At 61.1% G+C, this 55,899-nt stretch carries 52 protein-coding genes and 2 tRNA genes (2 of these 54 only partly in view); 38 read left to right on the top strand and 16 right to left on the bottom strand.

The annotated features are described in order from the left end of the window. The 8 genes from trpB to ACWHVV_RS07915 all read left to right on the top strand — a co-directional run. Nucleotides 1–372: the final stretch of a tryptophan synthase subunit beta gene (trpB, locus tag ACWHVV_RS07880; RefSeq protein WP_447928842.1), read on the top strand. Its footprint begins 879 nt before the window's first position; 372 of the gene's 1,251 nt are visible here — the last part of the coding sequence; its start codon lies off the left edge, out of view; the stop codon is at nt 370–372. A gap of 8 nt (nt 373–380) precedes the next feature. After that, nucleotides 381–1,184, top strand: a complete 804-nt coding sequence (gene trpA, locus ACWHVV_RS07885; RefSeq protein ID WP_447928843.1) for a tryptophan synthase subunit alpha — start codon at nt 381–383, stop codon at nt 1,182–1,184. A gap of 89 nt (nt 1,185–1,273) precedes the next feature. Then, entirely contained in the window at nt 1,274–2,275 is a 1,002-nt protein-coding gene (gene accD, locus ACWHVV_RS07890; RefSeq protein ID WP_447928844.1) for an acetyl-CoA carboxylase, carboxyltransferase subunit beta, read from the top strand. Next, the gene (gene folC, locus ACWHVV_RS07895) at nt 2,268–3,557 is read left to right on the top strand and encodes a bifunctional tetrahydrofolate synthase/dihydrofolate synthase (RefSeq protein ID WP_447928845.1); all 1,290 of its coding nucleotides are present in this window, start codon (nt 2,268–2,270) and stop codon (nt 3,555–3,557) included. The genes accD and folC overlap by 8 nt, the downstream gene beginning before the upstream one ends. A gap of 60 nt (nt 3,558–3,617) precedes the next feature. Continuing rightward, nucleotides 3,618–4,289, top strand: a complete 672-nt coding sequence (locus ACWHVV_RS07900; RefSeq protein ID WP_447928846.1) for an SPOR domain-containing protein — start codon at nt 3,618–3,620, stop codon at nt 4,287–4,289. Between the two features lie 2 nt (nt 4,290–4,291). Then, the gene (locus tag ACWHVV_RS07905) at nt 4,292–4,882 is read left to right on the top strand and encodes a CvpA family protein (protein ID WP_447928847.1); all 591 of its coding nucleotides are present in this window, start codon (nt 4,292–4,294) and stop codon (nt 4,880–4,882) included. Between the two features lie 103 nt (nt 4,883–4,985). After that, entirely contained in the window at nt 4,986–6,509 is a 1,524-nt protein-coding gene (gene purF / locus ACWHVV_RS07910) for an amidophosphoribosyltransferase (protein ID WP_447928848.1), read from the top strand. 30 nt (nt 6,510–6,539) lie between these two features. Continuing rightward, the gene (locus ACWHVV_RS07915; protein WP_447928849.1) at nt 6,540–7,736 is read left to right on the top strand and encodes an O-succinylhomoserine sulfhydrylase; all 1,197 of its coding nucleotides are present in this window, start codon (nt 6,540–6,542) and stop codon (nt 7,734–7,736) included. Nucleotides 7,737–7,823: 87 nt separating this feature from the next. Here the strand turns inward: ACWHVV_RS07915 and ACWHVV_RS07920 are convergent, their stop codons facing one another. After that, nucleotides 7,824–8,093 (bottom strand): hypothetical protein, encoded by a 270-nt coding sequence (locus tag ACWHVV_RS07920; RefSeq protein ID WP_447928850.1) that lies wholly within the window; start codon nt 8,091–8,093, stop codon nt 7,824–7,826. Nucleotides 8,094–8,518: 425 nt separating this feature from the next. On the opposite strand from ACWHVV_RS07920, the gene ACWHVV_RS07925 reads away from it, so the two are divergent. From ACWHVV_RS07925 to ACWHVV_RS07935, 3 genes are all read left to right on the top strand, one after another. Beyond that, the gene (locus ACWHVV_RS07925) at nt 8,519–9,076 is read left to right on the top strand and encodes a cytochrome b (protein WP_447928851.1); all 558 of its coding nucleotides are present in this window, start codon (nt 8,519–8,521) and stop codon (nt 9,074–9,076) included. Between the two features lie 77 nt (nt 9,077–9,153). Then, nucleotides 9,154–9,738, top strand: coding sequence for a YceI family protein (locus tag ACWHVV_RS07930; protein WP_447528563.1), 585 nt, complete (start codon nt 9,154–9,156; stop codon nt 9,736–9,738). Between the two features lie 145 nt (nt 9,739–9,883). Then, a complete protein-coding gene (locus tag ACWHVV_RS07935; RefSeq protein WP_447929127.1) occupies nt 9,884–11,209 on the top strand; it encodes an MATE family efflux transporter in 1,326 nt (441 codons plus the stop codon). Here the strand turns inward: ACWHVV_RS07935 and ACWHVV_RS07940 are convergent. Further along, a complete protein-coding gene (locus ACWHVV_RS07940; RefSeq protein ID WP_447928852.1) occupies nt 11,172–12,653 on the bottom strand; it encodes an NCS2 family permease in 1,482 nt (493 codons plus the stop codon). The genes ACWHVV_RS07935 and ACWHVV_RS07940 overlap by 38 nt on opposite strands. A gap of 127 nt (nt 12,654–12,780) precedes the next feature. Next, entirely contained in the window at nt 12,781–13,971 is a 1,191-nt protein-coding gene (locus ACWHVV_RS07945) for an amino acid aminotransferase (RefSeq protein ID WP_447928853.1), read from the bottom strand. A 277-nt stretch (nt 13,972–14,248) separates the two neighbouring features. On the opposite strand from ACWHVV_RS07945, the gene ACWHVV_RS07950 reads away from it, so the two are divergent. The 3 genes from ACWHVV_RS07950 (at nt 14,249) to dcd (ending at nt 17,015) form a co-directional block, all read left to right on the top strand. Then, a complete protein-coding gene (locus ACWHVV_RS07950) occupies nt 14,249–15,478 on the top strand; it encodes a kinesin (RefSeq protein ID WP_447928854.1) in 1,230 nt (409 codons plus the stop codon). A 145-nt stretch (nt 15,479–15,623) separates the two neighbouring features. After that, entirely contained in the window at nt 15,624–16,439 is an 816-nt protein-coding gene (apbC, locus tag ACWHVV_RS07955) for an iron-sulfur cluster carrier protein ApbC (protein WP_447928855.1), read from the top strand. 9 nt (nt 16,440–16,448) lie between these two features. Next, entirely contained in the window at nt 16,449–17,015 is a 567-nt protein-coding gene (gene dcd, locus ACWHVV_RS07960; RefSeq protein WP_447528568.1) for a dCTP deaminase, read from the top strand. 60 nt (nt 17,016–17,075) lie between these two features. Here the strand turns inward: dcd and purN are convergent, their stop codons facing one another. Together purN and purM are read right to left on the bottom strand one after the other, a co-directional pair. Then, entirely contained in the window at nt 17,076–17,771 is a 696-nt protein-coding gene (purN, locus tag ACWHVV_RS07965) for a phosphoribosylglycinamide formyltransferase (protein WP_447929128.1), read from the bottom strand. Nucleotides 17,772–17,806: 35 nt separating this feature from the next. Then, on the bottom strand, nt 17,807–18,889 hold the full coding sequence (purM, locus tag ACWHVV_RS07970) for a phosphoribosylformylglycinamidine cyclo-ligase (RefSeq protein ID WP_447928856.1): 1,083 nt from the start codon (nt 18,887–18,889) through the stop codon (nt 17,807–17,809). A 195-nt stretch (nt 18,890–19,084) separates the two neighbouring features. Between purM and ACWHVV_RS07975 the strand changes: the two genes are divergently transcribed. The 3 genes from ACWHVV_RS07975 (at nt 19,085) to ACWHVV_RS07985 (ending at nt 22,578) form a co-directional block, all read left to right on the top strand. Next, nucleotides 19,085–20,194, top strand: coding sequence for an AI-2E family transporter (locus tag ACWHVV_RS07975; protein WP_447928857.1), 1,110 nt, complete (start codon nt 19,085–19,087; stop codon nt 20,192–20,194). After that, nucleotides 20,191–20,895, top strand: a complete 705-nt coding sequence (gene hda / locus ACWHVV_RS07980; protein WP_447928858.1) for a DnaA regulatory inactivator Hda — start codon at nt 20,191–20,193, stop codon at nt 20,893–20,895. The genes ACWHVV_RS07975 and hda overlap by 4 nt, the downstream gene beginning before the upstream one ends. Nucleotides 20,896–21,201: 306 nt before the next feature. Next, nucleotides 21,202–22,578, top strand: coding sequence for a class II fumarate hydratase (locus ACWHVV_RS07985; RefSeq protein ID WP_447928859.1), 1,377 nt, complete (start codon nt 21,202–21,204; stop codon nt 22,576–22,578). 16 nt (nt 22,579–22,594) lie between these two features. Here ACWHVV_RS07985 and ACWHVV_RS07990 read toward each other — a convergent pair whose 3' ends face one another. Then, nucleotides 22,595–23,665: an endonuclease/exonuclease/phosphatase family protein gene (locus tag ACWHVV_RS07990; protein WP_447928860.1), complete on the bottom strand. Its 1,071-nt coding sequence runs from the start codon at nt 23,663–23,665 to the stop codon at nt 22,595–22,597. 170 nt (nt 23,666–23,835) lie between these two features. On the opposite strand from ACWHVV_RS07990, the gene ACWHVV_RS07995 reads away from it, so the two are divergent. Beyond that, a tRNA-Val gene (locus ACWHVV_RS07995) sits at nt 23,836–23,912 on the top strand. Nucleotides 23,913–23,936: 24 nt separating this feature from the next. After that, a tRNA-Val gene (locus ACWHVV_RS08000) sits at nt 23,937–24,013 on the top strand. 65 nt (nt 24,014–24,078) lie between these two features. Here the strand turns inward: ACWHVV_RS08000 and ACWHVV_RS08005 are convergent. The 4 genes from ACWHVV_RS08005 to ACWHVV_RS08020 form a co-directional block, all read right to left on the bottom strand. Next, the gene (locus ACWHVV_RS08005; protein ID WP_447928861.1) at nt 24,079–24,558 is read right to left on the bottom strand and encodes a GAF domain-containing protein; all 480 of its coding nucleotides are present in this window, start codon (nt 24,556–24,558) and stop codon (nt 24,079–24,081) included. Nucleotides 24,559–24,652: 94 nt separating this feature from the next. Beyond that, on the bottom strand, nt 24,653–25,447 hold the full coding sequence (locus ACWHVV_RS08010) for a MetQ/NlpA family ABC transporter substrate-binding protein (protein WP_447928862.1): 795 nt from the start codon (nt 25,445–25,447) through the stop codon (nt 24,653–24,655). Between the two features lie 104 nt (nt 25,448–25,551). Next, complete coding sequence (locus ACWHVV_RS08015) at nt 25,552–26,205, bottom strand: methionine ABC transporter permease (protein WP_447895839.1); 654 nt, start codon at nt 26,203–26,205, stop codon at nt 25,552–25,554. Beyond that, the gene (locus ACWHVV_RS08020) at nt 26,186–27,229 is read right to left on the bottom strand and encodes a methionine ABC transporter ATP-binding protein (protein WP_447928863.1); all 1,044 of its coding nucleotides are present in this window, start codon (nt 27,227–27,229) and stop codon (nt 26,186–26,188) included. The genes ACWHVV_RS08015 and ACWHVV_RS08020 overlap by 20 nt, the downstream gene beginning before the upstream one ends. Before the next feature lie 419 nt (nt 27,230–27,648). Between ACWHVV_RS08020 and ACWHVV_RS08025 the strand changes: the two genes are divergently transcribed. From ACWHVV_RS08025 to moaE, 10 genes are all read left to right on the top strand, one after another. Beyond that, complete coding sequence (locus ACWHVV_RS08025) at nt 27,649–28,269, top strand: riboflavin synthase subunit alpha (RefSeq protein ID WP_447928864.1); 621 nt, start codon at nt 27,649–27,651, stop codon at nt 28,267–28,269. A gap of 160 nt (nt 28,270–28,429) precedes the next feature. Beyond that, on the top strand, nt 28,430–29,728 hold the full coding sequence (locus ACWHVV_RS08030; protein ID WP_447928865.1) for an NCS2 family permease: 1,299 nt from the start codon (nt 28,430–28,432) through the stop codon (nt 29,726–29,728). A 38-nt stretch (nt 29,729–29,766) separates the two neighbouring features. Continuing rightward, nucleotides 29,767–30,312, top strand: a complete 546-nt coding sequence (locus ACWHVV_RS08035; RefSeq protein WP_447928866.1) for an adenine phosphoribosyltransferase — start codon at nt 29,767–29,769, stop codon at nt 30,310–30,312. A gap of 8 nt (nt 30,313–30,320) precedes the next feature. Next, nucleotides 30,321–30,800: a xanthine phosphoribosyltransferase gene (gene gpt, locus ACWHVV_RS08040; RefSeq protein WP_447528581.1), complete on the top strand. Its 480-nt coding sequence runs from the start codon at nt 30,321–30,323 to the stop codon at nt 30,798–30,800. A 1-nt stretch (nt 30,801) separates the two neighbouring features. After that, nucleotides 30,802–31,485: a uracil-DNA glycosylase gene (gene ung, locus ACWHVV_RS08045; RefSeq protein ID WP_447928867.1), complete on the top strand. Its 684-nt coding sequence runs from the start codon at nt 30,802–30,804 to the stop codon at nt 31,483–31,485. Nucleotides 31,486–31,564: 79 nt separating this feature from the next. Then, nucleotides 31,565–32,194: a uracil phosphoribosyltransferase gene (gene upp, locus ACWHVV_RS08050; RefSeq protein WP_447528583.1), complete on the top strand. Its 630-nt coding sequence runs from the start codon at nt 31,565–31,567 to the stop codon at nt 32,192–32,194. 130 nt (nt 32,195–32,324) lie between these two features. Continuing rightward, a complete protein-coding gene (locus ACWHVV_RS08055; protein ID WP_447928868.1) occupies nt 32,325–33,554 on the top strand; it encodes a uracil-xanthine permease family protein in 1,230 nt (409 codons plus the stop codon). A 28-nt stretch (nt 33,555–33,582) separates the two neighbouring features. After that, nucleotides 33,583–34,122: a molybdopterin-guanine dinucleotide biosynthesis protein B gene (gene mobB, locus ACWHVV_RS08060; protein ID WP_447928869.1), complete on the top strand. Its 540-nt coding sequence runs from the start codon at nt 33,583–33,585 to the stop codon at nt 34,120–34,122. A gap of 4 nt (nt 34,123–34,126) precedes the next feature. Then, on the top strand, nt 34,127–34,921 hold the full coding sequence (gene moaC, locus ACWHVV_RS08065) for a cyclic pyranopterin monophosphate synthase MoaC (RefSeq protein ID WP_447928870.1): 795 nt from the start codon (nt 34,127–34,129) through the stop codon (nt 34,919–34,921). Beyond that, nucleotides 34,922–35,383 carry a molybdopterin synthase catalytic subunit MoaE gene (gene moaE, locus ACWHVV_RS08070; RefSeq protein ID WP_447528587.1) on the top strand — a complete coding sequence of 154 codons (462 nt, stop codon included), beginning with the start codon at nt 34,922–34,924 and terminating at the stop codon, nt 35,381–35,383. A 3-nt stretch (nt 35,384–35,386) separates the two neighbouring features. On the opposite strand, the gene ACWHVV_RS08075 is transcribed toward moaE, so the two are convergent. Next, entirely contained in the window at nt 35,387–36,961 is a 1,575-nt protein-coding gene (locus tag ACWHVV_RS08075) for a ribonuclease J (RefSeq protein WP_447928871.1), read from the bottom strand. A gap of 266 nt (nt 36,962–37,227) precedes the next feature. Between ACWHVV_RS08075 and purU the strand changes: the two genes are divergently transcribed. After that, the gene (gene purU, locus ACWHVV_RS08080) at nt 37,228–38,082 is read left to right on the top strand and encodes a formyltetrahydrofolate deformylase (RefSeq protein WP_447528589.1); all 855 of its coding nucleotides are present in this window, start codon (nt 37,228–37,230) and stop codon (nt 38,080–38,082) included. A 240-nt stretch (nt 38,083–38,322) separates the two neighbouring features. On the opposite strand, the gene lexA is transcribed toward purU, so the two are convergent. After that, complete coding sequence (lexA, locus tag ACWHVV_RS08085) at nt 38,323–38,997, bottom strand: transcriptional repressor LexA (protein ID WP_447928872.1); 675 nt, start codon at nt 38,995–38,997, stop codon at nt 38,323–38,325. Between the two features lie 219 nt (nt 38,998–39,216). On the opposite strand from lexA, the gene ACWHVV_RS08090 reads away from it, so the two are divergent. From ACWHVV_RS08090 to ACWHVV_RS08105, 4 genes are all read left to right on the top strand, one after another. Continuing rightward, nucleotides 39,217–39,894 carry a TetR/AcrR family transcriptional regulator gene (locus ACWHVV_RS08090; protein WP_447928873.1) on the top strand — a complete coding sequence of 226 codons (678 nt, stop codon included), beginning with the start codon at nt 39,217–39,219 and terminating at the stop codon, nt 39,892–39,894. Then, nucleotides 39,872–40,399, top strand: a complete 528-nt coding sequence (locus ACWHVV_RS08095; protein WP_447928874.1) for a L,D-transpeptidase family protein — start codon at nt 39,872–39,874, stop codon at nt 40,397–40,399. The genes ACWHVV_RS08090 and ACWHVV_RS08095 overlap by 23 nt, the downstream gene beginning before the upstream one ends. A gap of 65 nt (nt 40,400–40,464) precedes the next feature. Beyond that, a complete protein-coding gene (nagZ, locus tag ACWHVV_RS08100; RefSeq protein WP_447928875.1) occupies nt 40,465–41,475 on the top strand; it encodes a beta-N-acetylhexosaminidase in 1,011 nt (336 codons plus the stop codon). A gap of 99 nt (nt 41,476–41,574) precedes the next feature. After that, complete coding sequence (locus tag ACWHVV_RS08105) at nt 41,575–42,153, top strand: hypoxanthine-guanine phosphoribosyltransferase (RefSeq protein ID WP_447928876.1); 579 nt, start codon at nt 41,575–41,577, stop codon at nt 42,151–42,153. A gap of 11 nt (nt 42,154–42,164) precedes the next feature. On the opposite strand, the gene ppsR is transcribed toward ACWHVV_RS08105, so the two are convergent. Further along, entirely contained in the window at nt 42,165–42,998 is an 834-nt protein-coding gene (gene ppsR, locus ACWHVV_RS08110) for a posphoenolpyruvate synthetase regulatory kinase/phosphorylase PpsR (RefSeq protein ID WP_447895854.1), read from the bottom strand. Between the two features lie 291 nt (nt 42,999–43,289). Between ppsR and ppsA the strand changes: the two genes are divergently transcribed. Together ppsA and ggt are read left to right on the top strand one after the other, a co-directional pair. Next, nucleotides 43,290–45,671, top strand: coding sequence for a phosphoenolpyruvate synthase (gene ppsA / locus ACWHVV_RS08115; protein WP_447928877.1), 2,382 nt, complete (start codon nt 43,290–43,292; stop codon nt 45,669–45,671). A gap of 147 nt (nt 45,672–45,818) precedes the next feature. Then, the gene (ggt, locus tag ACWHVV_RS08120) at nt 45,819–47,609 is read left to right on the top strand and encodes a gamma-glutamyltransferase (RefSeq protein ID WP_447928878.1); all 1,791 of its coding nucleotides are present in this window, start codon (nt 45,819–45,821) and stop codon (nt 47,607–47,609) included. Nucleotides 47,610–47,626: 17 nt separating this feature from the next. Here ggt and ACWHVV_RS08125 read toward each other — a convergent pair whose 3' ends face one another. From ACWHVV_RS08125 to acnB, 3 genes are all read right to left on the bottom strand, one after another. Next, entirely contained in the window at nt 47,627–49,513 is a 1,887-nt protein-coding gene (locus tag ACWHVV_RS08125) for a glycerophosphodiester phosphodiesterase family protein (protein WP_447928879.1), read from the bottom strand. 60 nt (nt 49,514–49,573) lie between these two features. Continuing rightward, on the bottom strand, nt 49,574–50,080 hold the full coding sequence (rraA, locus tag ACWHVV_RS08130) for a ribonuclease E activity regulator RraA (protein ID WP_447928880.1): 507 nt from the start codon (nt 50,078–50,080) through the stop codon (nt 49,574–49,576). Nucleotides 50,081–50,231: 151 nt separating this feature from the next. Continuing rightward, a complete protein-coding gene (gene acnB / locus ACWHVV_RS08135; protein WP_447928881.1) occupies nt 50,232–52,835 on the bottom strand; it encodes a bifunctional aconitate hydratase 2/2-methylisocitrate dehydratase in 2,604 nt (867 codons plus the stop codon). Between the two features lie 480 nt (nt 52,836–53,315). Between acnB and miaE the strand changes: the two genes are divergently transcribed. Both miaE and ACWHVV_RS08145 read left to right on the top strand, forming a co-directional pair. Continuing rightward, entirely contained in the window at nt 53,316–53,972 is a 657-nt protein-coding gene (miaE, locus tag ACWHVV_RS08140) for a tRNA isopentenyl-2-thiomethyl-A-37 hydroxylase MiaE (RefSeq protein ID WP_447928882.1), read from the top strand. Nucleotides 53,973–54,003: 31 nt separating this feature from the next. Next, nucleotides 54,004–55,899: the 5' end (the start) of an AAA family ATPase gene (locus tag ACWHVV_RS08145; protein WP_447928883.1), read on the top strand. 2,004 nt of this gene lie beyond the right edge of the window; only the first 1,896 of its 3,900 coding nucleotides appear in the window; it begins with the start codon at nt 54,004–54,006; its stop codon lies beyond the right edge, outside the window.

A 55,899-nucleotide genomic window follows, 5' to 3' on the forward strand; every position in this document is an offset into this window, starting at 1 on the left:
TCCAACGCGCCGCGGGGCGTGCTGCACGGTAACCGCACCTACCTGATGTCCGACGAGGCCGGGCAGGTCTCGGACACCCACTCGATCTCCGCCGGGCTCGACTACCCGGGCGTCGGTCCCGAGCATTCGCTTTGGAAGGATGTCGGGCGCGTCAACTACGTGGCCGCCAACGACAAGGAAGTGCTCGAGGCGTTTCGTGAGCTTACCCGCATGGAAGGCATCATGCCGGCGCTGGAGTCCGCCCACGCGTTGGCTCACACCAAGGTGCTGGCGCCGACCATGCGCACCGACCAGCATATCGTGGTCAACCTCTCGGGCCGGGGTGATAAAGACATCATGACCGTTGCCAATATTGACGGTCTCAAGTTTTAAGGGTCAGCATGAACCGTATCGATCAGCGCTTCGACGAACTTAAACAGCAAGGCCGCAAGGCCTTGATCCCCTACATCACCGCCGGCGACCCCGGCCCTGAGCACACCGTCGGTTTCATGCACGCGTTGGTCGATGCCGGCGCCGACGTGATCGAGCTTGGCGTGCCGTTTTCCGACCCCATGGCCGACGGCCCGGTGATTCAAAAAGCCTGCGAGCGAGCGCTTTTGAAGGGCACTCGCCTGGTGGATCTTCTCGACATGGTCGCGGAATTTCGCCAAACCGATACCACCACGCCAGTGGTGCTGATGGGCTATTTGAACCCGATCGAGCGTATCGGCTACGCCAGTTTTGCCGATAGAGCGGCCAGCGTCGGCGTGGACGGTGTGCTCGTGGTCGATATGCCGCCGGAAGAAGCCGAGGAGTTCGGCCCGCTCTTGAAAGAGCGTGATTTAGCTGCAATTTTTCTGGTTGCACCTACCACTTCCAATGCCCGAGCCGCTACAATATGCGCCCATGGACAGGGGTATCTTTACTACGTGTCGCTCAAAGGCGTGACCGGCGCCGCCACGCTCAACGCCCAGGACGTGGCCGAGCACCTTGCGCCGCTGCGTGAGATGACGAATCTTCCGCTCTGCGTGGGGTTTGGTATTCGCGATGGCGTGACCGCCGCCGAAGTGTCCAAAGTGGCCGACGGGGTCATCGTAGGTAGCGCATTGGTGAACCGTATCGCCGAGAATGCCGATACCCCGGAAGTGATTGCTGGCGAGCTTAAAACCGTGCTGGCCGAAATGCGCACGGCGATGGACGCCTAAGGGTGCCTCCATTGTCTACACTGACTTGATCGACGACACTCATTCGCCTGGCGTGGCCGGGCATTGACGTATACGGAAGCCTTTTTGATATGAGCTGGTTAGATAAAATCGTACCCTCCATGGGGCGTATCCAGCGTAAGGACCGTCGTGCCAGCGTGCCCGACGGTCTTTGGCGTAAATGTCCCAAGTGCGAGGCGGTGCTTTACCTCCCCGAACTTGAGAAACATCAAAGCGTTTGCCCCAAGTGTGAGCATCACTTAAGGCTCACCGCGCGCAAACGCCTCGACTGGTTCCTGGATAAAGAGGGCCGCGAAGAGATCGCCGCCGATCTTGAGCCCGTCGACCGGCTCAAGTTCAGAGACTCCAAGAAGTACAAGGACCGCTTGGCGGCCGCACAAAAAGAGACCGGTGAGAAAGACGCACTGATCGCTATGCGTGGCGAGCTCGACGGCCTGCCCATCGTGGCCGTCTCTTTCGAGTTCACCTTCATGGGCGGCTCGATGGGCGCCATCGTGGGCGAGAAATTCGTGCGCGCCGCCACGCTCGCGTTCGAACAGCAAATTCCATTGATCTGCTTTGGTGCCTCCGGCGGGGCGCGCATGCAAGAGGCGCTTTTCTCGCTGATGCAGATGGCGAAAACCTCCGCGGCGCTCGAACGGCTCAAGCAGGCGGGTATTCCCTACATTTCGGTGCTGACCGACCCGGTGTTCGGCGGCGTCTCGGCGTCACTCGCGATGCTTGGCGATCTCAATATCGCCGAGCCGAACGCGCTGATCGGTTTTGCCGGCCCGCGGGTCATCGAGCAGACCGTTCGCGAAACGCTGCCGGAAGGCTTCCAGCGCAGCGAATTCCTGCTCGAGCACGGCACCGTGGACATGATCGTTCACCGCCACGAAATGCGTGATCGGGTAGGCGGGATACTGCGTAAGCTGACCCACCAAAGCGCCCGGCCCCAGGTCGAAGCGGTCGAGGACACCAGCGCCCAGGTGAGCGAGCCCCTGGTCGATGAAGAGGCGTTGGCCAACGCCTTCGAAGCCAGCACATCGACGGCTGCCAACGCAGCGAGCGACGAATCCAGCCGCAATGCCTAGCTCTTTAGCCGACTGGCTCGACCATTTGGAAACGCTGCACCCCGTCGGCATCGACATGGGCCTTGACCGGGTGTCCGAAGTGGCGACGCGTATGGGGCTGTTCGAGCGCCCCGTGGCAACCCGCGTGGTCATGGTAGCCGGCACTAATGGCAAGGGCTCGACCCTTGCCATGATGGACGCTGTCGCCCGGGCCCACGGCTTTCGAACGGGTACTTACACCTCGCCGCACCTGGTGCGCTACAACGAGCGGGTGACCATCAACGGCCAACTGGCAAGCGATGCGCAGCTCATCGAGGGCTTCGAGCGCGTCGAAAAGGCGCGTACCGAGGCGCCAGAGGTCAGCCTGACCTACTTCGAGGCCGGAACGCTCTGCGCGCTCTGGACGCTTTCGCAACAGGCGCTGGATCTGGCGTTTCTGGAAGTGGGCCTGGGCGGGCGCCTGGACGCGGTCAACGTGGTCGAGCCCGACGTAAGCGTGGTGACCACGGTCGCGCTTGATCACGCCGACTACCTGGGGTCTGATCTCGAGCAGATCGGGCGCGAAAAGGCCGGTATTTTTCGCCCGCTCAAGCCTGCGGTGCTGGGCAGCCAGTCGCTTCCGGTCAGCGTGGCGGATACCGCCATTGCCATGGCCTCGACCATTTACGCGTTGGGCGTAGGCTTCAAGCATAGCGCCGAGGCCTGGGCGGGTAGCGACCTGACCACCGCCTGGTGCTGGCACGGGTTGACCCGTGACGGCGATACGGTGTCGCTGGATGCGCTGGCGGATCCCGGCCTTCCAATCGACAACGCCGCGACGGCGCTTCAAGCGCTTGCGCTGGTCGGCGTTAGCTTCGATACCGCGCTGGTCAATCAGGCGTTTCGCGCGCTGATCGTGGCCGGACGTATGCAGTGGATCGGCCAGTGGTGTCTGGATGTGGGGCACAATCCTCACGCCGCGCGCTATGTGGCCAGCCGCCTACCCGCGCCTGGCGAAGGCGGGCGTCAATGGGCCTTGATCGGTATGCTCGAGGACAAGGATGCCGACGGCGTGATCGAAGCATTGATGGCCCGGGTGAGCGACTGGGTGTGCGTAAGCCTTGACGGTGAGCGCGGGCGTAGCGCCGATGATCTGGCCCAGCGCATTCGGGCGAAAGGCGGCGTGGTTCAAGGTATGGCCGAGTCGCCGCAAGCGGGGGTCGCGCTTATCGAGGAGCAGCTAAGCAGTAATGATCGTGTGCTTGCCATGGGTTCGTTTAAAACCGTTGCTGCGCTTTTGGAGTGCTCGCTACCGCAAGCCTGATGCTATGCGTATTCGCGAGACTTCCAGGCCTGGCCGGCCCCACGCTTTGAGGAGAGGGATATGAAATACGGTAAAACGGAACGCATTAGCGGAATTGTGATTTTGCTCGCGCTGCTGGCGATTTTCGTGCCCTGGCTAATGAGCGACCCGGCCCCCCGCGAAGAGCGTCCCCAGCCGACGTTCGTCATCGAGCAGCCCAATAACGTCACGCGTCAAAACGTCCCCGCACCCGAAATGCCCGCCAGTATCGAGGCCATGCCCCAAGGGGGGCAGGCCGAAGACGCGGGGGGCGAGATCATTACCGATCCTATCGGCGCCGACCCCGCCCAGCCGCAGACCGGCCAGGCGACGGCCGAAGCCGAAAGCACATCTTCCCCGGCGCCCGCCGAGGCGGACCCGATCGCCGATTTGGTCGCCTCCAACGCGGCGACGTCCAACACTTCCTCCAATTCGTCTTCCTCCAGTGAGAGCGAAAGTGGCGCGGCACCGGCGACCGCCGAACAGGGCGAGTGGGCGGTTCAAGTGGGGAGTTTCGGTGATGTGAGCAACGCCGAGCGGCTGAGCGATCAGCTCTCGGGCCAGGGGTTTAGCGCGTTTCGCCGTGCCCGGGACAATGACCTGACGTCCGTGTACGTCGGCCCCTACGCCACCGCGGAAGAGGGCGAGTCGGCAATGGCGCTGATCAAACAGCGGGCCAACGTGCAAGGGCTACTGGTCAGGGTACGAGACTGACCATGGCACTGACTTGGCTCGACGCGGTTTTTCTCGCCGTACTGGCGCTTTCCATGCTGGCCGGTTTTCTGCGCGGATTCATTCGCGAGGCGCTGGGCCTAACGGCTTGGGTCGTGGCGCTGATGGTGGCACGCGTGCTTGCCGACCCGGTCGCCGAGCTTTTGTCGGGAATGATCGATAGCTACGATGCGCGCCTGGTGCTTGCCTTCGCGCTGGTGATTTTCGCGGTGATCCTTTTGTGTGGCATCGTGATTCGACTGGTCCACGCCGCCATCGTATGGGCTGGCATGGGCCTTTTGAACCGCTTTGCCGGGGCTGTGTTTGGCCTCGCCCGCGGCGTGGTCGTTTTGCTGATTGCCACGGTGCTGATTACTCTGACACCGTTTTCAGACCTCCAGGCCTGGCAGGAAGCGAGCCTTCGCCCCACCTTTATCGAACTACGAGACTGGGCAGTCAGCCAGCTTAATCAATGGGAGCGCGAGCTACCCCAAGCGCCGGAATCGCTTCGCGATATCAGCCTGCCCGAGTTTCGCTCGAAGGGCGTGATGAACGATTCCTCCAATATTACGTTGCCACCACCGAACGACCGCTAACCAAGCGCGGGACTTCCTGGTGAGCCAGCAGGGCACAGCGTCCTGGATCGATAATGTTCCGGCTTACTCCCGGTAAGCCGCGGCACAAAGAGAGGTAACTGGAATGTGCGGTATTGTGGGCCTTCTGGCCAGGCAGGCGGTGAATCAGGGCATTTACGACGCCTTGACCGTACTTCAGCACCGGGGCCAGGACGCCGCGGGTATGATGACGTGGAGCGAGGGACGCTTTTTACTGCGCAAAAGCAATGGCCTGGTGCGCGATGTCTTTCATACCCGCCATATGGCGCGATTGAAAGGGCATCTGGGTATCGGCCACGTACGCTATCCAACGGCGGGCTCCTCGAGTGAAGCCGAGTCGCAGCCTTTCTACGTTAACTCCCCCTACGGCATTGCGCTGGCACATAACGGTAACCTGACCAACTCCGAGCAGTTGAAGCAGGAGCTTTTCTCCACCGATCTTCGCCACATCAATACAAGCTCCGACTCCGAAGTATTGCTCAATGTCTTTGCGCACGAGCTTGGCAAGCAGGGCCTTCACCTCACCGCCGAGGACATTTTCGATGCGGTACGCCGGGTGCATCGCCGCTGTAAAGGCGGTTACGCGGCGGTGGCGATCATCAATGGCTTTGGCATGGTGGCGTTTCGCGACCCCCATGGTATCCGTCCGGTGGTGTTCGGCACCCGTCAGGAGGGCGACAGCCAGGAAGTGATGATCGCCTCCGAGTCGGTGGCGCTGGATGTGGGCGGTTTCGAGCTTGCCCGCGATCTGGCCCCGGGCGAAGCCATATTCGTCGACATGCAGGGTAACTATCACACCCAGGTCTGCGCGGATCAGCCAAAGCTCTACTCGTGCATTTTCGAGCACGTCTATCTTGCCCGCCCGGATTCGCTGCTCGACGGCGCCTACGTGTACGGCACGCGGATGCAAATGGGCCGCAAGCTGGGTGATCGTATCCTGAACGAATGGCCGGATCACGATATCGACGTGGTCATCCCGATACCCGATACCTCGCGTACGTCGGCGCTCGAGATGGCTCAGCACCTGGGCGTGACCTACCGCGAAGGGTTCATGAAAAACCGCTATATCGGGCGTACTTTCATCATGCCGGGGCAAACCCAGCGTAAGAAGTCCGTGCGTCAAAAGCTCAACGCGATCGACGTCGAGTTTCGCGGTAAGAACGTGCTGCTGGTGGACGACTCCATCGTGCGCGGCACGACTTGTAAGCAGATCATTCAAATGGCCCGGGATGCCGGTGCTCGCAATGTCTACTTTGCCTCCGCCGCGCCGCCGGTGCGCTATCCCAACGTCTACGGTATCGACATGCCGGTGGCCTCGGAGTTGATCGCCCACGGGCGTACGGAAGCGGAAGTCGGCGAGCTGATCGGCGCTGATCGTATCTTCTATCAGGACCTCGAGGATCTAAAGTCCGCCTGCCGTGAAGTGAACCCGGAAATGGAGGAGTTCGACTGCTCCGTGTTCGACGGCAACTATGTCACCGGCGATATCGACGAGGCGTACCTGGCGGTTCTGGAAGCCAACCGCAACGATTCGGCCAAGGATCAGAGCGCGGGGGACCACGCCCTGGTCGATATGCACAACCAGGACGATGACGACCTGGACGACTAACACGCCAACGAATGCGAAGAAGGTCTACTCATGCAGGATGACAGTGAACGTCCCCAGTGGTCGCTAGAGACCCTGGCCATTCGTGCCGGCCACCACCGCACGTTCGAGCAAGAGCACGCCGAGCCGATCTTTCCCACGTCGAGCTTCGTCTATGAAAGCGCCGCCGAGGCGGCGCGCAAGTTCGGCGGTAAAGAGGCCGGTAACGTCTACTCACGCTTTACCAACCCGACCGTACATACCTTCGAGCGCCGTTTGGCCGCGCTCGAGGGGGGCGAGCGCTGCGTGGCCACCAGCTCCGGCATGTCGGCGATCCTTTCCACTGCGCTTGCGCTTTTGTCCCAGGGCGATGAGATCGTCGCCTCGCGCTCGCTGTTCGGCTCCACGGTTAGCCTGTTCGACAAGTACCTGGGCAAATTCGGGATCACCACGCGCTACGTCGAGCTTTCCGATTTAGCCGCCTGGGAGCGCGCGATCGGCCCGAATACCAAACTGCTGTTTGCCGAAACGCCCTCGAATCCGCTTTCCGAAGTGGCGGATATTGCCGGGCTTGCCGCGCTTGCCAAAAAGCACCAGGTGCTGTTGGCGATCGATAACTGCTTTTTGACCCCGGCGCTTCAGCAGCCCATCGCCCTGGGAGCGGACCTGGTGATTCACTCCGCGACCAAGTATCTCGACGGCCAGGGCCGCGCCATTGGCGGCGCCGTTGTCGGGCGCCACGATCTTTTGGAAGAAGTCTTTGGCGTGGTGCGCACCTGCGGACCCTGCATGAGTCCGTTCAATGCGTGGATTTTCACCAAGGGCCTCGAAACCCTGGCGATACGCATGAAGGCTCACGGCGAAAATGCCCAGGCGCTGGCCGAGTGGCTCGAGCGGCACCCGGCGGTGACGCGCGTCCATTACAGTGGTTTGGAAACCCACCCCCAGCACACGCTCGCCAAAGCGCAGCAGCGCGGCTTTGGCGCGGTGCTTGGTGTCGAGGTCATCAACGGGCAGGAGGGCGCCTGGCAGGTGATCGACGCAACGCAACTGCTGTCGATTACCGGCAACCTGGGGGATGTCAAAACGACCATTACCCACCCGGCGACGACCACCCACGGCAGGCTGAGCGACGAGCAGCGCAGCGCCGCCGGCATTGCGCCGGGGTTGATTCGTATCGCGGTCGGTTTGGAGAGCCAGGAAGACATTCGCCAGGATCTGGCGCGCGGGCTAGACGCACTTGCCCAATAGCAGGCAGTGCCGCTGCGGGTAAATGAGCGCTTTAAAACGAAAAACCCCACCGAGGTGGGGTTTTTCGTTCAAGGGGAAGCTAAATCTTTATTGGTTGCGCGCAGGCAGGTCATGCGGGTCATTGAAATCGTTGTCGCGCGACTCGGTGTTGGACTCGGGATGATTGATCATCTGGCCGCCGGCGCTGTTCTTGATGCGCAGGTTCTCAACGGAGGCGTTGCGGCTCTCGTCGGAGCGCTGTTCGCTCGAGGAGCTCGGCTTTTCAATGGTGTTTTGCTCGGCAGAGCCACGCTCGGCGAAGGCAGAACCGGAAGCCAGTGCAACGGCGATGGCAGCAAAAGTGGTTAGTTTTTTCATGGTGGCGTACTCGTTTTGGTTTATATAAAGCTTTATTAGGCGATCGGTTCGCCGATCTTTCGTGAAACATGGCGTCATACTAAAGTCGAAAAAAGAAAATAAAAATTGAGAAAAATGCGCTAGACCATTCGATTAATTTAATTGTAAACGCTATTTTCATACGCTTTGTTTTATGGCTATACCACTTTGGTTGTAATAGATTGCGAGGGGGCGCCGACCATTTTTCGATTTGTACACCGCGATTTTTTTAGTTTCGTTAGCCCGTTAATAAATGGTTTTTACGAACGAACTGTCCTGCTTTTTTCAGCGGTAGTTTGAGATTCAAAGCGCTATGCTCTTGGCCACTTAATTGAATCAAAAAAAGATACTTAATCCTCTTTCGGCAAAAGCATGGCCCTTTGGGTCGCAAGAGCAGGGAAAAAAGCATGTGGCGTAATACGCGAAGTGGCTGGGGCCTTATGAGTATCTCGTTTCACTGGCTGAGCGCGCTGACCATCGTGGGTCTTTTTGTACTAGGCTGGTGGATGACAGGACTTGGCTACTATGACAGCTGGTATAACCAGGGGCCCTGGATTCACCGCTCGATCGGTATGTTGCTGCTTTTCGTAACCCTGGCGCGTTTGATTTGGCGCGTGTGCCAGCCTACGCCAGACGGGGAGGGTAGCCGGTTCGAGCGTATGGCGGCCCACGTCGGACACATTGGGCTTTATATGCTCTTGCTGCTGGTCATGCTGAGCGGCTATTTGATATCGACGGCGAACGGGCGCGGTATCAGCGTATTTGGCTGGTTCGAAGTGCCCGCTTTTTTGGCCGGGCTACCCAATCAGGCAAGCCTTGCGGGGGATATCCACTGGTACAGCGCGGTAACGCTCATCGTCATTGCCGCTGGCCACGCCCTGGCCGCGCTCAAGCACCACTGGTTTGGCCGTCACAAAACGCTGGTGCGTATGCTCAACCCGGCCCATAGCCGTCAGCTAACGTAAGCCGGCGCCACCATTTTTCACACCCCGAAGCGGTTTAGCGCTTTGGGTTCTTCCAGGGAAAGCGAGGAGTTTATTCGATGTTTAAAAAGAGCCTTTTAGCAAGCGCCGTTGCCGCCGTAGCGTTGGTTCCGTTGAGCCAGGCCCAGGCCGCTGACTACACCATCGACACAGAAGGCCAGCACGCCTTCGTTCAATTCAAGATTAGCCATCTGGGTATGTCCTACATTCTGGGCAGCTTCGAAGAGTTCTCCGGCGATTTCACCTATGACGAGGACGACCTGGACGCTTCTTCCATCGAGATGGAAGTTCAGATCGACAGCCTCAATACCAATCACGCCGAACGTGATCGTCACATTCTAAGTGAAGACTTCCTGAACGCGAGTGAGCATCCGACCGCTACGTTCACCTCTACCGGGTTCGAGTCCGAAGGTGATAACGAAGGCGTAATCACCGGTGATTTCACCCTGAACGGCGAAACCCACGAACTCGAAATGCCGGTAACGCTGATCGGCCAGGGCGAAGACCCCTGGGGCAACTACCGCGCCGGTTTCGAAGGCACCACCACCATCACGCTAAGCGATTACAACATCGACATGAGTGAATTTGGCGACGCCATGCAGGAACTCGATCTGTACGTCGTATTCGAAGGTATCCGCCAGTAAGCCTGGTATGTTAAAAAGCGCCGCCACCCCCGCCGGGGTGGCGGCGCTTTTCGTTAGCGGTCACTAAATTCATGTAAGGAGTCCCGACGTGGCAGTTTTAAGTCAGCGCACTTTGGCCATTACTCTCTGGCAGCAAACCTGGCCCATGGCGATCGGGGTACTCGCGCTACTCGGCTTTCAGCTGGTGGACAGCGCCTTTATCGCCCGTTTGGGTACCGCGCCCTTGGCTGCTCAGTCGTTTACGTTTCCGCTCTCTTTTTTGATCATTGGCGTACAGGTGGGCATGGGGATTGCCATCGCGGCGCTGGTCTCCCGGGCGCTAGGGGCCGGTGAAAACCTGCGCGCCAAGCGGCTGGCAAGCCTGGTGCTTCTGGCCGGCGGCGGGGTGATCGGCGTGCTGGTCATCGCGCTGTGGCTTTTTCAGACCCCGATTTTTTCGCTGCTCGGCGCCGATGACACCACGCTTGGCTATATACACACCTACTGGGGACCCCAGCTCTTCTCGGCCTGGCTGGCGGCGATTTTGTATTTTATTTATAGCCTGTTCCGCGCCCACGGCGATACCCGGCTGCCGGGGTCGGTCATGGTGCTGACCAGTGCGATCAACCTGGCACTCGACCCCTTGCTGATCTTTGGGTTCGGCTCTTGGGAGGGATTGGGGCTGCCGGGCGCCGCCTGGGCGAGCGTGGTCGCCTTCGGTGTGGGGCTGCTGGTCACCGGGCGCAAGCTGCTTGGCAATCAGTGGCTCGCTTTCGAGGGGTTCTACTCGGAAGCGCGACGCTCCGGCCGCGGCTTTGCCGGTATTGCCGGGCCCGCGATGGTCAGTCAGCTCATGCCGCCACTGGCCGCCATGCTGGCTATTTCCGCCGTGGCCGGGCTCGGCGAGGTCCAGGTGGCTGCCTGGGGGCTTGCCAGCCGCCTGGAGACCGTGTCGCTGATGGTCATACTCGCCATGACCATGTCGCTGCCGCCCTGGCTTGGGCGCTGTTACGGTGCCGGTGACTGGGGCCAAATTCATCAGTTGATGCGCCTGGCGCTCAAGGTTGCGGTGGTGTGGCAGCTCGTGCTGGGCGGGGTGCTGGCCCTGGCCGCGCCCTGGGTGGCCGCGGCGCTGGCGGGCAGTGTCGAGGTGCGCGAGGCGCTGACGCTGTTGATTCGGTTCATGCTGCCAAGCTACGCGCTGCTTGGGGTGTGCATGCTGGTCGTCTCGGCGGGCAACGCGCTGGGCTGGCCACTTCGTGCGATGCTCTTGTCCAGCGCCCGGCTTTTCTTGTTCTACCTGCCGTGCTTGTGGGTCGGGGCGCTGCTGTTTGGCTGGACCGGGCTTGCCGCCGGCGCGGCGATGGGCAACGTGCTTGCCGGCCTCGCCGCCTGGTACGTGCTGCGTCGTATTTTATCCCGCCCGCATCGCCAGGCGGGGGAGGCGGACGCTGCTAGCGACGCGGCGCCTGTTGAAGCGCGAAGTACATGAACAGCAGCGCCATGGCGAGATAGCCCAAAACGAAATCCGGCGCGGCGTTCAAGGCAAGCTTTGGCGCGTGCATCAGGCCGACGAAGGAGAACCCGGCGGCCACCAGCGCAAACACCGCCGCCTTGCGAAACCGGTGGTCGATGGCGCAGACCGTCATTGCGCCGAGCAAAATGGCCATGAACATCGCGCCCTGGCCCATCCCCACGATGGCGGGTGAGATACCACTGACCACGTCTTCGGCGCCGCGATTGAAGCGGGTCGAGACGTAGTTGGCGAAATAGGGCAGCATGGCAAGCGCCACCGCCGGGTAGTAGCGGGTGTCGTTGGCCTGAAAGGCGGTGGCGATCATCGAGATCCCCACGAACACCAGAATGGGGGCGACGACCGAGACGGGGATGATGGCCGCGAGTGCCGCGATCAGCCCAAGCATGGTCGCCAACGCGTACACCGCGCCGTTGGCGATGCTGTAGCCGCGGCCCGCGCCCATCCACTTGGCGCCCACGGTGGCGATGTAGACCGTGGTCGGAAACACGCCGCCGAATAGCGCGCCGATCATCGTACCCGCGCCGTCCACCGCCTGGCACTCGCGGACATCGTACCTGTCGCCGGCGGCCTCCATCGCCTCGACGTTGTTCATCGTTTCGATCGCGTTATAGAGCGTGATGGGCAGCACGACGGTCAATACCGCCAGCATGGTGCTAAACAAAAGGCCAAGCCCTTCCCACCAGGCGGTATTGGGCAGCAGCGGATAAAAGCCCAGGTGGGTAAAGGCATCGCTGAAGCGCTCGCCGCCGGCATCACCGATCAGGTAGGCCATCGCCGTGCCCAGCACGATGGCGAACAGCGAGGTAGGCAGTTTGAACGGCATACTCACCCGCGCGATCAGCCCGACGATGGTAATGCACAGTACCAGTAGGCCGATTATTGGCATTTCGAGGGTTTTAAATAGCATCTCACCGGCGATGAAGGTCAGCGCCACCCCGGCCACCGCGCCCAGCATGGCCGCCCGCGGTAAGTGGTGCTGAACGAAACGGCCCACCAGGCTCACCAGCGCTTCGATCGCCCCGCTGATAAAGCAGGCCGCGACAGCCACCTTCCAGGCAAGTTCGGCGTCGCCGGTCAGTTGCTTGGCGGGCAGCAAAACGCCGAAGAGAAAAACGAACATGACCGGCGTCGAGATGCCGTAGGAGAGGGCAGTGACGTCGCTGCGCTGCTCCTTGTGCGCCAATCGCGCAGCACTCCAGGCGTAGTAGAAGTTACCCACCATGACCGCCACCGCCGCACCGGGCAGCACCTGGCCGTAGACGATCTCGGCGGGAAAGCCCATTCCCAGCATGGTGATCGCGATGATCACGAAGTTGGCGATATTGTTTTGGAAAAGCGCGAAAAACGCGTCGGTATCTGCTTTTTTATACCAGGGGTAGCGAAAGCCGGTGGCCGCCATGAAAAGCCTCGAGAGTGAGTGCAGGCGCTCGAATGATGTCGGGCGCTGCTTGACTAATCGGTCAGGTTTATACTGACTGAAACAAAAGCGCCCAGACAAAATGTCTGGGCGCTTGAGGGATGCCGGTTTACTCGTTAACGGCGGCGATCGCCTTGGCGAGATAGGGCAGGTTTTGCTGGGAGAACCCGGCCACGTTGGCCCGGCCCGAGCGCACCATGTAGATGCCAAACTCGTCGCGCAGGCGGTCTACCTGCTCCGGCGTCAGACCCGTATAGGAGAACATGCCGCGCTGCTCGGCAACGCAAGCGTATTTATCGGAAAGCCCGTAGGGCTTGAGTGCCTCGACGAAATCGCGGCGTAGCGTATTGATACGATCGCGCATTTCGGTTAACTCCTCGTGCCACATCGCCTTGAGTTCGGAATCGAGCAGGATCTCGCTGACGATGGCGCCGCCGTGGGCCGGCGGGTTGGAGTAGTTCTCGCGGGCGACGATAGCGATCTGCGAGCGCACGTTCTCCATTTGCTCGGCGTTTTTCGCCACCATGATCAGCGCGCCGGTACGCTCGCAGTAGATGCCGAAGTTCTTCGAGCAGGAGCTGGTGATCATGACTTCGTCGAGGTTTTCCGCCAGCAGGCGAACCCCGTAGGCATCTTCTTCGAGGCCTTCACCAAAACCCTGGTAGGCGAAGTCGACCAGCGGCAGCAAGTTGCGCTCCTTGAGTACCTCGAGGACTTCCTGCCACTGCGCCTGGGATAGATCGAAGCCGGTCGGGTTGTGACAGCAAGCGTGCAGCACCACGACGTCGCCCTCCGGGATCTTGTTCAGCGCCCCGATCATACCCTCGAAGTCCAACCGGTTGTCCGGGTCGACGTAGGGGTATTTGTGAAGCTCAATACCCGCCGAGGTGAAAATGCCGTGGTGGTTCGGCCAGGTCGGATCGCTTACCCAGATGCCCTTGCCCGGCATTTGGCTGGCGATGAAGTCTGCCGCCAGGCGCAGTGCGCCGGTGCCGCCGGGAGACTGGGTGACGCTTGCCCGATTATCGCTCAGCACGTTCGAGCCTTCACCGAGCACGATCGGCAGTACGGCCTGGGCGTAGGCCGGAGCGCCATGAGAGCCGATGTAGGTCTTGGTGGTTTCGTTATTGAGCAGACGAGCCTCTGCTTCCTTGACGGCGCGCATGACCGGCGTCGTGCCTTTGGCATCGCGGTAAACGCCCACGCCCAAGTCCACTTTCTGTGGGTTGGTGTCTTTTTTGAAAGCCTCGATCAGTCCAAGAATGGCATCTCCCGGGACCCGCTCAATATGCTCGAACATTTAAGTGACTACCTCTTTAGCGATGACAAAAAACAGCAGCGCTTCATGATGCCATCGTGCTCGGTGAACTGCCACACCGGCGGCGCGGTAATCGCGAAAAGAGTGAGGTTTTAACGTGTTAGCGCTACTCACCTTGGTCATAAACGGTTTGCAGAGCCAGGCGTACCCCTGGTGGGGTCGGTCGATCGTTGAAGGGCGATTGGCGGGAATTACTGGCGCGAGGCGGGCAAGTTAACTACTTTTTTGAATATAAACAAATTATTCAGGGACGTATTACATGGCAGACGATAACCAGCTGGACCACCAGGACCATGAACAGGAACCCGCGCGCAAGCTCAGCACCGGGGCACTCTTCAAGGACAATCGCGTTCGGGCCATTGCCGGTATCGCCGCCATCGCGGTGGTGTGGGCGATCATGGCGCAGTCCAATGCCGGTACCCACCGCGACCGTATCGACACGCTCGAAAGTGAGCTTGCCGCCACCGAGCAGCAAAACCGCCGACTGAGCCAGCGGGTCGACGAGATCGAGCAGGCTGAAACCGACCTGAACGCCATGCGTGAAGAAGCGCAGGCACTTCAGCAGCGCCAAACCGAGGCTCAGGCCGAGCTCGAGGAAGCCGAGCAGCAGGTAAGCGAAACCCAGTCCCGCCTCGAGGAGCTGCAAAGCCAGCGAGATACGCTTCAGGAAGAGGTCGATAGCCTTGAAGAAGAGCTCGAAAACGCCGAGAGCAATATGCAGTCGCTGCGTGAGGAACGCGACGCCGCTGTAAACGAGCGCGATGAAGCCCAGTCGACGCTGGATCAGATTGAGCAGGCGCGGGAAAGTGCCGAAGAGGCCCGTCAGGAAGCCGAAAGCGCCCGCCAGGAAGCCGAAGAACAGCGCCAACAAGCCCTCGACGAGCAGAACGAGGCCCAGCAAGAGCTGGAAGCCCTGGAGTCTCAGGTCAGCGAGGCCAACGAGCGTATAGCAAGCCTGGAAGAGGAGGTCGAAAGCGGCCAGCAAGCCCTCGAGCAGCTTGAAAGCGAACGCGAAAGCGCTTCTAGTGAGCGCGACGAACTGCAGTCGGAAATCGATTCGCTCAGCGAACAGCGTGAGCAGGAAGAGCAAAGCCTGACCCAGGTACGCTCGGAAATGGACGATCTCATGGTTGCCCTCGATATGGGGCGCGAAGAGCTTGCCAGTGTCGAAGAAGACGTCGAAACCCGCGAAGAGCAGCTACAGCGCTTGGAAAGCCAGTTAAGCGAGTGGCGCAACGAGCTTTCCGCGCTGGATTCGCGTTTGGGTGAAGTAGACGACGCGGCGGAAGACGACGTGCCCAATCTGGCGCCAAACGAAGACGGCCAGCAGAACCCGAATAGCCAAAGCCAGAACCAGCAGAACCAGAGCGAGCAGGGCCAAGACGAGCAGGGCCAGCAGGGCGCCTCCGGCCAGCAAGGCGGTGAAGAAAGCGAGGAGGCCGCCGAGCAGCAAGACGACGAGCAGAGCGCTAGTCAGCAAAACAACTGATCGATGACGGGCTCGTAACAGCGGGTTCGTCCCGTCAGGTCTTAGCGCTATAAAGCGGGTACGGCTAGCGGCCGTATCCGCTTTTTCGTGTTTCGAGTTTATGAACGCGGCCCCAGCGCGTATGATTTAGTCATCGAAACGCTATATGAAGGAGCGTCCAATGGAAGGCATCAAGCATATCGTCGCGGTAGCATCCGGTAAGGGCGGCGTGGGCAAATCGACCGTCACCGTCAACTTGGCGCTGGCGCTTTCCGCCCAGGGCTACCGCGTGGGCGTTCTCGACGCGGATATCTACGGCCCGAGCCAGGCCCAAATGCTCGGCGTCAAAGAGGGTACGCGCCCCGAGCCCGCGGGCGAAAACGCTTTCAAACCCTTGGAGGCCCATGGTCTCAAGGCGATGTCGATGGCCTTTTTGGTCAATAGCCGCGATGCCATGGCGTGGCGTGGCCCGATGGTCGTGGGCGCTTTCCAGCAGATGCTCAACCAAACCCAGTGGGGCGAGCTCGATTTTCTGCTGATCGACATGCCACCGGGCACGGGTGACATCCAGCTGACGCTTGCCCAAAAAGTGCCGGTATCCGGTGCGGTCATCGTGACGACCCCCCAGGATATCGCGCTGCTCGACGCGCGTAAGGGCATCGAGATGTTTCGTAAGGTCAACGTGCCGGTGGTGGGCGTGGTCGAAAACATGAGCCTTTACACGTGTGAAAAATGCGGCCACGAGGCGGCGGTGTTCGGTACCGGCGGCGGCGAGCGTATTGCCAGCGAGTACAACACCGAGCTGCTCGGCCGTTTGCCGCTGACGCTTTCCATTCGCGAGCACGCTGATTCCGGCGCGCCAAGCGTTGTCGCCGACCCCGAAAGCTCCGAAAGCCAGGCCTTTGCCGATATTGCCCGCCAGGTGGCAGGCACCGTCATGGGAACGCGTCAAGACGGTCCCACGATTTCCTTTAGTGAGTGATAAGCAAGAATGAGTATTCAGTCTGATAAGTGGATTCGCCGCATGGCGCAAAACAACGCCATGATCGAGCCGTTCGAGCCCGGCCAGGTGCGTCATGTCAACGATCAAAAGGTCATCTCTTACGGCACGTCGAGCTACGGCTACGACGTGCGCTGCTCGAACGAGTTCAAGGTGTTCACCAATATCCATTCGGCGATCGTCGACCCCAAGGCGTTCGATGATAAAAGCTTCGTCGATGTGAAGGGCGATGTCTGCATCATCCCACCGAACTCCTTCGCGCTTGCGCGCACCGTGGAGTACTTTCGTATTCCGCGTAACGTGCTGACGATTTGTCTGGGCAAATCCACCTACGCACGCTGCGGTATCATCGTCAACGTGACGCCGCTCGAGCCGGAGTGGGAAGGCCACGTGACGCTGGAGTTTTCCAACACCACCAACCTTCCCGCCAAGATCTACGCCCACGAAGGCGTGGCGCAAATGCTCTTTCTCGGCGCCGATGAGGAGTGCGAAACCTCTTACAAGGACCGCGGCGGCAAGTACATGGGCCAGCGCGGGGTTACGCTCCCGCGGACTTGAGCGGTTGGATCAAAAAAAGCGCGCCCTGGGGGCGCGCTTTTTCGTGGGCAGGTATTAGCGCTAAACGTCCTCGTCCAGCTCTTCTGCCGCGTCGTCGTGGGAAAGACGCATGCCGTGCGCCGGCAAGGTGTGTCCGTCCATGGCGACCTTGTCGTCCTTGAACTGAAGCCGGCCTTGCAGGAACCACTGTACCGCGATGGGGTAGATCAAGTGCTCCCGGGCGTGCACTTTCTCTTTCAGGCTCTCTTCGCTGTCGCCTTGCTCGACCCGGCACTCGGCCTGCAGCACGACCGGGCCGCCGTCGAGCTCCTCGGTGACGAAGTGCACGCTGCAGCCGTGCTGGGTGACGCCGTCGGCCAGCGCCCGGGAGTGGGTGTTGAGCCCCTGGTAGGCGGGCAGCAGCGACGGATGAATGTTGAGCATCCTGCCCAGGTAGCGCTGTACGAAGCGCGGGGTCAGGATGCGCATAAAGCCCGCCAGCACGATCAGGTCAGGCTCGTGGCGCTCGATCACCTTGATCAGCGCGCCGTCGTAGGCGTCGCGACTTTCGTACTCGCGGTGGGGCAGCGCGACCGCTTCGATCCCCGCTTCGTGGGCCCGCTTGAGCCCGTAAGCGCCGGGCTCGTTGGAGATCACCGCGGCGATCTCGCCACCCAGGCGATCATGGCTTTGCGCTTCGATGAGTGCGGCCAGGTTGCTGCCGCTACCCGAAATCAGCACCACGATACGGCGCTGATCCACCGGTTCCGGCGTCATGTCGTTTAACGTATCACTTGCGTATTCGTCACTGCTCACTGCGTGGTTTCTCCCGAGGCCAGGTTTTCCAGCAACACCGCTTCGGCGTCGCGCTTGACGATATCGCCAATACGGTAAACGGTCTCACCCTGTTTCTGCAGATAGGCCTGCGCTTCGTCGGCCTGGGCGCTGGGCACGACCACTACCATGCCGATACCGCAGTTCAGCACCCGGTGCATTTCGGCTTCGCTGACGTTGCCCTTGGCCTGCAGCCAGTTGAAAACGGCCGGGCGCTGCCAGGTGCTGACATCGACCCGCGCGGCCAGGTCATCGGGCAGGACGCGGGGAATGTTCTCGGACAGGCCGCCGCCGGTGATGTGCGAAAGCGCGTGAACAGCAAGGCCGGTATCGCGCAGCAGAGACAGAAGCGGCTTCACGTAGATGCGCGTGGGCGCCATCAGCGCATCGCCAAGCGGTGCGCCGTCGATGGTTTCATCCAACGAGGCGCCGCTGACCTCGAGGATTTTACGAATCAGCGAGTAGCCATTGGAGTGCGGACCGGAGGAGGCCAGGCCCAGCAGCACGTCGCCTTCGCCGACCTTGCTACCGTCGAGGATGTCGGCCTTTTCGGCCACGCCTACGCAAAAGCCGGCCAGGTCGTAGTCGCTGCCTTCGTACATGCCGGGCATTTCCGCGGTTTCTCCGCCGACCAGCGCGCAGCCCGCCTGCTCGCAGCCAGTGCCGATCCCGGTCACCACGTCGGCGGCGATATCGACATCGAGCTTGCCGGTGGCGTAGTAGTCGAGAAACAGAAACGGTTCGGCCCCGGCCACGACCAGGTCGTTGACGCACATGGCCACCAGGTCGATACCGATGGTGTCGTGCTTACCAAGCTCCATTGCCAGCCTGAGCTTGGTGCCTACCCCATCGGTACCGGTGACCAGCACCGGCTGGTGATAGCCCGCCGGAAGCTCGGCAAGCGCGCCGAAACCACCCAGCCCGCCCATCACTTCCGGGCGTGTCGTGCGCTTGGCTACGTGCTTGATACGTTCAACCAAGGCGTTACCGGCATCGATATCGACCCCGGCATCTTTATAGCTAAGTGAAGGGGAAGCCTGAGAAGGGGTCGTCTTGGTCATGACAGGTCCTTTAGAGCCTATAGCGGTACAGGATAGGATGGCGCGGAGCCGGTGCTGGCAAATAAACGGGCGGATTGTATCATTTGGTACCGCAGGCCGCATTGCCGTGTCGAGTTATAGGCCAAGACACGTTACCTTATTAAGTCAACATGGCCTTTGTGGGCACGCGGCAACGACTTCGGAGGAAAAAATTCCATGCGCAACTCCTGGTGGGGCGCTCTTTGTTTGATACTGCTGGTGGGCCTGGTCTACCTGCTGGACTCCGTTTTGATGCCGTTCATCGCCGGGATGATTCTGGCGTACCTGGTCGACCCTCTCGCCAATCGGCTTCAGCGCTGGGGGATGAAGCGCCCGCTAGCCGTGGCCAGCGTATTCGTAGTGCTCCTGTTGATCTTCGCCGTGGCGCTTTTGATTTTGATACCGCTGATCGTCTCTCAGCTCAAACAGCTCGGTGAGGCGTTGCCGGGTATCTTTAGCTGGGTAGAGAGCCGGCTAGCCCCGCAGGTGCTGGAATGGACCGGCTACGACGTGCGCGCCGAGCTTGGCAACGTGCAGGCAACTCTTGCCGACAACTGGCGCGACGCCGGCGGCTACCTGGCCCAGGCGCTGGGTCAGATCGGCCGCTCCGGTGCCGCCTTCATCACCTGGGTGACCTACGTGGCGCTGATTCCGGTCGTAACCTTCTACTTGCTGCTCGATTGGGACCGGTTGATCGCCAATATCGCCGACTTGGTACCGCGTCACTGGTTAAGCGATGCGACGCGCCTGGCGAAACGCTGCGACGAGGTTTTGTCCGCTTTTTTACGCGGCCAGCTTTTGGTCATGCTCTGTCTGGGGATCATGTACGCCGTGGGGCTGACGCTGATGGGGCTCAACTTTGGCCTTCTGATCGGCGTGGTATCGGGGCTTGTCAGCATCGTGCCTTTTCTTGGGTTCATCGTGGGGATGGGCGTGGCGCTGGTGGTCGCGTTTTTCCAATTCGATACCTGGTGGGGCCTGGTGGGCGTTTTGGGGGTGTTCAGCGTGGGCCAGGTGGCCGAAAGCATCGTCTTACAGCCCAAGCTTCTGGGCGATAAAATAGGCCTGCATCCGGTGGCGGTGATTTTCGCCGTACTGGCCGGGGGCAGTCTTTTTGGGCTGACTGGCGTACTATTGGCGCTTCCAGCCGCGGCGGTCATCATGGTGCTTTTGCGCGAGGTGATCGAGCGCTACAAGAAAAGCGAGCTTTACAGTGACGTTGATGGCCCGCTTGCCAGAAGGCCGCTTCACCAGCTCGACCATAAAAGGGATAGGGAGAATCCATGAGCAGAGTACCGGCTCAGCTGCCGTTAGGCGTCGGGCTGCGCGATGACGCCACGTTTAGCAACTACTTTGCCTCGAGTGCCAATGCCTCGCTATTAACGTCGCTCACCCGCCAGCTGGAACCGGACGCCGAGCCGTTTCTCTACCTTTGGGGGGCGCCGGGCAGCGGGCGTAGCCATCTGCTACAGGCCGCCTGCCACGCGGCCTCGGATAACGACAAGCGCGCGCTTTATCTACCGCTGGAGGATTTGGGGCACTTTCCACCGCTGATGCTCGAGGATATCGAGCGTCTGGATTTGGTGGCCATCGACGACCTGGAGTGTGTGGTTGGCCGAAAGCGCTGGGAGGAGGCGCTGTTTCACGCGTTCAACCGACTGCGCGACGCGAACAAGGGGTTGATCATTGCCGCGAGCGCCCCGCCGCGCCAGCTCAACGTGGCCCTTTCGGATCTGGCCTCCCGGCTTAGCTTCGGCGTGACATACCATTTGCCGCCGCTCGACGATGCCGACCGCCTCGAGGCGTTGAAACTGCGCGCCAAGGCGCGGGGGCTCGAGCTCCCCGACGACGTGGCCCGCTATATCCTGCATCGCGGCCCTCGCGAGCTTGGCGAGCTCTGCGCGGCGCTGGATACGCTTGATCAGGCATCGCTTTCTGCCAAACGCAAGCTGACCATCCCCTTCGTCAAATCGGCGCTGGGCTGGTAGCCCCCGGCTTTGTCGAAAACGGCTTTGAGCCGTTTTGCTCCGCGGGCGGCGCGGCGTGCCTTGGCGCGTTCTCTTCTGTAAGTTTCTAACGCTTTTGCAAACGTCACGCCGAATGGAGGCGACCTGGTCCGGGTCGTCTTTGTCGCGTTCTATCGGTATGCGCTGACATATTGCGCCCCCGGCGTTGGCGGAGCGTTTTGTGCGGACAAGCAGGGCTTTATATTGTCGCGAGCCGCTACAGTGACTAGGGTGAAGGGTAGCCGCGCGAAACGCGCGCACATGGGTTGAACACAAAGGAGACGTTGTATGGAAACACGTATCGAGCGCGATAGCATGGGCGAACTCGAGGTGCCGGCGGGCGCCCTTTACGGCGCCCAGACCCAGCGGGCGATCAATAACTTTCCGGTATCGCATACGCCCATGCCCACGGCATTCGTGCACGCGGTCGCACGTATCAAGCTCGCCGCCGCGCGCAGTAACCTCGAACTTGGCCTGTTGGATAAAGCACGCGCCCAGGCGATCGAAAAAGCCGCGCAGGCGGTCATCGATGGTGAGCACGACGACCAGTTCCCGATCGATGTCTATCAGACCGGCTCGGGCACCTCGACCAATATGAACGTCAACGAAGTGCTGGCCACTCTTGCATCGAGAGAAGGGGTCGAGGTAACGCCCAATGACCACGTGAACATGGGGCAGTCGAGCAACGACGTGATCCCCAGCGCCATTCACGTGGCCGCCGCCATTGCCGTGAAAGAGTCGCTGCGCCCGGCGTTGGTGGCGCTTCGCGAGACCATCGACCAGCGCGCCGGTGAGCTAAAAGACGTGGTCAAAACCGGGCGTACCCACCTGATGGATGCCATGCCGCTGCGCATGGACCAGGAGCTGGGCGCCTGGTCAAGCCAGGTAGGGCAGGCGATCGAACGTTTCGACAGCGCCATGGAGCGCCTGCAGAGACTCGCCCAGGGGGGCACCGCGGTCGGTACCGGTATCAACGCCCCGCAAGGTTTTGCCGAAAAAGTGGCCAGCGACCTGAGTCGCCAAACCGGGCTCGCGTTTTCGCCCAACGACAGCTTCTTTGCCAGTCTCTCGGGCCAGGACGCCGCCGTGGAGCTTTCCGGCCAGCTCAAAGGGTTTGCGTGCGTGGTGATGAAGATCGCCAACGACCTGCGCTGGATGAACTCAGGGCCGCTGGCCGGGCTTGGCGAGATCGAGCTCGAGGCGCTGCAGCCGGGCAGCTCGATCATGCCGGGCAAGGTGAATCCGGTGATCCCCGAGTCCGCCGCTCAGGCCGCCGCTCAGGTCATTGGCCTGGACACCGCGATTACCGTGGCCGGCCAAAGCGGCAACTTCCAGCTCAACGTCATGTTGCCGCTGGTGGCCTCGAACCTGTTAAACGCGATCACGCTGATGAGCAATACGGCCGAGCTGCTCGGCAAGCGGGCCATCGCAACCTTCAAGGTGCGCGAAGATCACCTCAAGGAGCCGCTGGCGCGTAATCCCATACTCGTGACGGCGCTGAACAGCACGATTGGCTATAACGCTGCCGCTCAGGTGGCCAAGAAGGCCTATCAGGCCGGTCGGCCGATCATTGACGTGGCCGAAGAGGAGACCGACCTGGACCGCGCCACCCTGGAGCGCCTGCTCGACCCCACCGTGCTGACCCAAGGCGGCGTACCGGAGTAACCCATCGCAAGACGGATCAGCGCTCCTGCTTTTCCGTCTTGCCCTCGACGATGGTCTCGTCGGCTTCTTCACGCTCCTTTTCGCTTGCCTGTGGCGTTTCTTGCTCGTCTTTTTGCGAAGGGCAGTAGCAAAACGTCGCCAGAATGGGGAAGTGATCCGAGCCAAAGGCATCAAGGCGGCGCATGCCGACCAACGTAAAATGCTCGGTCACGAAGATATGATCCAGCGGCCAGCGTAAAAAGGGGTAGCTTGCGTGGAAGGTGCTGAACATGCCGCGGCCCCGGCGCGGGTCGAGCATGCCACCTACGCGGCAAAACCGGCGAGTGGTATGCGACCAGGCGACGTCGTTGAGATCCCCCGCCACCAGGGTCGGTTCGGGTTTTTCATGAATGCGTTCACCGACCCATAAAAGCTCGGCGTCCCGCCAGAGCGATTTATCGCTTTCGCTGGGGGCGGGTGGGCGCGGGTGTACCGCGTAAAAGCGGATTCTTGCGCCATTTTTTAGCGTCACATAGGTGTGGATCGACGGGATGTCCTCCTGAATCAGCCTTTTGACCTCTGTATCGGTCAGTTCCAGCCGCGAGTAGAGGTGCATGCCGTACAGGTTATCCAGCGGGATCTTGACGCTATAGGGCCACTGCTCGTCCAGTGCGGTGTCGAGCTGTACCTGCCACCACTGGTCGGATTCCAGGGTGAGTACGATATCCGGCTGGTGCGCCTCGATCATTTGAAAGAGCTTGCGCGTATTGTGATTGCTCGTCAGCACGTTCGCGACCAACAGCGTAACGGTTTGCTCCTCCGGCGGGCCGCCGGCGGCGTTGACCTCCACGGGCCAGATTTTCGTCCAGGGCAGAATGTAGCCCACCTGAACGACCAGCGCGCTAAACGAAAAGATACCCGACAGCGACCGCCAGGGCCCTGTGTCGAGAAAAAAGTAGACCGCCAGGGCGTTCAAAAGGGCCAGCAGGGCGATCTGGACGCGAGGGAATTCGAAGCTGCGAATGAACCACCAGCGAAGCGGTATATGAGGCATTAAAGTGGCAAGAACGAGCGCCACCGCCGTGCCAGCAAACAAGAACTCCAGCAAATCAACCCCCTTAACTCAGGATAAGAAACTCTTTGGGGTAAGCTTAGCTTTGTTGCGAAAGACGTGTCGATGTAAAAGAGAACTTTCTTTTCAACACCCTATGAAAATGTCACGAGGTAAAAAACTGGTTGCAATTACGCTGTGAAGAAGTAGAATACGCCCCGCACTGAAGGACCATAGCTCAGTTGGTTAGAGCGCCACGTTGACATCGTGGAGGTCGGCGGTTCAAATCCGCCTGGTCCTACCATTTTGCGTTAAAGTGCCTGCTTGAAGGACCATAGCTCAGTTGGTTAGAGCGCTACGTTGACATCGTAGAGGTCGGCGGTTCAAATCCGCCTGGTCCTACCAAATTTAAAAACGCCCCGGCCGAAAGGTCGGGGCGTTTTGCGTTGGGTCGCTTAGGTGATCAAGGCTTAAACCGCCGAGGTTTGAGCCGCAAGCGTGGTCTTGCGAATAAAGGTCGCTACCAGCGCCTCGATGCCCGCCTGGTCTTCCTGGCTAAAGCGGTTGAGCTCGGGGCTGTCGATGTCCAGAACGCCCCATGTCGCGCCGTCGACCACGATGGGCACGACCAGCTCCGACTGGGAGGCCGCGTCACAGGCAATGTGATCGGCAACGGCGTGTACGTCGTCTACCCGTTGGGTGGTTTGGGTGCGCGCTGCGGCCCCGCAAACGCCTTTGCTAAAGGGAATCGGGTTGCAGGCGGGGTTGCCCTGGAACGGCCCCAGATGCAGCACCTGGGGCTCGCGTTGAAGGTAAAAGCCGACCCAGTTGAGCGAACCCAGCGACTGCATGATGAACGCGCTGGTTTGGGCGCTGTTGGTCAGCCAGTCTGAGGTGTCCAGCAGGGCGTCGAGCTGGCGGTTCAGTAGGGCGTAGTCTACGTAAGCCATGTCATTTTCCTTATAAACGAGCAGGCCGGCCTTGCGGCCGGCCCTTGTGCATTCAAAGCACGCCAAACGAGGCGTTGGGTAGTTTGCCTTGGAGTTACTCGATCCAGCCCGGCACGGCGCCGCCCTGGAAGAGCTCTTCGGCTTTTTCGATGACTTCGTCGCGCTGGTAGGCGTCGACCATTTGACGAATCTCTTCGCGCTCTTCGTCGCCGCTACGCACCGCAATCAGGTTGACGTAAGGGGACTCTGCGCCTTCTCGCACCAGCGCATCCTCCAGGCTCAGGCCGGCCGGCTGGGCGAAGGTGTTGTTGATGAACGCCATGTCCACGTCCGGCAGTACGCGCGGCAGCTGCGCGGCTTCGATTTCGCGAAAGCGGAAGTTGCGTGGGTTTTCGGCGATGTCGATCGGCGTGGCTTCGAGATTCTCCGGGTCGTTGAGTGTGATCAACCCTTCGTTGTGCATCAGAATCAGCGAACGGCCTTCGTTGGTCGGGTCGTTGGGCAGGGCGATCTGCGCGCCGTCCGGAAGATCGTCGATGCTGTCGAATTTTTCCGAGTAGGCGCCGATCGGGTAAACGAAGGTGTAGCCGGCAACCGTTAGGTCGTAGCCGCGATCGTTGTTCATCGTTTCGAGATAGGGCGCGTGCTGATACGCGTTGGCGTCGAGGCTGCCGTCGGCAAGGGCGGCGTTAGGCGTCACGTAGTCCGTGAACTCGATGATCTCGACGTCCAGGTTGTACTCATCCTTTGCGATGCGTGCGGCGACTTCCATCACCTCGGTTTCCGGGCCGGCCACGGTGCCCATTTTGATGCTGCGGGCTTCCTGGGCGTTGGCCACGTTAACGGCCAGGGCCAAAGCGGTCAGTCCGGTGAGTAGCTGTTTTTTCATGCGAGTTCTCCTGTAAGCGAATCTTGACGATATTATAGCAATAAAAAAGCCGCGCATAATTCTTTCAGGTTATATGGCCGATAGCGATTTTATTCAATGCCCGGCTACTTGCGATCGCTTTTGCGCACCAGATAGTCGCCCAGACTTTGAAAGCCTTGCACCATCACCACCAGAATCACCACCGTCGTCAGCATGATGGTCGGGTTGAAGCGGTTGTAACCGTAGCGAATGCCTAAATCCCCCAGGCCCCCACCGCCGACCGCACCGGCCATGGCCGAATAGCTGACCAGCGTGACCACGGTGATCGTAAGGCCGGTAATGATACCGCCCCGGGCTTCGGGGATCAGTACCTTGCAGATGATCTGCCAAGGGGTGGCGCCCATCGCCTGGGCGGACTCTACAAGCCCCGGAGAGAGCTCGTTGAGCGCCCCTTCGATCAACCTGGCGACGAAGGGGATAGCGGCGATCGTCAGCGGCACCGAGGCGGCGTTGATGCCGATCGAGGTGCCGACCAGCATCCGTGTGAAGGGGATGATCGCCACCATCAAAATGATGAACGGAATCGAGCGGCCGACGTTGGTGACGAGGCTGAGCACGTGGTTGAGCACCGGCATGGCCAGAATCTGACGCGGGCGGGTCACGTAGAGAAGGACGCCCAGCGGCAGGCCAAGCAGCGTCGAGATCGCCCCGGAGATGGCCACCATATAGAGCGTGTCCAGGGTTGCCTGCCAGATAAGATCAAACATCGCGCTGGACATAGCCAAGTACCTCTACCTGTAGTTGATGCGCTTGAAGATAGGTCATCGCCTTTTGGGTCTGCTCGGCGCTACCGAGCAGTTCGGCGATCATCAGCCCCAGGGTGCGCTCCTGAATGGACTCCACCTTGGCCTGCAAAATACTCACGTCGACGTCGCACTCCCGGGCAAGCCTTGAAATCAGCGGCGTCGAAACCGCGTCGCCGGAAAACGTCAGGCGCACCACCGGGTGGCTGTCGGGGCTTTGCACGTCGCTTAGCCGCGCGGTGAGCTCCTTTGGCGGGCTTAGCTGCAAGAAGTCGTTGAGAAACTCGCGGCCCAGGGCCGTGGTCGGGGCGGTAAAGAAGTCGCCCACGTCGGCGTCTTCGACCAGCTCGCCGCCGGAAATCAGGCTCACCCGGTGGCAAATCGATTTCACGACCTCCATTTCGTGGGTGATCAGCAAGATGGTGATGCCGAGCTTTTGGTTGATATCGCGCAGAAGTTCGAGAATCGAGCTGGTCGTCTGCGGGTCGAGGGCGGAAGTCGCTTCGTCGCACAGCAGCACGTGGGGGTTGCTCGCCAGCGCCCGGGCGATCGCCACGCGCTGCTTCTGCCCGCCGGAGAGCTGGGCCGGGTACATCGTTGCCTTGTCCGCCAGGCCGACCATTTCCAGAAGCGGCGTCACGCGGGTTTTGATCCCGCGGCGCTTCTCGCCCATCAGCTCCAGGGGCAGGGCGACGTTGTCGAAGACCGTGCGGGTGGTCAGCAAGTTGAAGTGCTGAAAGATCATGCCCATGCGGTGGCGGGCCTGGTTGAGCTCGCCCCGGCTAAGGTGAGTGATGTCGCGGTTATCGACCAACACGCTACCTTCGCTGGGCCGCTCGAGCAGGTTGACGCAACGGATGAGCGTTGACTTGCCCGCGCCGGACAGGCCGATCACGCCGTGAATGGCGCCCCGGGGGACGGTTAAATCGACATTTTTCAGGGCGTGGACCGCGCGGGGGCCGCTGCCGTAGGTTTTACTGACGTTTTTGAGTTCTATCATGGCGTCTGCCTTAACGTGAGGCCAAAGACGTGAGGTGCAGGGGGAGGGGCTTAAAATAAATAAGGCCACCCCTTGGGGTGGCCATCGACGCTGGACACACCCTTTTAGCTGCACTTCACCGCGCTTGGCTGGTGGACGCCCGCAATCCGGGTATAAATCGGCGTCTAAACTATTAGCGGCGAGAGTCTAGAGAGGGCCTGGCAGCTTGTCAATTAAAGCGGCGCTAAAACGCCACCTGCGCCAAATCGAAAGCATTCGACGCATAAAGCGGCGTTTTAGGGCCCGTTAGGCGCTCGAAAAAACGACGACCGTACTTGCCCTAGTCAATAAACCCTATTCGGCCCTTTAGCTTGAAGCGGGTTAAAGGCGATAATAGCCGTTTGCAAAACGTTCAGGCCCGCAGGGCGTTAGGGGGAGTGATGTTTACAGGCATTGTGCAAGGCGTTGGCCGGGTTGTCGAAATCCGTGAGCTCGAAGCGTTTCAAACCCATGTGGTCGAGCTTTCGCCAGCGCTTTGCGAAGGGCTCGAGCTTGGCGCCTCGGTGTCGCATAACGGGGTGTGCTTGACCGTTACCGCCATCGACGGCCACAAGGTAAGCTTTGATCTCATGCGCGAGACACTGCGGCTGACCAATCTTGGTGCAGTAAGCGTTGGCGATTGCGTCAATATAGAGCGCGCCGCGCGCTTTGGCGACGAGATCGGCGGCCACGCCATGTCCGGGCACATCATCGCCATGGCGGATGTGGTGGGCATCGACGAGGCGCCCAATAACCGGCGGCTGTGGTTTTCGCTGCCCAAAACCCTCGGGCGCTTCGTTTTCGAGAAGGGTTATGTCGGCGTCGACGGCATCAGTCTCACCGTGGGGGATGTGCGCCCGGCGGGTGAAAACATCGAGTTCAGCGTCAATCTGATTCCCGAAACGCTACAGCGCACGGTGTTGAAAGAGCGCCTGCCCGGCGCCCAGGTCAACATCGAGGTGGACCCGCAAACCCAGGTCATCGTGGAAACCGTCGAGCGGGTGCTGGCGGCGCGCGCTTGAGGCTTTGACCAGTTGGTTAAGTAGTGGCCTGAAAATTGCTGGAGAATCAGAGCGGGGAAGCCCGCACTCATCGGCTGCGCGCCGAAGCTCGCATCGCTTTCGGGCTTTCGGTAGACTGTGCGGCTTTTCTCGCATCACCGGGCGCAGGGAACAAAACGATATGAAAGGTTTGGACAACTACTTCAAGCTCACCGAGCAAAATACCAACGTCAAAACCGAGGTGATCGCGGGCATCACCACTTTTTTGACCATGGCGTACATCATCTTCGTCAACCCGAGCATTTTGTCGGAAGCGGGGATGGACTACGGCGCGGTGTTCGTGGCGACCTGCGTGGCGGCGGCCATTGGCTGTTTCGTCATGGGTCTTTGGGCCAACTACCCCATTGCCCAGGCGCCGGGTATGGGGCTCAACGCCTTCTTCACCTACGGGGTGGTGCTGGGCATGGGCTATACCTGGGAGGCGGCGCTCGGGGCGGTATTTCTTTCGGGTCTGACCTTTTTTCTGCTGAGTATTTTCAAGATTCGCGAATGGATCATCAACGCCATACCCCTTTCGCTGCGCTTGGGCATTGCCGCCGGTATCGGGCTTTTTCTGGCGATGATCGCGCTTAAAAACGCCGGTATCGTGGTTGCCAATCCGGCAACGCTGGTCGCGATGGGCGATCTCTCCGAGCCTTCGGCCATTTATGCGCTGCTCGGCTTTTTCGTGATTACCGCGCTTGCCTACTTGAACGTTACCGGCGCGGTGCTGATCGGCATTCTAGGCGTGACCGTTGCGGCCATGCTCCTGGGGCATAACGAGTACGGCGGGCTGATGTCGATGCCGCCGTCCATCGCGCCGACCTTCATGGCGATGGACCTGGCCGGCGCTTTCGACGTGGCGATGCTCAGCGTCATCTTTGCCTTTTTGTTCGTGGACCTGTTCGACACCTCCGGTACGCTGGTCGGCGTTGCCCATCGCGGTAAGCTTTTGGATAAAGACGGTAAGCTTCCGCGCATTGGCCGCGCCATGATGGCCGACAGCACGGCTTCCATGGCCGGTGCGGTATTGGGTACCTCGACCACCACCAGCTATATCGAATCCACCGCGGGTATCGCGTCCGGCGGGCGCACGGGCTTGACCGCCGTGGTCGTGGGTGTGATGTTTTTGATCAGCCTGTTCTTCGCGCCGCTGGCGGGCTCGATCCCGGCCTACGCCACCGCCGGCGCGCTTTTGTACGTGGCGGTGCTGATGGCGGGTAGCCTGGCCCATGCCAACTGGGAAGACCCCACCGACGCCGCGCCGGTACTGATCGCCGCGATCGCCATGCCGCTGACGTTCTCGATTGCCGACGGCATCGCGCTGGGCTTTATGAGCTTTGTCGGCATCAAGACGCTCTCCGGGCGCTTCAAGGACCTCAATCCGGCGGTGATCGTTCTGGCGCTGCTGTTTGCGGTGAAATTCGTATTCTTCGGCTAGGCGTTGGCCCGGCTTTGTATTAACCAATGAGAGACGCGATGAGCATTTACGGCGACTACATCAAGTCCGTTATTCGCACGGTTCCCGACTGGCCCGAGCAGGGTGTCAATTTTCGTGACATCACGCCTTTGCTGCAAAACAGCTCGGCCTTTCGTAAACTGATCGATAGCTTCGTACACCGCTATCAGGACATGAATCTGGATGCCATTGCGGCGATCGACGCGCGCGGTTTCATCATCGGCGCACCGCTGGCTTATGAGCTTGGTTGCAGCTTCGTGCCGGTACGTAAAAAGGGCAAGCTTCCGTTCAAGACGATTAGCGAAACCTACACCCTCGAATACGGCGCCGCGGAAGTGGAGCTTCACTCCGACGCGTTCGAAAAGGGTGACCGGATTTTGCTGATGGACGACTTGATCGCGACCGGTGGCACGATGCTGGCCGCCGCCAACCTGATTCAGCGCTGTGGCGGTCAGGTAGTCGAGACCTCGACGATCGTCGATCTGCCCGAACTCGGCGGCTCTCAAAAGATTCGCGACGCTGGCTTTGGCGTGTTCGCGGTATGTTCATTTAACGAAGACGAGTAACGCCTCCCATGAGCAGCGAACGCTATCACCAGCACTTCACGGTCTCCTGGGACCAGATCCATCGCGACGTTCGGGCCCTTTGCCACCAACTGATCGAGCGCGATTTCAAGGGTATCGTGGCGATCACCCGGGGCGGGTTGATTCCTGCCGCGCTGATCGCCCGCGAGCTCAATATCCGCCTGATCGACACGGTCTGTATCAAAAGCTACGATCATATGGATCAGGGCGGGCTCGATATCATGAAGGGCGTGGACCACGACGGCGAGGGCTGGCTTTTAGTGGATGACCTGGTCGATACCGGTAAAACCGCCCGGGCCGTGCGTGAAATGCTGCCCAATGCCCACTTCGTCACCATTTACGCCAAGCCCGACGGCCGCCCGTTGGTCGATCAGTACCTCACGGAAGTGGGCCAGAACTGCTGGATTCAGTTTCCCTGGGACATGGGCATCGCCTATGTCGAACCGCTCGCCGATCAATTGAAGAAATGATATGACCGACCCTCTACCCAAGGACTGGAGCCAGTGGCTCGGCCAGGAGTTCCAGGCGGATTACATGGCCGCGCTAAAAGCGTTTCTGGCCGATGAGAAAGCGGCTAAAAAGGTCATCTATCCGCACTCGTCCAACTGGTTTCGCGCCTTCGAGCTCACGCCTTTGGAAGAGGTGAAAGTCGTCATTCTGGGCCAGGATCCTTACCACGGCCCCGACCAGGCCCACGGGCTCTGTTTTTCGGTCAAGCCCGAGGTTCAGGTGCCGCCATCGCTGCTCAATATCTATAAAGAGCTTGAAAGCGACGTGGGCTTCACGCGGGTAAATCACGGCTTTTTGGAACCCTGGGCGAAGCAAGGCGTGCTGCTTTTGAACACCGCCCTGACGGTCGAGAAGGGCAACGCGGCCTCCCACCGGGGCAAGGGGTGGGAGCATTTTACCGATGCGGCGATCAAGACGGTCAGTCAACACGCCGGGCCTTGCGTTTTTCTCCTGTGGGGCAGCCACGCCCGTCAGAAGAAAGCGCTGATCGATCGAACGCGCCATTTGATTTTGGAATCGCCACACCCGTCGCCGCTTTCCGCGCACCGCGGCTTTCTGGGTAATCGCCACTTCTCCCAGGCGAACCAGTTCCTGGCCGAGCAGGGACGCCCGGTAATCGAATGGCAATTACCCGCCACCCCTTAACCTTGGGGGCGGTTGCGGGTAGAATGGCGCGCAATTTTGCGCTAGCCGAGCGCTTTTAACCCTGCAGTGAGGTAGTTTCATGAGTGTCCACGCCATTGATCATCCGCTTGTTCAGCATAAATTGGGGCTCATGCGGGAAGGCGGTTTGAGCACCAAGAGCTTTCGCGAGCTGGCAGGTGAAGTCGCCAAGCTACTGACCTACGAGGCCACCAAGGATCTCGAGGTCGAAGACCATCAGATCGAAGGGTGGAACGGCGAAGCCATCGCGACGCGGCGTTTGAAAGGCAAAAAGGTGACCGTCGTGCCGATTCTGCGCGCAGGCCTTGGCATGCTCGAAGGAGTCACCGACCTGATTCCCAGCGCCCGGGTCAGCGTCGTCGGACTTTACCGCGATGAAGAGACGCTTCAGCCGGTACCGTACTTTGCCAAGTTCGCCAACGACATCGAAGAGCGTATGGCGATCGTGATCGACCCGATGCTCGCGACCGGTGGCTCGATGGTGGCAACGCTGGATATGCTACGCGAGCGGGGCTGCGACAGCATGAAAGTGATCGTACTGGTCGCAGCACCCGAAGGCATCGAGCGCGTACAAAAAGACTACCCGGATATCGAGATCTACACCGCGTCCGTCGATGAGCGCCTCGACGAAAATGGCTATATCGTGCCGGGCCTTGGCGATGCCGGCGACAAAATATTCGGCACGCGCTAAGCGCGCTGCCTTGAAATGCCCCTTACGCTTTGCGTCGGGGGCATTTTTTTGGGCGCGAAAAACGCCCCGGTACCCACTCCCCTGACAAGCCTGCCCTGATGGGCGACCCAATGAACGTTAAGGACGCTGCATGAGCACTAAATCATCACAAGAGGGCTGGCCCAAAACGCTGTTGACCGGGGCGCAAATGTTGTTCGTCGCCTTTGGCGCGCTGGTACTGGTACCGCTATTGACCGGGCTCGACCCAAGCGTTGCGCTGTTTACCGCCGGTGTCGGCACGCTGGTCTTTCATAGCGTGACCAAACAGAGTGTGCCGGTTTTTTTGGCCTCTTCTTTTGCGTTTATCGCGCCTATTCAAGGCTCGATTGCAAGCTTTGGCGTCTCCGCCACGCTTGGCGGGTTGATGGCTGCTGGTATTGTTTATACCGTTATCTCTCAAGTGGTGCGTATCAAAGGCACGGGCTGGCTGAATCGACTGCTGCCGCCGGTAGTGGTGGGGCCGGTCATCATGGTGATTGGTTTGGCGCTGGCGCCGGTGGCGGTGAGTATGGCAACCGGGGAAACCAGCGATCACATCGGCTATGGTCAGGCGATCTTTCTCTCCATGGCGAGCCTGGCGGTCACGCTGGTGCTGGCGGTGTTCGGCCGCGGGCTTTTGCGGCTGGTGCCGATCATGGGCGGGGTCGCTACCGGCTACGCGCTCTCGCTGGTCATGGGGGTAGTGGACTTTACGCCCATTCAACAGGCGCGCTGGCTTTCGGTGCCGGCCTTTACCGCGCCGAGCTTTCACTGGGCGGCGATACTGTTCATGATCCCCGTGGCCATCGCCCCGGCGGTCGAGCACATTGGTGACATGGTGGCGATCGGCTCGGTCACCCGGGAAAACTATCTGGAAAAGCCAGGCCTTCACCGTACGCTGTTGGGCGACGGCCTGGCGACCTGCGTGGCGGCGCTGTTCGGCGGGCCCCCCAACACCACCTATTCCGAAGTGACCGGCGCGGTCACGCTGACCCGGGCGTTCAATCCGGTGTACATGATCGTGGCGGCGGTGCTGGCCATTTTGCTGGCCTTCATCAGCAAATTGGGCGCGCTTTTGCAGACCATTCCCGGCCCGGTCATGGGGGGTATCATGACATTGCTGTTCGGCTCGATTGCGGTGGTGGGCATGAATACGCTGGTGCGTGCGGGGCAGTCGCTCACCGCGCCGCGCAACCTGGTGGTCGTCTCGCTTATTCTGGTCTTCGGAATTGGCGGTATGCAGTTCGGCGGCGGACAGTTTACGCTACAGGGCGTTAGTTTGGCCGCGCTTGTCGGTATTGCGCTGAACGCGCTGCTGCCACCGGAAAAAGAGCTTGCCTGAGGCTGGGTCAAAGGAGATCTCCCTGGAAATGATGAAAATGCCTTTTCCCGTGCTCGGCATAGCCGCCTGGAGCTCGACGGGTAAGACCACGCTTTTGACGAAGCTTCTGCCGCGCTTGCGCGAGGCGGGGCTCGATGTAGGGGTGATCAAGCACGCCCACCACAACTTCGACATCGACAAGCCCGGCAAGGATAGCTACCGGCTTCGCGAGGCCGGCGCCGCGCCCATGCTGGTGGCTTCACACCGGCGCTACGCCTTGATGCAGGAGACACCGGACCAGGACGAGCCGGACCTTGGCCATTTGCTTTCACTGATGACCGCCCACGCGCCGGATCTGGTCATCGTCGAAGGCTTCAAGGATTGGCCGCTGCCCAAATTGATTCTCTATCGCGACGGTATCGGCGACCCGGCTATCCTGCAAAGCGACGGTGTCAAAGCGGTGGCGCTAAAAGGCGAGCCGCCCGAGACGCTGGACGCTTCTATCCCGCGGCTAAACCTTGATAACATCGATGAGATTGCGCGCTGGATCCTTCAATGGTCCCGCGCGTCCCGTGACGACAAAAGGTAACGATATGCAGCTGACCCACCTGAACACCCACGGCGAAGCCAACATGGTGGATATCGCCGATAAAGAGGCGTCGCGCCGGGAAGCGGTGGCGTCGGGGCGCATCGTCATGGCCCCGGCAACGTTAAGGCTTTTGAGCGACGGTGAGCTGCCCAAAGGCGATGTATTGGCCACGGCGCGTATCGCGGGTATCCAGGCCGCTAAACGCACGTCCGATCTGATTCCACTGTGCCATTCGCTGGCGCTTAGCAAGGTGAGCATCGATTTCGATATCGACTGGCAGGAGGGCGCGGTCAATGTACACGCGCTTTGCCGGTTGAATGGGCGCACCGGTGTCGAGATGGAGGCGCTGACGGCGGTCTCGGTGGCGTGCTTGACGCTTTACGACATGTGCAAGGCCGTCGACAAGGAGATGCGCATCGACGCTATTCAGCTCGAGAGCAAGCGCGGCGGCGTACGCGGCGATTATCAACGTAGCGCGGCGCCGATCGTGACCGGAGAAGGCACGCCCGGGGAGGTCAGCGTCGGCGAGCGCTGTACGGTATCGCCCTGCGTGCGGGTCAAGTTCCTGGCCGAGCTTCGTGAGCGGGTCGGGCATAGCGAGGTGTCGTTCTCCCTCGATGCGCTTGAAAGCCGCGATGTAGCCGGGCTCAAAACGGTGCTGGCCGAGAAGGATACGCGTTTTAGCGTATTGAAGGAGCAGCGTACGCTGTGCGCCATCAATCAGGTGATGGCCAACGACACCGCGCCGATCACCGACGGTGACGAGATAGCCTTTTTTCCACCGGTGACCGGGGGCTGAATGAGCGACTCATTGATCAGTGTGGCGATACAGGAGGCGGCGTTTAGCCTCGACGAGGGCTATACCGCGGCGCTTGAAAACCGCTTTGACATCGGCGCCGTAGTGACCTTTACCGGGTTGGTGCGTGATTTCAACGAGACCCCCGAGGTGACCGGGCTGACCCTTGAACACTACCCGGGAATGACCGAGCGCGCGCTTTACGAGATTGGCGAAGAGGCGCTGTCACGCTGGGCGCTGCAGAAGGTGGTGATCATCCACCGGGTAGGGCAGCTGCACCCTGGGGACCCGATCGTGCGGGTGCTGGTGGCCAGTGCCCACCGGCGAGACGCGTTCAGCGCCTGCGATTTCATCATGGATATTTTAAAGACCCGCGCGCCTTTCTGGAAAAAGGAGCATTCCACCCAGGGCGATTACTGGGTGAAGGAGCGCGCAAGCGACCAGCAGGACGCGGCGCGCTGGTGACCGTCAAGGCGCCTCGGTCGCCATGATCTGCAGATGGACTTCCGGCATGTGCTGGCAGTGTTCCCCCAGCCAGTGAATCATGCCGGGGGTAAGCGCCTCGCGAAGCTCGGCCAGGGTGTCGGCGTGAATTTCATCGAGGCGCTCGTCGAGCCAGTCGCTAAAGCTCTCTTCATCGATGGGGCTTGCCCCGCTCGCGTCGAGCATCAAGCGGCCGATACGCTGCCAGCCCGTATCGGTGGCGCATACCGGCAGCGCCAAAAACAGCGTGCCGCGCCGGGCGCTGTTCGACTCTGCCCCAAGGCCTGGGTGAGGCGTCACGCTGTTTTGATCCACCACGTGGGGTAGCTGCGGGTAACGCGCCTCGACCCGAATGCCTTCGTTGTCCATCGCCAGCATATCGCCGTTGACCGGGGCGAGCGGCGCCTTGATACCGAGCTCTTCGGCCAGCGCCTGGTGGGCCTTTTGATGGACCGCTTCGCCGTGAACTGGCAGCAGCGCCTTGGGCCTTATCCAACGATAGAGCGTTTTGAGCTCTTGCTGGGCCGGGTGGCCGGTGGCGTGGAGTTCCGGGTGATTGGTTTCGTCAAAAAGCGTCACGCCCAATTGGGTAAAGCGGCGTTTGAGCTGGGCAATCGGGCGTTCGTTGCCGGGAATGGCCTTGGCGGAGAAAATCACGTTATCGCCCGCTTCCAGGTCCATGAAGGGGTGACGCCCCTGGGCCAGGCGCTGAAGCGCTGCGCGGGGCTCGCCCTGGCTGCCCGTGGCGATCACGACGACTTCATCCGGCGGCAGGTAGCCCAAATCCTGGGGCGGGACCAGCGCCGGGAAGTCGTCCAGATAGCCAAGCCCACGGGCGACACCCACCATACGCTCCATGGAGCGGCCCATCAGGCTCACCCGCCGTCCACTCTGCGCCGCCGCCTGGCCAATTGCCCACACGCGCGCCAGGTTGCTGGCAAAGCAGGAGACCACGACGCGGCCCTTGCACGCCTTTAGCGTTCGGGTGAGGGCTTTTGCGACATCGCCTTCGCTGCCCGCGGTGCCGGGGAGCGGGGCATTGGTCGAGTCGCCGACGACGAGATCCAGCGGTGCCAGTGCCTGAAAGTGGGCGGGATTGACGCTTGGGCCGATCAGCGGCGCGGGGTCGAGCTTCCAGTCGCCGGTGTGAAGGACCCGGTAGCCCCCGGCCAGCATCATGATGGCGCAGCTTTCGGGAATCGAGTGCGTCATTAACAGATAGCGAAGCGTGAACGGGCCTTGCTCCAGCGCCTCATTGGGTTCGATCACGTGAATGGCGGCGCTGCTCAAACTGTGCTCGGCAAACTTGTGGCGTAAAAGGCCGGCGGCCAGGGGGGTGGCGTAAATCGGGCACTGCCACTTCGGCCAAAGCCAGGCGACCGCGCCGATATGGTCTTCATGGCCGTGGGTGATGTAGAGCGCCTGGGGGGTGATATCGAGCTCGGCCAGGGTCTGGGTATTGGGCACCTGAAGCGGGGCGCTGGGCAGATCCTGGCGAATCATCATGCCGCAATCAATGGCGATCCAGTGACCGTCATAACCATAAAGCGTCAGGTTCATTCCTATTTCACCACAGCCGCCAAGCGGCAGTATGCGCAAGGGTGGACGGCGGCGGGGACGAAGTTGAACGCGAGATGGATCCATTGATTATGAACAGCCTGAAAAGTAAGGCTTTAACTATACGGTAAGGCGGGGGCGGCTAACAATCATGGCGATGCCAGCCAGGCCCGCTTGCGCTACACTAGCGCCCTTGCTCAGCGCCACGACCCCCTTCATGGCGGACAAGGCCTGGCATTTTTAAAATCGTGTTTATATTGAGTGTATTTATGTCGCATTACTACCGTTTAGTGGTTTCCTGCCCGGACCAAGTGGGCATTGTGGCGCGTGTCTCCAGCTTCATCGCCCAGCACGGCGGCTCCATCACCGAGGCAAGCCAGCATTCGGATCTGCAAACGGGCCGGTTTTTCATGCGTTACGAGATTCTTGCCGATTCCATCGGTATGACCGCCGAGGCGCTCGAAGAGGCGTTCTCGCCGATCGCCAGCGCCTTCGACATGCAGTGGGCGCTGGTGGATACGCAAAAGCGGCGCAACGTGGTGATCATGGTCTCAAAAGAGTCCCACTGCCTGGTCGACCTGCTTTACCGCTGGCAGGCCGGCGAGCTCGACTGCAACATCGTGGGGATCATCTCCAACCACCCGGATATGCGCGCGCTGAGTGAGTGGTACCAGATTCCCTACTTTCACATTGCGGTCGACCCAGGCGACAAGCAGGCTTCGTTCGATGCGGTACAGGCGCAAATCGAGGCGCTCGAGGCGGACTGCATCGTGCTGGCGCGCTACATGCAGATTCTGCCGCCGGCGCTTTGTAGCCGCTACGCGGGCCAGGTCATCAACATCCATCATAGCTTTTTGCCCTCGTTTGCCGGTGCCAAGCCTTACCACCAGGCTTACGCGCGGGGCGTTAAGCTGATCGGTGCGACCTGCCACTACGTGACCGAGGAGCTGGATGCCGGCCCGATCATCGAGCAGGACATTCATCGGGTTAGCCACTGCCATACCCCGACGGATCTGGTGCGCTTTGGCCGCGACGTGGAAAAATCGGTGCTGGCGAGGGGGATTCGCTGGCATCTGGAAGATCGGGTGCTGATCGACGGCAACAAGACCGTCGTCTTTAACTAAAAAAAGCGGGGCACCGAAGTGCCCCGACTCAAGGCGGTTTTTATAGCGGGTGCGGTGCCGGGCAGCCCTACGCGAGGGCGCTGTGAATACCTCCCTGTACGCTACTTTCGCCATCCCTGGCGAAAGACCCTCGCGACGGGCTACCCGGCACGGTCAGTCAAAGTGCTTTAATTGAACCAAAAAGCGGGGGCACGCATCAGTGCCCCCGCTTTTTATGCAACGTTCAAACAGGCGAGTGGCTTAGCCGAGCGCTTGGCCGCTGCCGCCGCGAATCACGCCTACGCCCACACCTTCGATATCGAGCTGCTGGGTGCGCAGGTCGATTTCGATCGGGTCGAAGTCGCTGTTTTCAGCCAGTAGCGTTACCTGATGGCCGTCGCGCTTGAAGCGTTTGACGGTGACTTCGTCTTCAAGGCGTGCCACCACGATCTGGCCGTCGCGTACCCGCTCGGTGCGGTGCACGGCGAGCAGGTCGCCTTCCAGAATGCCGATATCTTTCATCGAAAGCCCGCGCACGCGCAGCAGGTAGTCCGCCTTGGGCGTGAAGTAGTCCGCCGGAAGCGGGCAGTAGCGGTCGATGTGCTCGGCGGCCAGAATCGGGTTGCCCGCAGCGACTTCGCCAATGATGGGCAAGCCGTTTGCCGGCGTTTCGCCGCTTTCGTTGGCAGCCGGCGCCGGCTCACTGGTTTCGGTGCCTTCCTGGTTGGGTAGGCGAATACCCCGGGAAGTGTGGCGAATGATACGAATCGCGCCTTTGCGCTCGAGGGCGCGAAGGTGTTCTTCCGCCGCGTTGGGTGAGCGAAAGCCCAAAGCCTTGGCGATCTCGGCCCGGGTGGGCGGGTAGCCAAGCTCATTCATGGTTTTAACGATAAAGTCAAAAACGTGCTGTTGACGTACTGTAAGAGGACGGGACATGTCTGACTCCAGCGTAAAAGGGTAACTAAAAAGGTGACTCGATATATATGTGTTTAAGTATACAGTATGTTCCTCTGTCCAGTATATGACTCAAGCCACGGATTATAAAGCCGTTCGGGCATCGAGTGGGGGAGTTCACCCTTTCTGGCGATTGAGACTGGCGCGTTAATGGCCTACTATTTTGCGATGTTTTAAACACTCGTTTTTCTGGAGGGCGCCATGGCGCAATCTGATACGGTCACGCGTATCCTGGATACTGCGGAGGTGCTGTTCGCTGAACGCGGCTTTGCCGAGACCTCGCTTCGTAATATCACCAGCAAGGCACGGGTGAATCTGGCCGCCGTGAACTACCACTTCGGTTCCAAGAAAGCGCTGATTCAGGCCGTATTCGCGCGCTATCTCGATCCTTTCAGCCAGCGCTTTCACGAAGCCCTGGACGCGCTGCACGAGCGCTACGGCGAGGAGGACATTCCCCTCGAAGTGCTGCTCGAAGCCATGGCGACCACGGTGCTGACGGTGCCCGCCGAGCGCAATAGCCTCAAGGTTTTCATGCGCCTTTTGGGTTTGGCCTATAGCCAGGCCCAGGGGCATCTGCGCCGCTATATTCAGCAGCAGTACGGCGATGTGTTCACCCGTTTCGTCGAGCTCGTTCGTCGGGCAACGCCGGAGCTTCCCGACGCGGAACGCTTCTGGCGGCTGCACTTCATGCTGGGCACGGTGATCTTCACGCTTTCCGGGCTCGATGCGCTGCGCGATATCGCCGCCAAGGAGTACAACGAGCAGGTCTCGGTGCGCGATCTTGTCCGGCGGCTACGCCCGGTGGTGGTTTCCGCCATGAACGCGCCGCTTCCCCCCGCTTTGGAGGAGCCTGCGTATGCTGACGCCCAATCTGGCTGATCTTCCCCCCGTCGATGGCCCTTGGCTCGAGGTCGACCTCGCCACCCAGCACCTGCGCTGCTGGCAGGGCCAGGCGGTGGTACACGAGTGCGCCGTCTCGACCGGTGAAAACGGCGTAGGGCAAAACGAGGGCAGTGGTCAGACGCCCCGTGGCTGGCACTACGTGCGCGCCGCGATCGGCGAAGGCTTGCCGGAAAATGCGGTATTTCGCGGGCGGCGCTTCACCGGGGAAGTCTTTACCCCGGAACTCGGCGCGCAGAATCCGCAGCGTGACTGGATTCTGACGCGTATTCTCTGGCTTTGCGGGCTCGAGCGCGGCGTTAACCGCGCAGGCCAGACCGACTCCCAGCGCCGCTATATCTATCTTCACGGCACGCCGCCAGACCAACCCATGGGTATAGCCGCCTCCCACGGCTGCATTCGCCTGCGCAATGACGATCTGCTCGCGGTGTTCGCTTTCGCAGCCCCAGGCACCCCGGTGTGGCTCAACGCCGCGGGGCTTTAACGCCGGATTTTGTTTAAGGCCGCCGATCGACTAGAATTGGCGGCCGTTTTATTGGATGCAAGCCGATGACGCAACCGCCAGGCCCGGTCATGCTCGACCTCGAAGGGCCCGCTATCACGCAAGCTGAAAAAGCCTTGTTGGCCGACCCCGCCGTGGGTGGGGTCATTTTGTTTGCGCGCAACGTAGAAAGTGCCGAGCAGGTCAGCGCGCTTTGCCAAAGCATTCGCCGGTTAAGGCCCGATCTGCTGCTGGGCATCGACCAGGAAGGCGGGCGCGTTCAGCGCATCAAAAAAGGCGTTACGCGGCTTCCCGCGATGGCGCGCATTGGCGAGGTCTACGCCCAAGACGCGGATGCCGGGATACAGCTGGCCATCGATGCCGGCTGGCTGCTGGGCATGGAGATGGCGGCCTGCGGGCTCGATATTAGCTTCGCCCCGGTGCTCGATGTCGAAAGCGGGGTTTCCAGCGTGATCGGCGATCGAAGCTTCAGTCAGGACCCCGAACACGTCGCCGAGCTCGGCGGACGCTTCATCCAGGGCCTGCACGAAGCGGGTATGGCCGCGGTAGGCAAACACTTTCCCGGCCACGGCGGCATCGAAGCCGACACCCATCATAGCGTTGCCGACGACCCGCGCCCGTTAAGCGAGCTCAAGGCGCGGGATCTGGTGCCTTTCACCCGCCTGGCCGCCCAGCTCGACGGCGTCATGCCCGCCCATGTGGTTTTTAGCGCTTTCGATCAGCGCCCGGCGGGCTTCTCGCCGAACTGGCTCGGAATGCTCAGAGAGTCGCTGGGCTTCAAGGGGGCGATCTTTTCCGACGATTTGACCATGGCCGGTGCCCACGTGGCCGGCGGGCCGGTGGAGCGCGCCCGCGCCGCGCTGGCTGCCGGCTGCGACATGCTGCTGGTATGTAACGATCGTGGCGCCGCGCTCGAGGTGGTCGCCCACTGTCAGGGGCTCGAGAGCAAACGCGCCGGCAAGCTTCGCTACGCCCGCGCCCGGCCGGACCTCGCGGCGTTGCCCGCGCTCAAGCGCTGGCGCCGCGCCAATGCACGCCTGGGCGAGCTGGCCGACTAGCCCGCGCCGCCTTAAACACCTTTTTCTCGTTCGAAGCGCCGATGTATCGCCGGCGCTTTTATTTTTTGAACCTTGATCGCTTGATACCGGAGCCCTTCGATGAACAAACTCGATAAAGAAGCCCTTGAATCCCTGGATTCAATGCGCGAGCTGATGGATAACGCCGACTGCCTGATCACCCAGGCGCAGGTCGAGGAAGCTCTCGATCACATGGCCGAAGCCATCACGCGGGATTTGGGTGACAAGCTGCCGGTGTTTTATTGCGTGATGAACGGCGGGCTGATCACCACCGGTCATCTGCTGACCCGGCTGGGCTTTCCGCTGGAAGTCGACTACCTGCACGCTACGCGCTACCGCAACGAACTGCGCGGCGGCGAGCTTTTCTGGCGGGTCTCGCCGGAGGTGCCGATGGCCGGGCGCCACGTGGTGATCATCGACGACATCCTCGACGAAGGCTCGACCCTGGCGGCGATTCTGGACTACTGCCAACAGGCTCAGGCGGCGAGCGTCACTACCGCCGTGCTGGTCGATAAACAGCACGACCGCAAGGCGGTGCCGGGGCTCAAGGCCGACTACTGCGGCCTGGAAGTAGCGGATCGTTACGTGTTCGGTTTCGGCATGGACTACAAGGGTTACTGGCGCAACGCCCCGGGTATCTTCGCGCCCAAGGGGCTATGAGCCTTACCCCTTTAGCGGGGCGAAAAACGCCGCGTTAGCCCGGTTTCGGCGATCATGCGCGTGGAGATCTCCTCGATCGAGAAGCGGGTGGTATCGATGAACGGAATGCCAAGCGTGCGGTAAAGCGCGCTTGCCTGCTCGACTTCCTGCACGCACTGGTCGATCGAGCTGTAACGGCTGTTGGGGCGGCGCTCGTTGCGAATGGCCGAAAGCCTTCGCGGGTCGATGGTCAGCCCGAAGAGCTTGTGGCGGTGCGGGGCGAGCACCCTGGGCAGTTTCAAGCTGCCGTCCTCGTCGAGATCGTCTTCGGTGATTGGGTAGTTGGCCGCGCGGATGCCGAACTGCAGCGCAAGATAAAGCGACGTTGGCGTTTTGCCGCAGCGCGAAACGCCGACCAGAATGACGTCCGCCTGATCGTACTGGTGGGTGCGCGCGCCGTCGTCGTTGTCGAGGGCAAAGTGCACCGAGTGGATGCGATCCATGTAGACATCGTCGCTGCCAATGGCGTGGGTTCGCCCGACACTATACGAAGAGTGGGTCTCGAGCTCTTGCTCCAGCGGCGCCAAAAAGGTCGAAAATACATCCACTTTGAAGCCCTGGGCCTGGCGAATGACGTCGCGAATTTCCTGATCGACGATGGTGTCGATGATGATCGGGCGCTGGCCGTCGCGGTTGGCGGTGGCGTCGATGATATTGGCGAGCGCCTGGGCTTTTTCGACCGAGTCGATATAGGGCTTGGTGAGCATCGTGATCTCGACGCCGCTGAATTGTGCCAAAAGGCTACGCCCCAAACTCTCGGCGGTGATCCCCGTTCCGTCGGAAATAAAAAATGCCGTACGCTTCATGCTTTTCTCCCGTTGATCACCTCGATGCGTGAAGCGCTATTCTCACCGTTGGGTGTCGCAAGCACAACGGGCCAGGCCGCTATGGAGCGGGCGACTACAGAAAGTGCCTCAATTCTCGCCGTGTTGTAAAAAACCTTCACTGACTTCGCGGTTAGACTAATGGCGAATACGAGGGGGCGGTGATAGGGTGACACGCTCAATGAAATTGACCGACCCGATCTGGCGAGCCCCGGTCTGGCGAGACCCGGTCGGGTGGTTCAACCCGCGGTCGATGATTAAAAGGGGTGTTGCGTGCAAGAGTACATTGTGTGGTTCGATCAACTGGGCATGAACGATGTCGAGCGAGTAGGCGGCAAGAACGCCTCGCTCGGTGAAATGATCTCCAACCTTGCGGGCGCCGGTGTCACCGTGCCCGGCGGCTTTGCCACCACCGCTCACGCCTACCGCGAATTTCTCGCTTTCGAGGGCCTCAACGACCGGATCAACGCGCTGCTGACGCGTTTGGACGTCGACGACGTCAAGGCGCTTGCACAAGCGGGCAGCACCATCCGCCAGTGGATTATCGATACGCCCTTACCGCCCGCTTTCGAGCGCGCCCTGGCAGATGCCTACGCCGCCCTGCAACAGCGCCACCCCAACCTGAAAGCCGCCGTACGAAGCTCCGCTACCGCCGAAGACCTGCCGGATGCCTCCTTTGCCGGCCAGCAGGAAACCTTCCTCAACATCGAAGGCTTCGACAACGTCAAGCGCGCCGTGCACGAGGTGTTTGCCTCGTTATTCAACGACCGGGCGATTTCCTATCGCGTGCACCGCGGCTACGCCCACGAGAACGTGGCGCTTTCCGCGGGCGTGCAGAAAATGGTGCGCTCGGAAACCGGCGCCTCCGGGGTCATGTTCACCCTGGACACCGAGTCGGGCTATCGCGATGCGGTGTTCGTCACCGCCTCTTGGGGGCTGGGTGAAACCGTGGTGCAGGGCGCGGTCAACCCGGACGAGTTCTACGTTCACAAACCCACCCTGGAAGCGGGGCGCCCGGCGGTACTGCGCCGCACCCTGGGCTCCAAGCTGATCAAGATGGTCTACGGCGAAAGCGCCAGCGCCGGCAAGTCCGTCGAAACCGTCGACGTACCGCTCTCTGATCGCGGGCGCTTTTGCATCAACGATGAGCAGATCATGGATCTTGCCCGCCAGGCGGTCACCATCGAAAAGCACTACCAGCGACCCATGGATATCGAGTGGGCGCTGGACGGCGACGACGGCAAGCTCTACATCGTCCAGGCGCGCCCGGAAACCGTGGTGTCCCAGCAGGAGGGCGGCAAGCTCGAGCGCTTCCATCTCCGGGAGAAAGGGCGCCGGCTGATCACCGGCCGGGCGATCGGTCAGCGTATCGGCAGCGGTACGGTGAAAATCGTGCTCAGCCCGGATGAGATGCACAAGATCAACGACGGCGACGTGCTGGTCACCGACATGACCGACCCGGATTGGGAGCCGATCATGAAGCGCGCCTCGGCGATCGTCACCAACCGCGGCGGGCGCACCTGCCATGCGGCGATTATTGCGCGTGAGCTGGGTATCCCCGCCGTGGTCGGCTGTGGCGATGCCACGACCCAGCTGCGCGAAGGCATCGACGTCACCGTCTCCTGCTCCGAAGGTGATACCGGCAACGTCTACGAAGGCATTCTCGATTACGAATGCAAGGTTTCAAGCGTCGACGCCATGCCCGAGATCCCGTTCAAGATCATGATGAACGTGGGTAACCCGGATCGCGCCTTCGGCTTCGCCGGTTTGCCCAACGCCGGTGTGGGGCTTGCCCGGCTCGAGTTCATCATCAATCGTATGATCGGCGTGCACCCCAAGGCGCTGCTGGAGTACGACCGTCAAACGCCGGATTTGCAGCAGGTGATCGACGCGCGCACCGCGGGTTACGACGATCCGGTCAGCTTCTACGTCGACAAACTCGTCGAAGGTATCTCGACGCTGGCCGCGGCGTTCTACCCCCAGCGGGTGATCGTGCGGCTTTCGGATTTCAAATCCAACGAGTACGAAAACCTGATCGGCGGTAAGCTTTACGAGCCCGGCGAAGAGAACCCCATGCTGGGTTTCCGGGGCGCCTCGCGCTATGTTTCCGACGCCTTCCGGCCGTGTTTCGAGCTGGAGTGTCGCGCACTCAAGCGCGTGCGCGACACCATGGGTTTTGAGAACGTCGAGATCATGGTGCCGTTCGTGCGCACGCCAACCGAGGCGCGCGACGTAGTGGAGCTGCTGGCCGCCAACGGGCTGGCGCGCAACCCGGATGACCCGAACGGCCTCAAGGTCATCATGATGTGCGAGCTGCCCGCCAACGCGCTGCTCGCCGATGAGTTCCTCGAGCACTTCGACGGCTTCTCCATCGGCTCCAACGACCTGACGCAGCTTACCCTGGGGCTCGACCGTGACTCCGCCATCGTCGCGCACCTGTTCGACGAGCGTAATGAAGCGGTGAAAAAACTCCTCTCCATGGCGATCCAGGCGTGCAAGGCGCAGGGCAAGTACGTGGGGATCTGCGGGCAGGGCCCGTCGGATCATCCGGACCTTGCCAAGTGGTTGATGGAGCAGGGTATCGACTCGGTATCGCTCAACCCGGACGCGGTGCTGGAGACCTGGTTCATGCTGGCCGGGGAAACCATCGCCTAAGTAGCCTTGTCAATTCAGCGATTAATGCGCCCGGCCATTGTGCCGGGCGCACGCGTTTTATAGGCTAACCTGTCAGGTGAGTAAGCCAACACCTTTTCCCGCTCAAGAAAACGCCGGCTTCGGCCTCGAAACATCTCAGGAGTGATCATGCTGCCACTACGGGCGACGCTGCCCTTGACCGGCTTATTGCTGGTTCCGCTCTACAGCTTTGGCTTTACCTACGAAGCGCCCTCGGTGACCCCGGAAGTGGGCTCGGGCTACGAGGAAAAACCCGGCTGGGCGAACGATAAATTCGCCGTCGCCGCCGCCAACCCGCTGGCCACCGATGCCGGCCGGCAAATCCTTGAAGCCGGCGGTAACGCCATCGACGCGGTCATCGCCGTGCAGATGGTGTTGACGCTGGTCGAGCCGCAATCCAGCGGCATCGGCGGCGGAGCCTTTTTGATGCACTTCGATGGCACCGATATCGACGCCTTCGACGGTCGCGAGACCGCCCCGGCGGCGGCGGACGAGACGCTGTTCATGGAAGATGGCGAGCCGCTGGCGTTCATGGACGCGGTGGTGAGCGGGCGCTCGGTCGGCGTACCCGGCACGCTGAAGATGCTCGAAACCGCCCACGCCGCCCACGGCCAGCTCGACTGGGAGACGCTCTTCGTCCCGGCGATTACGTTGGCCGAGGAGGGCTTTGAAGTGAGCCAGCGCCTGCACACAAGCCTGGCCGAAGACCCGGCACTGCGCGATGACCCGCTCGCCGGGGCGTTTTACTACGACGCGCAAGGCGAGGCGTTGGCAGTGGGCGAGACGCTCACCAACCCGGCGCTGGGTGCGCTGCTTCGCCGGATAGCAAGCGAAGGCAGCCGCGCCTTCTACGAAGGCGACGTGGCCCAGGACCTGGTCGAGCGGGTGCAAAATCACCACACCCGCCCGGGGGAAATGAGCCTGGAGGATTTGAGCGGCTATGAAAGCATCACCCGGGAGGCGATCTGCACGCCCTGGCAGCAGTGGGACGTCTGCGGCTTTCCGCCGCCGTCCTCGGGGCACCTGACCGTCATGCAAATTCTGGGCATGCTGGAGTACCAGCCGATGATCGAGGCGCCTTTGGATAACGGCGCGGCGAGCAGCGGCTGGCTGCATCAGTTTTTGGAAGCGTCGCGGCTCGCGTTTGCCGACCGTGGCCGCTATATCGCCGACCCGGACTTCGTCGAGGCGCCAGGGGGCGATTGGTCGCTGATGCTCGCCCCGGAGTACCTGGAAAGCCGCAGCCGTTTGATCGAGGAGACCAGCATGGGCGAGAGCGCCGAGCCTGGTAACCCCGGCGAGTTCGAGGTGAGCTATGCAAGCCAGCCCACCCAGCCCGAGTACGGCACCAGCCACATCAGTATCGTCGATGAAGAGGGCAACGCGGTGGCCATGACCACCACCATCGAGCAGGCGTTTGGCTCGCGCATCATGGCCGATGGCGGCACGGGCCTGGCCGGCGGGTACCTGCTCAATAACGAGATGACCGACTTCTCCTTCGAGCCGGAAATCGACGGTGAACCGGTGGCCAACCGGGTCGAGCCCGGCAAGCGGCCGCGTTCGAGCATGAGCCCGACATTGGTATTCGATCATGACAACGGCGATTTCGTGGCAAGCCTGGGCTCGCCCGGCGGTGCGGCGATCATTCACTACACCGCACGCACGCTTCTGGCCATGCGGGACTGGGGCCTGAGCGCCCAGGAAGCGCTGAACCTGCCCCACGCAGTCACGCTGGGCGGCGATGTCTGGCTCGAAGAAGGGCGCTTTCCCGAGGCGACCATCGAGTCGCTCACCCAGCGCGGGCATAGCGTCAGCGAGCGCGAGCTGACCAGTGGTCTTCAGGCGATCCGTCGCCTGGAAGACGGCACGCTGTTCGGCGGCGCCGACCCGCGCCGTGAAGGCGTCGTGATGGGCGAGTAGCCGGGCCTTTAGGCATGCTACTCGCGCAGCCAGTTGCGCAGTTTCACCAGTATCAGACCGCCATCGCTCAAGGCATGGCGGTCTTCTATTAGCATGCTCAGCCGGTCCGGGTAGTCGGTAATGATCGCATCCACGCCTAGATCGATCAGGGTCGACATCCGCGCGCGGTCATTGACCGTCCATGCGTGTATCTCGTAGCCGTAGCGCCCGGCGAGTTCGATCTCGTGCTGGGTGATGCGGTTATGGCGAAGGCCCAGCGCGTCGAAGCTGCGCCGGTCGAGCGTGCCCGGCAAAATCAGCTGAGCCAGCAGCGTCACACGAAGCGCCGGCGCCTGCTCCTTGATGAAGGTGACGATGCCCGGCGTCGTGGTGGCGACGCGCATATCCATCTGCGCGTGGGGAAAGCCGCATTCGCTCATGCCATCGAGGGCGCTTGGCTGGGTCGCCCAGCAGCGGTAGCGAATGTCCGACTCCGCATCGAGGGCATCCAACACGGCCTGGGCCAGACGCTGCTCGTCCCGGGGCAACGCTTTCATGTCGATCATCAGCCCCGCCTTGCCACGCACCAGCGCCAGCGTTTCATCGAGCCCGGCGATGGGCTCGTTGACGAAGGCGTCGCCGAACCAGCTGCCCACGTCGAAGCCGCTTAGCTCTTCGCGGGTCAGATCATTGAAATCCCGGGGGTCGCCGGTCAGCCGTGTCAGGCTCCGGTCGTGGTACAGAAGCACCGCATCATCAGCGCTTAGTCGCACGTCGAGCTCCACGAAATCCGCCCGGTCCTCGAGCGCCTGACGCACGGCGGCCAGAGTGTTTTCCGGCGCGACCATGGAGCTTCCCCGGTGGGCGATTACCGCCACGTTATCGCGCAGCTCGAAACTGTTGAGAATCCACCAGGCTTGTAGCGCGGCAAATACCAGTACGAAGGCCTCGACCGCCCAGGCCAAACGGCCGGGGTTTGCGTTGGCTACCCTGGGCGCCGGGTGGGGTTCGCGGCAGGCCAACTGAAGGTAGAGGCACGCCGAAAGCAGGGCATTGGCGGCAATACCGAGAAAGGTAATGGTCAAGGTGATCAGCACGTAGCCGGTGAGATAGGCAAGCATCGCCGGGATCAGTACGGCGCTTCGCTCGGGCAGCCACCACAAAAGCGGCGTGACGATCAAATCGAAAAGTAAGGTGACGAGCACCGGAAGCGCCACGATCAGCACCAGCAGTATCAGTACCGCCGCGCCGATCGAGCGCCGCCCGCCCCGGGTGAGCGGCACGCTCTGCCTAAGCGCGGCCAGCGGCGAGCGCTGCTCGACGGCCACCAGCGGTAGGGCGAGCATCCAGCGAAGATAGAGCCAGGCCGCCAGGCTCGCCCATATCAAGACCAACGGCAGCGCGCAGGCAATGAAGTACCAAAGCACCGGCGGGCGAACGCGCTGCAGGTAGTAGAGATCCAGATCGCTGAGAAAGAGATCGAATAGCCAGGTAAGCCCAAGCATGAAGGGGGCGAGCAGTAACAGGTGGGCGCTGACCTGAACGATGACCAGCCCGGCAAGGGCCGGCAGACGCCGGGTACTCAGCCAGAGCGCTTCAAAAGCGAGGCGGTAGTGGTTTTCCCGGGCCCGGGTGGCGACCAGCAGCATGCCGGCCTGCTGCCAGTAAATCAGCAAAAAGGCGAACCAGAGCCCCACCAACAGGGTTAACAAACCAAGCGGGCTAAAAAGCAGCGCGACCAGTGCCTCGGTCGTGATGACCGTGCGGTTGAGCGCTGAAAGCAGGGTTTGCGACACCCAGCCAATGGCGGGCAGCACCAGCGCCGACGCCAGCAGCGTATAGATCAGGTGATAAGCGATCAGCGGTCTTAGGTGGTCTTTCAGCGTTCGATAGAGGGCGTGGCCCAGGGTGGTCAGCGGCGGCATAAAAAAGGAGCTTTTGAAGTGAGTGCAGGCGCGGCGTTTGACTCGCGCCGGACAATCGGCCTAAGAGAGGGCCAGGGCAGCGTCGGACACGATAATACCGTTGTTATCGGCGTAGAGCCACTGGCCGGGCTGGAGGGTGGTACCGGCAAAGGTGACCGGGATATCGCGCTGGCCTTCGCCGTTTTTCTCGCTTTTGCGAGGATGGCTGCCCAGCGCCTGAACGCCGAGCGAAAGCGTCGCCAGAATATCCACATCGCGCACGCAGCCGAACATCACAACGCCGGCCCAGCCGTTTTTGACGGCCTGCTCGGCTAGCATGTCGCCCAGCATGGCGCAGCGGTAGGAGCCACCGGCATCGACCACCAGTACCGCGCCTTCGCCGGGCTCGGCAACCGCCTCTTTTACCCTGGAATTATCCTCGAAGCATTTGATCGTACGCACCCGCCCGTAAAAGGCGTCGACACCGCCCATATTGACGAAGAGCGGATCGAGAACGGCCACCTGGGGGTTGGCATCGCAAAGGTCCGGGGTCACGATGTTTAAAGCAGGTGCAGCGGTGGTTGGCATAAAGTGTTCCTTGAATGGAGGAGGGTGAGCATAAAAAACGCCCCGCCCTCGTAAGAGGAGCGGGGCGTTCGGTCATCGGCTCAGGGCGGCAAATAATTGACCGCCCTGCGATGGTGCGAGCATCGGCGATGGGGTGGTTGCCAAAAGCGGCTTAAGCTTCCTGGGCAACCGGAATCACGTTCGAGGCAATCTTCTGATACTCCTCGATTTCGTGGAAGTTCATGTAACGATAGATCTCGCCGGCCATGGCGTCAAATTCGGCCATGTAGCGCTGATACTCTTCAACGCTTGGCAGGCGGCCTTCGACGGCGGCCACCGCCGCCAGCTCCGCCGAGGCCAGGTACACGTTGGCACCATCGCCCAAGCGGTTCGGGAAGTTACGTGTAGACGTAGACACCACGGTGCTTTTCGCTTCCACGCGGGCCTGGTTACCCATACACAGTGAACATCCCGGCATTTCCATGCGGGCACCTGCGCGACCGTAAATGCCGTAATAGCCTTCTTCGGTCAACTGGTGCTGGTCCATCTTGGTCGGTGGCGCCAGCCACAGGCGGGTCTTCAGGCTGCCCGCAGGCTGTTTTTCGAGCAGTTTACCCGCCGCGCGGAAATGACCGATGTTGGTCATGCACGAGCCGATAAACACCTCGTCGATTTTTTCACCGGCGACATCGGAAAGAAGCCGCGCGTCGTCCGGGTCGTTGGGCGCGCAGAGAACCGGCTCCTTGATCTCGTCGAGGTCGATTTCGATGACTTCGGCGTACTCGGCGTCCTGGTCGGCGCGCATCAGGCTCGGGTTGGCAAGCCAGGCTTCCATGCCTTCGATACGCCGGCTGATGGTACGCTCGTCGCCGTAGCCGTTGGCCATCATCCACTTCAAAAGGGTGATGTTGGACTTCAGGTACTCGGTCACGCTCTCTTCGGATAGCGTGATGGTACAGCCCGCCGCACTACGCTCGGCGGAGGCGTCGGAAAGCTCGAACGCCTGCTCGACGGTCAAATCCTCGAGGCCCTCGATTTCGAGTACGCGGCCGGAGAACGCATTCTTCTTGCCGGACTTGGCCACGGTCAGAAGACCCTGTTTGATACCGTAAAGCGGAATGGCGTGCACCAGGTCGCGAAGCGTGACACCTGGCTGGCGCTTGCCTTTAAAGCGCACCAGCACGGATTCCGGCATATCCAGCGGCATGACGCCAGTGGCGGCGGCAAACGCCACCAGACCCGAGCCCGCGGGGAAGGAGATGCCCATCGGGAAGCGGGTGTGGGAGTCACCGCCGGTGCCGACCGTATCCGGCAGCAACATGCGGTTGAGCCAGCTGTGAATGATGCCGTCGCCCGGGCGCAGTGAAACGCCGCCCCGGTTCATGATGAAATCGGGCAGGGTGTGGTGTGTATCGACGTCCACGGGCTTGGGGTAGGCCGAGGTGTGACAAAACGACTGCATGACCAGATCGGCCTGGAACCCCAGGCACGCCAGATCCTTGAGCTCATCGCGGGTCATCGGGCCGGTGGTGTCCTGGGAGCCCACGGTGGTCATCTTCGGCTCGCAGTACATGCCCGGGCGCACGCCGGGAAGATCGCAGGCCTTGCCGACCATCTTCTGGGCAAGGGTAAAGCCTTTGCCGGTATCCCTGGGCTGCTCGGAGAGGCGGAAAACGTCGGAGGCTTCCAGACCGAGCGATTCCCGCGCCTTACCGGTCAGGCCCCGCCCGATGATCAGCGGAATACGGCCACCGGCGCGCACCTCATCCAAAATCAGCTGGGTCTTGAGCTCGAAGGTGGTGAGCACCTCATCGGTGCCGTGCTTGCAGACTTTACCTTCATACGGGTAGACGTCGATGACGTCGCCCATCTGGAGCTTGTCGACGTCCATTTCGACGGGCAGCGCGCCGGAGTCTTCCATGGTGTTGAAGAAGATCGGGGCGATCTTGCCGCCAAAGCAGAACCCGCCGGCACGCTTGTTGGGCACGAACGGAATGTCGTCGCCGAAGAACCATAGCACCGAGTTGGTGGCGGACTTGCGCGAGGAGCCGGTACCGACCACATCGCCAACGTAGGCCACGGGGTAGCCTTTGTCCTTGATCTCGTTGATCTGGTCGAGCGGCCCACGCGAGCCCGGGACTTCCGGGTGAATGCCGTCACGCTCGTTTTTGAGCATGGCGTTGGCGTGCAGCGGAATGTCCGGGCGTGACCAGGCATCCGGCGCCGGGGAGAGGTCGTCGGTGTTGGTTTCGCCGGGTACCTTGAATACGGTCAGGGTAATTTTTTCTTCGAGCGCAGGCTTGGAGAGGAACCACTCCGCCTCGGCCCAGGACGCGATGACATCCTTGGCGACGGCGTTGCCGTTTTTGGCGCGCTCTTCGACGTCGTGAAAAGCGTCGAACATCAAAATGGTGTGCTTGAGCTGCTCGCCGGCCTCTTTGGCCAGCTCGTCGTTGTCGAGAAGCTCGACCAGCGAGACGATGTTATAGCCACCCTGCATCGTGCCCAAAAGCTTGACGGCGTGAATCTTATCGACCAGAGGAGAGCTTGCCTCGCCCTTGGCGATCGCGGTCAAAAAGCCGGCCTTGACGTAGGCGGCTTCGTCGACACCGGGCGGAATGCGGTGGGTGAGAAGCTCGAGTACGTTCTGCTCTTCACCGGCCGGCGGGTTTTTCAAAAGCTCGATTAAAGCCGCGGTCTGCTCGGCGTTCAGGGGCTTGGGTGGTACGCCATCGGCGGCGCGTTCCTCGACATGTTGGCGGTAAGCTTCAAGCACGTTGGGGCCCTCTCATCTTCTTAATGGTGCCGGTCGCATACCCACACGGTATCGAGTATGCGCCATGACACGTGACATACGCTTGACAAACAGCGTCTGGTGGATGGCGTGGATTCTACGGGAAACTGTCGACAATGTTAAGACGACGGCGGGGAGTTTGCATTCGATGGCCCTACTCAACGTGGCAAACGTTCGTTTAAACTGAGCGAGGCGCAGAGAAAAGAAGGCCTGCAAGCCCTCGCATAAAAAGCCGTTTGCAATCACCCTGCCATAGACCATTAAATAACAGGGGTGTTATAGGCTTAAGTATCACAAGCCCACACGCCGGGGTTGAACGCTCGAACACGCGGCCCCGCGCTTCACCATGAGGGCGTCAAAACGCGTGTTATAGTGCCTTAAGGGTCAGTGAGCCCAGTATAACGGGAGCAGCGCCAGGTTTTTGGCGTGTCATCAATGAATAAAGGCGCTTGGTAACCGTATATGTCGATAGAGTTAGCCGTATTGAATCCTGCAGATCATTCCCTTGGCGCGGAGGATCTGCTTCCCCCCAGTCTCAACGCGTTTTTGGCCTGTCAAACGCCAGATGCCTGGCTTGGCTGGGCGCTGGCCAACCCGCAAACGCTTTTGATCGACCACGCGCAGTGTGAAAAAAAGGCCGCCTCGACGGCGATGAATTTGCTTTATCGCTACGTCGACCAGCCGCTGCTGCTTAGCAAGATGTCGCAGCTGGCCCGCGAGGAGCTTCTGCATTTCGAGCAGGTGGTCGCCTTGATGGAGCGCCGCGGCGTGGCTTATACGCACCTGAGCGCCTCGCGCTACGCCGAGGGGCTTAGACAACACCTGCGCAGCAACGACCCCGAGCGGCTGATCGACATCCTGATCATCGGCGCGCTGATCGAGGCGCGCAGCTGTGAACGCTTCGCTCGCTTGATTCCCTATCTCGATGAAGAGCTCGCTCGGTTTTACCGTACGCTCGTGAAGTCGGAAGGGCGCCATTTCGAGGACTACCTGCTGCTGGCCCGACAGCAAACTTCCGATGCGATCGACGACCGCATCGCCTTTTTTGTAGCGTGTGAAGCCGAGTTGATTACTTCACCCGATACAGCGTTTCGTTTTCATAGCGGTGTGCCGGCCTGAGTCGAGCACCCGTCCAGGTAGGATGTGTCTCATGCGCGATGCCAAGCAGATCGACAAGCTAACCCTTTTTGGCCACTTCTCCCTTACTCTCGAAGAGGTCGTGCTGACGCATTTCAGCTACGACAAAGTCAAAGCCCTGCTGGTTTATCTGTTGCTGCATCGCCAGCCGGTCAATCGTGCCGCCCTTGCCGAGCTTCTATGGCCGGACCAGGGGCTCTCGTCCGGGCGCACCAACCTGCGCCACGCTCTGCACTGCCTGCGCCAGTCGCTGGGCAGTAGCGCCGACACGGTTCTCAACGTCTCCCGCCAAACCATCGCCTTCAACCTGCCCGCGCATTGGCAGGTGGACCTTCACGAACTACAGGCGTTAATCGAAGGCCCCCAGAACCTGGAAACCCTGGAGGCGGTGCTGGCCTGCTACCAGGGCGACCTGGTCGAGGAACTCCAGCTGACCAACTGTAGCGAATTTCAGCGCTGGCTGGTGCAGGTACGCAACGAGTGGCGCCAGCGGGTCATCCGCTTTGCCGAGCAGGTGCTCAACGCCCAAAAGGAAGTGCCCGACACGGTCATCGAGGAGCTGGTCAGCAGCTTTTCCGGCTACGGGCCGTTTCATGAGCGACTGGTGCGCCAGTTGGCGGAAAAGAACCAGATGGCCGCCGCCCACGAACAGTACCAAAGCTACCTGCAGCTTTTAGCGCTCTCGGGCCAGCAGCCCGAGCCCGGTTTTTTGCAACTGGCAAGTTACTGGTCCGATGGTCAGCACGACACGCCGGTGGTGACTCCTCAGGGGGCCTACTCGCGGGCGCTGGCGGCGGACAGCAAGCCGCTGCGTGAGGACGAAATCGAGCTTCGCCAGCTTTCGGTCATGGCGATCCGGCTGACCCTGAAAGGCGACTGGCAGGAGCGGGGGACTATGCGCCACTGCCTGAATCTGCAGTTGGAGCTTTTGCGTTGGCTGGAGCAGCAGTGCCACCACCTGGGCGGTTTCTGGCTACCCGGCGCCACCGGCGGGCTGGGGCTTGCCTGCTTTGGAACCCACGGGCCTGCCCACCAACTGGCCGAGCTGGTCGCGCTGTACGAGCACTGCCGCAAGGCGCTGCCCCAGGAAATTTCACGGCGCTGGAGTATCGATCAAGAGCCGCCGGTTTTCGAGCTCACCGCGGGGCTCAATAGCGGCCAGGTGGTTTACCTGCCCGAGCGCCAACTGGCGGACCCGCTTGGCCAGGTAACGCAACTTTCGCTGGAGCTCATGGGCGCTGCCGAAGGGAGCGAACTTGTGATCTCCCAGCAGGCGAGCCAGCACATGCCGCCGGCGCTCGACCTGCAGCCACGCCTCTCGTCGCGGCTGGTGGCAAGCGATGGCCGGGTGCGCCTGCGCGCGCTGGTGCTGGGCCAGAACGAAGGGGGGCGCGATGCCATGCCGCCCAGTTTGATCGGTCGCGAAACCGCGCTGCGCACGCTGCGCGACGCCCAGGCCCGGGCGGGAATCGGGCTGAGACAAAGCGTACTGGTACGCGGCGGTACCGGGATGGGCAAGTCCGCCCTGATGGTCGGCTTTCGTCAGCTCGAGCTAAGCCGCGACACGGCGGTGTGCTGGCTGCCCACCACGCGACTTTCGGTGCTCGAGCCCTACGGCGTGGCCCGCCAGTTGCTTGCCTGGCACGACCAGCAGCCGCCTACGCTCGAGTCGCTGCATACGCTTCAACAGGCGCTTTCGTTTACCGAGCTTGGCAGCGAACGCCAAGAACTGCTCGAACAGGCGCTGGGGGTGCGCGAGATCGAAGACACCGCTCAGCTCACCCAAAACGGCGAAGCCGTGGAGCTGGTCGCCAGACTCTTGCACTGCCTGATCGAGCGCGAGGCGCAGCGGCGCACGCTGCTTTTGATGATCGACGACCTGCAGTGGCTGGACGAGCCGTCCTTCAAG

This window comes from Vreelandella sp. EE27, assembly GCF_968206495.1.

Excerpts from the sequence above, each read along its gene's own strand:
- trpA (WP_447928843.1), top strand. The coding sequence starts at position 381 with ATGAACCGTATCGATCAGCGCTTCGACGAACTTAAACAGCAAGGCCGC.
- accD (WP_447928844.1), top strand. The coding sequence starts at position 1,274 with ATGAGCTGGTTAGATAAAATCGTACCCTCCATGGGGCGTATCCAGCGT.
- folC (WP_447928845.1), top strand. The coding sequence starts at position 2,268 with ATGCCTAGCTCTTTAGCCGACTGGCTCGACCATTTGGAAACGCTGCAC.
- ACWHVV_RS07900 (WP_447928846.1), top strand. The coding sequence starts at position 3,618 with ATGAAATACGGTAAAACGGAACGCATTAGCGGAATTGTGATTTTGCTC.
- ACWHVV_RS07905 (WP_447928847.1), top strand. The coding sequence starts at position 4,292 with ATGGCACTGACTTGGCTCGACGCGGTTTTTCTCGCCGTACTGGCGCTT.
- purF (WP_447928848.1), top strand. The coding sequence starts at position 4,986 with ATGTGCGGTATTGTGGGCCTTCTGGCCAGGCAGGCGGTGAATCAGGGC.
- ACWHVV_RS07915 (WP_447928849.1), top strand. The coding sequence starts at position 6,540 with ATGCAGGATGACAGTGAACGTCCCCAGTGGTCGCTAGAGACCCTGGCC.
- ACWHVV_RS07920 (WP_447928850.1), bottom strand. The coding sequence starts at position 8,093 with ATGAAAAAACTAACCACTTTTGCTGCCATCGCCGTTGCACTGGCTTCC.
- ACWHVV_RS07925 (WP_447928851.1), top strand. The coding sequence starts at position 8,519 with ATGTGGCGTAATACGCGAAGTGGCTGGGGCCTTATGAGTATCTCGTTT.
- ACWHVV_RS07930 (WP_447528563.1), top strand. The coding sequence starts at position 9,154 with ATGTTTAAAAAGAGCCTTTTAGCAAGCGCCGTTGCCGCCGTAGCGTTG.
- ACWHVV_RS07935 (WP_447929127.1), top strand. The coding sequence starts at position 9,884 with ATGGCGATCGGGGTACTCGCGCTACTCGGCTTTCAGCTGGTGGACAGC.
- ACWHVV_RS07940 (WP_447928852.1), bottom strand. The coding sequence starts at position 12,653 with ATGGCGGCCACCGGCTTTCGCTACCCCTGGTATAAAAAAGCAGATACC.
- ACWHVV_RS07945 (WP_447928853.1), bottom strand. The coding sequence starts at position 13,971 with ATGTTCGAGCATATTGAGCGGGTCCCGGGAGATGCCATTCTTGGACTG.
- ACWHVV_RS07950 (WP_447928854.1), top strand. The coding sequence starts at position 14,249 with ATGGCAGACGATAACCAGCTGGACCACCAGGACCATGAACAGGAACCC.
- apbC (WP_447928855.1), top strand. The coding sequence starts at position 15,624 with ATGAAGGAGCGTCCAATGGAAGGCATCAAGCATATCGTCGCGGTAGCA.
- dcd (WP_447528568.1), top strand. The coding sequence starts at position 16,449 with ATGAGTATTCAGTCTGATAAGTGGATTCGCCGCATGGCGCAAAACAAC.
- purN (WP_447929128.1), bottom strand. The coding sequence starts at position 17,771 with ATGACGCCGGAACCGGTGGATCAGCGCCGTATCGTGGTGCTGATTTCG.
- purM (WP_447928856.1), bottom strand. The coding sequence starts at position 18,889 with ATGACCAAGACGACCCCTTCTCAGGCTTCCCCTTCACTTAGCTATAAA.
- ACWHVV_RS07975 (WP_447928857.1), top strand. The coding sequence starts at position 19,085 with ATGCGCAACTCCTGGTGGGGCGCTCTTTGTTTGATACTGCTGGTGGGC.
- hda (WP_447928858.1), top strand. The coding sequence starts at position 20,191 with ATGAGCAGAGTACCGGCTCAGCTGCCGTTAGGCGTCGGGCTGCGCGAT.
- ACWHVV_RS07985 (WP_447928859.1), top strand. The coding sequence starts at position 21,202 with ATGGAAACACGTATCGAGCGCGATAGCATGGGCGAACTCGAGGTGCCG.
- ACWHVV_RS08005 (WP_447928861.1), bottom strand. The coding sequence starts at position 24,558 with ATGGCTTACGTAGACTACGCCCTACTGAACCGCCAGCTCGACGCCCTG.
- ACWHVV_RS08010 (WP_447928862.1), bottom strand. The coding sequence starts at position 25,447 with ATGAAAAAACAGCTACTCACCGGACTGACCGCTTTGGCCCTGGCCGTT.
- ACWHVV_RS08015 (WP_447895839.1), bottom strand. The coding sequence starts at position 26,205 with ATGTCCAGCGCGATGTTTGATCTTATCTGGCAGGCAACCCTGGACACG.
- ACWHVV_RS08020 (WP_447928863.1), bottom strand. The coding sequence starts at position 27,229 with ATGATAGAACTCAAAAACGTCAGTAAAACCTACGGCAGCGGCCCCCGC.
- ACWHVV_RS08025 (WP_447928864.1), top strand. The coding sequence starts at position 27,649 with ATGTTTACAGGCATTGTGCAAGGCGTTGGCCGGGTTGTCGAAATCCGT.
- ACWHVV_RS08030 (WP_447928865.1), top strand. The coding sequence starts at position 28,430 with ATGAAAGGTTTGGACAACTACTTCAAGCTCACCGAGCAAAATACCAAC.
- ACWHVV_RS08035 (WP_447928866.1), top strand. The coding sequence starts at position 29,767 with ATGAGCATTTACGGCGACTACATCAAGTCCGTTATTCGCACGGTTCCC.
- gpt (WP_447528581.1), top strand. The coding sequence starts at position 30,321 with ATGAGCAGCGAACGCTATCACCAGCACTTCACGGTCTCCTGGGACCAG.
- ung (WP_447928867.1), top strand. The coding sequence starts at position 30,802 with ATGACCGACCCTCTACCCAAGGACTGGAGCCAGTGGCTCGGCCAGGAG.
- upp (WP_447528583.1), top strand. The coding sequence starts at position 31,565 with ATGAGTGTCCACGCCATTGATCATCCGCTTGTTCAGCATAAATTGGGG.
- ACWHVV_RS08055 (WP_447928868.1), top strand. The coding sequence starts at position 32,325 with ATGAGCACTAAATCATCACAAGAGGGCTGGCCCAAAACGCTGTTGACC.
- mobB (WP_447928869.1), top strand. The coding sequence starts at position 33,583 with ATGATGAAAATGCCTTTTCCCGTGCTCGGCATAGCCGCCTGGAGCTCG.
- moaC (WP_447928870.1), top strand. The coding sequence starts at position 34,127 with ATGCAGCTGACCCACCTGAACACCCACGGCGAAGCCAACATGGTGGAT.
- moaE (WP_447528587.1), top strand. The coding sequence starts at position 34,922 with ATGAGCGACTCATTGATCAGTGTGGCGATACAGGAGGCGGCGTTTAGC.
- ACWHVV_RS08075 (WP_447928871.1), bottom strand. The coding sequence starts at position 36,961 with ATGAACCTGACGCTTTATGGTTATGACGGTCACTGGATCGCCATTGAT.
- purU (WP_447528589.1), top strand. The coding sequence starts at position 37,228 with ATGTCGCATTACTACCGTTTAGTGGTTTCCTGCCCGGACCAAGTGGGC.
- lexA (WP_447928872.1), bottom strand. The coding sequence starts at position 38,997 with ATGTCCCGTCCTCTTACAGTACGTCAACAGCACGTTTTTGACTTTATC.
- ACWHVV_RS08090 (WP_447928873.1), top strand. The coding sequence starts at position 39,217 with ATGGCGCAATCTGATACGGTCACGCGTATCCTGGATACTGCGGAGGTG.
- ACWHVV_RS08095 (WP_447928874.1), top strand. The coding sequence starts at position 39,872 with ATGCTGACGCCCAATCTGGCTGATCTTCCCCCCGTCGATGGCCCTTGG.
- nagZ (WP_447928875.1), top strand. The coding sequence starts at position 40,465 with ATGACGCAACCGCCAGGCCCGGTCATGCTCGACCTCGAAGGGCCCGCT.
- ACWHVV_RS08105 (WP_447928876.1), top strand. The coding sequence starts at position 41,575 with ATGAACAAACTCGATAAAGAAGCCCTTGAATCCCTGGATTCAATGCGC.
- ppsR (WP_447895854.1), bottom strand. The coding sequence starts at position 42,998 with ATGAAGCGTACGGCATTTTTTATTTCCGACGGAACGGGGATCACCGCC.
- ggt (WP_447928878.1), top strand. The coding sequence starts at position 45,819 with ATGCTGCCACTACGGGCGACGCTGCCCTTGACCGGCTTATTGCTGGTT.
- ACWHVV_RS08125 (WP_447928879.1), bottom strand. The coding sequence starts at position 49,513 with ATGCCGCCGCTGACCACCCTGGGCCACGCCCTCTATCGAACGCTGAAA.
- rraA (WP_447928880.1), bottom strand. The coding sequence starts at position 50,080 with ATGCCAACCACCGCTGCACCTGCTTTAAACATCGTGACCCCGGACCTT.
- miaE (WP_447928882.1), top strand. The coding sequence starts at position 53,316 with ATGTCGATAGAGTTAGCCGTATTGAATCCTGCAGATCATTCCCTTGGC.